This window comes from Paraglaciecola sp. QJM3NY_14 (assembly GCF_056173245.1).
In genome coordinates, this window is the sequence record NZ_CM149664.1 from 5,075,088 (window position 1) to 5,120,510 (window position 45,423).

At 43.1% G+C, this 45,423-nt stretch carries 49 protein-coding genes (1 of these 49 cut by a window edge); 20 read left to right on the forward strand and 29 right to left on the reverse strand.

Annotation, left to right across the window (positions count from 1 at the left end; genetic code table 11):
* The 4 genes from AC0VYA_RS21715 to AC0VYA_RS21730 all read left to right on the forward strand — a co-directional run.
* Positions 1-23, forward strand: partial view of a M1 family metallopeptidase gene (locus AC0VYA_RS21715; protein WP_475489644.1) — the 3' portion only. The gene continues 2,428 nt to the left of window position 1, outside the view; only the last 23 of its 2,451 coding nucleotides appear in the window; its start codon lies beyond the left edge, outside the window; it ends in the stop codon at positions 21-23.
* A 2-nt stretch (positions 24-25) separates the two neighbouring features.
* Positions 26-532: a DUF6702 family protein gene (locus AC0VYA_RS21720; RefSeq protein ID WP_475489645.1), complete on the forward strand. Its 507-nt coding sequence runs from the start codon at positions 26-28 to the stop codon at positions 530-532.
* Positions 533-655: 123 nt separating this feature from the next.
* Complete coding sequence (locus tag AC0VYA_RS21725) at positions 656-1,780, forward strand: AI-2E family transporter (RefSeq protein WP_475489646.1); 1,125 nt, start codon at positions 656-658, stop codon at positions 1,778-1,780.
* An 85-nt stretch (positions 1,781-1,865) separates the two neighbouring features.
* Positions 1,866-1,988, forward strand: coding sequence for a hypothetical protein (locus AC0VYA_RS21730; RefSeq protein WP_006994949.1), 123 nt, complete (start codon positions 1,866-1,868; stop codon positions 1,986-1,988).
* Positions 1,989-1,994: 6 nt separating this feature from the next.
* Here the strand turns inward: AC0VYA_RS21730 and AC0VYA_RS21735 are convergent, their stop codons facing one another.
* The gene (locus tag AC0VYA_RS21735) at positions 1,995-2,303 is read right to left on the reverse strand and encodes a DUF6482 family protein (protein WP_475489647.1); all 309 of its coding nucleotides are present in this window, start codon (positions 2,301-2,303) and stop codon (positions 1,995-1,997) included.
* An 86-nt stretch (positions 2,304-2,389) separates the two neighbouring features.
* Complete coding sequence (locus AC0VYA_RS21740; RefSeq protein WP_475489648.1) at positions 2,390-3,628, reverse strand: sterol desaturase family protein; 1,239 nt, start codon at positions 3,626-3,628, stop codon at positions 2,390-2,392.
* A gap of 360 nt (positions 3,629-3,988) precedes the next feature.
* Between AC0VYA_RS21740 and AC0VYA_RS21745 the strand changes: the two genes are divergently transcribed.
* The 6 genes from AC0VYA_RS21745 to AC0VYA_RS21770 all read left to right on the forward strand — a co-directional run bounded on the left by AC0VYA_RS21745 (position 3,989) and on the right by AC0VYA_RS21770 (position 8,547).
* A complete protein-coding gene (locus AC0VYA_RS21745) occupies positions 3,989-4,828 on the forward strand; it encodes a DUF3014 domain-containing protein (RefSeq protein WP_475489649.1) in 840 nt (279 codons plus the stop codon).
* Positions 4,829-4,840: 12 nt separating this feature from the next.
* A complete protein-coding gene (locus AC0VYA_RS21750; protein ID WP_475489650.1) occupies positions 4,841-5,365 on the forward strand; it encodes a DUF1285 domain-containing protein in 525 nt (174 codons plus the stop codon).
* A 170-nt stretch (positions 5,366-5,535) separates the two neighbouring features.
* The gene (locus AC0VYA_RS21755; RefSeq protein ID WP_473477136.1) at positions 5,536-6,831 is read left to right on the forward strand and encodes an amidohydrolase family protein; all 1,296 of its coding nucleotides are present in this window, start codon (positions 5,536-5,538) and stop codon (positions 6,829-6,831) included.
* 117 nt (positions 6,832-6,948) lie between these two features.
* Positions 6,949-7,713 (forward strand): class I SAM-dependent methyltransferase, encoded by a 765-nt coding sequence (locus AC0VYA_RS21760; protein WP_475489651.1) that lies wholly within the window; start codon positions 6,949-6,951, stop codon positions 7,711-7,713.
* A 178-nt stretch (positions 7,714-7,891) separates the two neighbouring features.
* Complete coding sequence (locus tag AC0VYA_RS21765; protein ID WP_475489652.1) at positions 7,892-8,344, forward strand: hypothetical protein; 453 nt, start codon at positions 7,892-7,894, stop codon at positions 8,342-8,344.
* 23 nt (positions 8,345-8,367) lie between these two features.
* Positions 8,368-8,547, forward strand: coding sequence for a hypothetical protein (locus tag AC0VYA_RS21770; RefSeq protein WP_041714154.1), 180 nt, complete (start codon positions 8,368-8,370; stop codon positions 8,545-8,547).
* A 53-nt stretch (positions 8,548-8,600) separates the two neighbouring features.
* On the opposite strand, the gene tusA is transcribed toward AC0VYA_RS21770, so the two are convergent.
* From tusA to rph, 3 genes are read right to left on the reverse strand one after another with little or no spacing between them, the layout of a single operon-like run.
* Entirely contained in the window at positions 8,601-8,864 is a 264-nt protein-coding gene (tusA, locus tag AC0VYA_RS21775) for a sulfurtransferase TusA (protein WP_473477144.1), read from the reverse strand.
* A complete protein-coding gene (pyrE, locus tag AC0VYA_RS21780; protein WP_475489653.1) occupies positions 8,854-9,507 on the reverse strand; it encodes an orotate phosphoribosyltransferase in 654 nt (217 codons plus the stop codon). Before pyrE ends, tusA begins: the two co-directional genes overlap by 11 nt.
* 38 nt (positions 9,508-9,545) lie before the next feature.
* Entirely contained in the window at positions 9,546-10,259 is a 714-nt protein-coding gene (gene rph / locus AC0VYA_RS21785; RefSeq protein ID WP_006994938.1) for a ribonuclease PH, read from the reverse strand.
* 179 nt (positions 10,260-10,438) lie between these two features.
* On the opposite strand from rph, the gene AC0VYA_RS21790 reads away from it, so the two are divergent.
* The 3 genes from AC0VYA_RS21790 to AC0VYA_RS21800 all read left to right on the forward strand — a co-directional run bounded on the left by AC0VYA_RS21790 (position 10,439) and on the right by AC0VYA_RS21800 (position 12,337).
* Positions 10,439-11,302: a YicC/YloC family endoribonuclease gene (locus AC0VYA_RS21790; protein ID WP_475489654.1), complete on the forward strand. Its 864-nt coding sequence runs from the start codon at positions 10,439-10,441 to the stop codon at positions 11,300-11,302.
* Between the two features lie 95 nt (positions 11,303-11,397).
* Positions 11,398-11,688: a type 2 periplasmic-binding domain-containing protein gene (locus tag AC0VYA_RS21795; protein ID WP_475489655.1), complete on the forward strand. Its 291-nt coding sequence runs from the start codon at positions 11,398-11,400 to the stop codon at positions 11,686-11,688.
* Between the two features lie 466 nt (positions 11,689-12,154).
* Positions 12,155-12,337, forward strand: coding sequence for a hypothetical protein (locus AC0VYA_RS21800; RefSeq protein WP_041714157.1), 183 nt, complete (start codon positions 12,155-12,157; stop codon positions 12,335-12,337).
* Here the strand turns inward: AC0VYA_RS21800 and AC0VYA_RS21805 are convergent.
* Entirely contained in the window at positions 12,334-13,500 is a 1,167-nt protein-coding gene (locus AC0VYA_RS21805) for an HD domain-containing phosphohydrolase (RefSeq protein ID WP_473477156.1), read from the reverse strand. The genes AC0VYA_RS21800 and AC0VYA_RS21805 overlap by 4 nt on opposite strands.
* Before the next feature lie 366 nt (positions 13,501-13,866).
* Between AC0VYA_RS21805 and AC0VYA_RS21810 the strand changes: the two genes are divergently transcribed.
* The 5 genes from AC0VYA_RS21810 (at position 13,867) to AC0VYA_RS21830 (ending at position 21,099) form a co-directional block, all read left to right on the forward strand.
* The gene (locus tag AC0VYA_RS21810; RefSeq protein ID WP_475489656.1) at positions 13,867-16,908 is read left to right on the forward strand and encodes a TonB-dependent receptor; all 3,042 of its coding nucleotides are present in this window, start codon (positions 13,867-13,869) and stop codon (positions 16,906-16,908) included.
* Between the two features lie 163 nt (positions 16,909-17,071).
* Positions 17,072-17,806: a SapC family protein gene (locus AC0VYA_RS21815; RefSeq protein WP_475489657.1), complete on the forward strand. Its 735-nt coding sequence runs from the start codon at positions 17,072-17,074 to the stop codon at positions 17,804-17,806.
* A 15-nt stretch (positions 17,807-17,821) separates the two neighbouring features.
* The gene (locus tag AC0VYA_RS21820) at positions 17,822-18,853 is read left to right on the forward strand and encodes a cupin-like domain-containing protein (protein WP_475489658.1); all 1,032 of its coding nucleotides are present in this window, start codon (positions 17,822-17,824) and stop codon (positions 18,851-18,853) included.
* Positions 18,854-18,879: 26 nt separating this feature from the next.
* A complete protein-coding gene (locus AC0VYA_RS21825; RefSeq protein ID WP_475491109.1) occupies positions 18,880-20,358 on the forward strand; it encodes a tryptophan halogenase family protein in 1,479 nt (492 codons plus the stop codon).
* Positions 20,359-20,388: 30 nt separating this feature from the next.
* Positions 20,389-21,099: a DUF6445 family protein gene (locus AC0VYA_RS21830; RefSeq protein WP_475489659.1), complete on the forward strand. Its 711-nt coding sequence runs from the start codon at positions 20,389-20,391 to the stop codon at positions 21,097-21,099.
* A 27-nt stretch (positions 21,100-21,126) separates the two neighbouring features.
* Here AC0VYA_RS21830 and AC0VYA_RS21835 read toward each other — a convergent pair whose 3' ends face one another.
* The gene (locus AC0VYA_RS21835) at positions 21,127-21,471 is read right to left on the reverse strand and encodes an MGMT family protein (RefSeq protein WP_475489660.1); all 345 of its coding nucleotides are present in this window, start codon (positions 21,469-21,471) and stop codon (positions 21,127-21,129) included.
* A gap of 378 nt (positions 21,472-21,849) precedes the next feature.
* Here AC0VYA_RS21835 and AC0VYA_RS21840 point away from each other — a divergent pair, with 378 nt between their 5' ends.
* Positions 21,850-22,440: a tRNA-uridine aminocarboxypropyltransferase gene (locus AC0VYA_RS21840; protein ID WP_475489661.1), complete on the forward strand. Its 591-nt coding sequence runs from the start codon at positions 21,850-21,852 to the stop codon at positions 22,438-22,440.
* Positions 22,441-22,663: 223 nt separating this feature from the next.
* Positions 22,664-25,699 carry a response regulator gene (locus AC0VYA_RS21845; RefSeq protein WP_475489662.1) on the forward strand — a complete coding sequence of 1,012 codons (3,036 nt, stop codon included), beginning with the start codon at positions 22,664-22,666 and terminating at the stop codon, positions 25,697-25,699.
* Positions 25,700-25,779: 80 nt separating this feature from the next.
* Here AC0VYA_RS21845 and AC0VYA_RS21850 read toward each other — a convergent pair whose 3' ends face one another.
* The 22 genes from AC0VYA_RS21850 to rpmH form a co-directional block, all read right to left on the reverse strand.
* Positions 25,780-26,193 carry a F0F1 ATP synthase subunit epsilon gene (locus AC0VYA_RS21850; protein WP_006994924.1) on the reverse strand — a complete coding sequence of 138 codons (414 nt, stop codon included), beginning with the start codon at positions 26,191-26,193 and terminating at the stop codon, positions 25,780-25,782.
* Between the two features lie 43 nt (positions 26,194-26,236).
* Positions 26,237-27,622 (reverse strand): F0F1 ATP synthase subunit beta, encoded by a 1,386-nt coding sequence (atpD, locus tag AC0VYA_RS21855; protein WP_011576976.1) that lies wholly within the window; start codon positions 27,620-27,622, stop codon positions 26,237-26,239.
* A 31-nt stretch (positions 27,623-27,653) separates the two neighbouring features.
* A complete protein-coding gene (atpG, locus tag AC0VYA_RS21860; RefSeq protein ID WP_006994922.1) occupies positions 27,654-28,514 on the reverse strand; it encodes a F0F1 ATP synthase subunit gamma in 861 nt (286 codons plus the stop codon).
* A 55-nt stretch (positions 28,515-28,569) separates the two neighbouring features.
* Positions 28,570-30,111 (reverse strand): F0F1 ATP synthase subunit alpha, encoded by a 1,542-nt coding sequence (gene atpA / locus AC0VYA_RS21865; RefSeq protein WP_006994921.1) that lies wholly within the window; start codon positions 30,109-30,111, stop codon positions 28,570-28,572.
* Positions 30,112-30,124: 13 nt separating this feature from the next.
* Entirely contained in the window at positions 30,125-30,658 is a 534-nt protein-coding gene (gene atpH / locus AC0VYA_RS21870) for a F0F1 ATP synthase subunit delta (protein ID WP_011576977.1), read from the reverse strand.
* 14 nt (positions 30,659-30,672) lie between these two features.
* Entirely contained in the window at positions 30,673-31,143 is a 471-nt protein-coding gene (gene atpF, locus AC0VYA_RS21875; RefSeq protein WP_011576978.1) for a F0F1 ATP synthase subunit B, read from the reverse strand.
* A gap of 39 nt (positions 31,144-31,182) precedes the next feature.
* Entirely contained in the window at positions 31,183-31,431 is a 249-nt protein-coding gene (gene atpE, locus AC0VYA_RS21880) for a F0F1 ATP synthase subunit C (RefSeq protein WP_006994918.1), read from the reverse strand.
* Positions 31,432-31,484: 53 nt separating this feature from the next.
* Entirely contained in the window at positions 31,485-32,297 is an 813-nt protein-coding gene (gene atpB, locus AC0VYA_RS21885; protein WP_011576979.1) for a F0F1 ATP synthase subunit A, read from the reverse strand.
* A 48-nt stretch (positions 32,298-32,345) separates the two neighbouring features.
* A complete protein-coding gene (locus tag AC0VYA_RS21890) occupies positions 32,346-32,732 on the reverse strand; it encodes an ATP synthase subunit I (protein WP_011576980.1) in 387 nt (128 codons plus the stop codon).
* Positions 32,733-32,833: 101 nt separating this feature from the next.
* On the reverse strand, positions 32,834-33,706 hold the full coding sequence (locus AC0VYA_RS21895) for a ParB/RepB/Spo0J family partition protein (protein WP_011576981.1): 873 nt from the start codon (positions 33,704-33,706) through the stop codon (positions 32,834-32,836).
* Positions 33,707-33,739: 33 nt separating this feature from the next.
* Positions 33,740-34,528, reverse strand: a complete 789-nt coding sequence (locus AC0VYA_RS21900) for a ParA family protein (protein WP_006994914.1) — start codon at positions 34,526-34,528, stop codon at positions 33,740-33,742.
* A 111-nt stretch (positions 34,529-34,639) separates the two neighbouring features.
* Positions 34,640-35,278: a 16S rRNA (guanine(527)-N(7))-methyltransferase RsmG gene (rsmG, locus tag AC0VYA_RS21905; protein ID WP_475489663.1), complete on the reverse strand. Its 639-nt coding sequence runs from the start codon at positions 35,276-35,278 to the stop codon at positions 34,640-34,642.
* Complete coding sequence (mnmG, locus tag AC0VYA_RS21910) at positions 35,278-37,179, reverse strand: tRNA uridine-5-carboxymethylaminomethyl(34) synthesis enzyme MnmG (protein ID WP_011576984.1); 1,902 nt, start codon at positions 37,177-37,179, stop codon at positions 35,278-35,280. Before mnmG ends, rsmG begins: the two co-directional genes overlap by 1 nt.
* Positions 37,180-38,235: 1,056 nt before the next feature.
* Complete coding sequence (locus AC0VYA_RS21915; RefSeq protein ID WP_011576985.1) at positions 38,236-39,051, reverse strand: ATP-binding protein; 816 nt, start codon at positions 39,049-39,051, stop codon at positions 38,236-38,238.
* Positions 39,052-39,070: 19 nt separating this feature from the next.
* Positions 39,071-39,745, reverse strand: coding sequence for a DnaT-like ssDNA-binding domain-containing protein (locus AC0VYA_RS21920; RefSeq protein WP_011576986.1), 675 nt, complete (start codon positions 39,743-39,745; stop codon positions 39,071-39,073).
* A 3-nt stretch (positions 39,746-39,748) separates the two neighbouring features.
* Positions 39,749-40,186: an FMN-binding protein MioC gene (mioC, locus tag AC0VYA_RS21925; protein ID WP_475489664.1), complete on the reverse strand. Its 438-nt coding sequence runs from the start codon at positions 40,184-40,186 to the stop codon at positions 39,749-39,751.
* A gap of 281 nt (positions 40,187-40,467) precedes the next feature.
* Positions 40,468-41,850: a tRNA uridine-5-carboxymethylaminomethyl(34) synthesis GTPase MnmE gene (mnmE, locus tag AC0VYA_RS21930; RefSeq protein WP_475489665.1), complete on the reverse strand. Its 1,383-nt coding sequence runs from the start codon at positions 41,848-41,850 to the stop codon at positions 40,468-40,470.
* 8 nt (positions 41,851-41,858) lie between these two features.
* Positions 41,859-42,341: a YajQ family cyclic di-GMP-binding protein gene (locus AC0VYA_RS21935; RefSeq protein WP_475489666.1), complete on the reverse strand. Its 483-nt coding sequence runs from the start codon at positions 42,339-42,341 to the stop codon at positions 41,859-41,861.
* 110 nt (positions 42,342-42,451) lie between these two features.
* The gene (yidC, locus tag AC0VYA_RS21940; protein WP_475489667.1) at positions 42,452-44,083 is read right to left on the reverse strand and encodes a membrane protein insertase YidC; all 1,632 of its coding nucleotides are present in this window, start codon (positions 44,081-44,083) and stop codon (positions 42,452-42,454) included.
* A 111-nt stretch (positions 44,084-44,194) separates the two neighbouring features.
* Positions 44,195-44,449, reverse strand: a complete 255-nt coding sequence (gene yidD / locus AC0VYA_RS21945; protein WP_011576991.1) for a membrane protein insertion efficiency factor YidD — start codon at positions 44,447-44,449, stop codon at positions 44,195-44,197.
* Positions 44,410-44,772 carry a ribonuclease P protein component gene (rnpA, locus tag AC0VYA_RS21950; RefSeq protein ID WP_006994904.1) on the reverse strand — a complete coding sequence of 121 codons (363 nt, stop codon included), beginning with the start codon at positions 44,770-44,772 and terminating at the stop codon, positions 44,410-44,412. Before rnpA ends, yidD begins: the two co-directional genes overlap by 40 nt.
* A gap of 9 nt (positions 44,773-44,781) precedes the next feature.
* Complete coding sequence (gene rpmH, locus AC0VYA_RS21955; protein ID WP_006994903.1) at positions 44,782-44,916, reverse strand: 50S ribosomal protein L34; 135 nt, start codon at positions 44,914-44,916, stop codon at positions 44,782-44,784.
* Positions 44,917-45,423: the final 507 nt, after the last annotated feature.

Genomic DNA, 45,423 nt, shown 5'->3' on the forward strand with positions numbered 1-45,423 from the left:
ACGAAGACGAGAATGACGACTAGTCATGCCTAAATTGTTCATACGTACCTTAACCGCTTTGTTGCTGATAGCAACAAGTGCGGTTTTTGCACATCAACAGAAAACAGCCATTAGTACCGTGTTGTTTAATCCTCGCACTGAAAACATAGAAGTGATGCATAGGTTTAACCTACATGACGCAGAGCATGCTGTACGGCATATTTTTGGTAAAAATGCAGACATTATTGGATCAGCTAAAACGCAACAACAATTTAGCGATTACGTGAGCAAGCGCTTTGCTATGAGCAAAGAAAATGGCCAATCGATACCACTTAAATCCGCTGGCTTTGAAATGGAAGGTAAATTCTTCTGGGTGTATCAAGAAACAGCTGAACCCGAGCAATTGGATAACCTAGTGATTAGCCACAACGCGTTGCGTGATCTATGGCCCAGCCAAATCAATACCATCAATGTAGAAGGTAAGGGCGATATTCAAACCCTGACTTTTGAAGATTCTATTGAGCTTTTAAAGGTTGAGTTTGAGCATCATTGATTAAGTCAAACGCATAACATACCAAACACCAATGCCCGAAAGTTCTAACGGGCATTTTTATATCTCACCAAATACATTTCCCGTGTATTCTATAAACAATTACCTACATTCTAAGAGACATCAATGGCAACACTTTCTGGTCAACCAGGAGCAAAAAGAACTGAACCTGCGGTTTGGTTACTTTTCTTAGGCGTTTTATACACGCTCTATTTCACCCAAAGTCTATTGATGCCTCTGGTCGTTACTTCACTTATAGCGCTGCTTTTGAGCCCACTTGTCGCTGCGCTACAAGGTTTACATATTCCTCGAACAGTGTCTGCATTTTTACTTGTTTCGACTTTGATAGCGCCTTTTACGTTTCTTGGCGCAGAACTAGCTGAGCCAGCACAAAAATGGGCCAAGTTAGTACCGGAGTTGACCCAACATGTTACCGAGCAACTCGATTCGATCAGTGATGCTATGGAAGGTGAAAACGAAAGTAACCTGTCGGCTAAAGCCGATGATGAAGAATTTAGCTTCTTCGGTTTATTCAAAAATAAGGCAGAACAGAGGCCCGTTGAGAAAGATGAAAACGTGATGTCTCAACGCTTAAAGCAAGGGGGATTAGAGATCATGCTCTCTGTGCTATCAAGTACCCCTTTAATATTGGCTCAGCTAATGACAGGGGTTATTTTAACACTTTTCTTGCTTATTTTTGGCCCTCAACTATTTGAAGCGTTTATCCAGCACTTTCCGAAAATTACCGATAAAGATCAAGCGCGATGCCTAGTGGCGACCATTCAAAAAGAATTATCTCGCTACATAGTGACCGTCAGTATTATCAACGCCGGTCTTGGTCTGAGCACGGCTTTTGTGTTGTACTTAATCGGCATTGAAGATGCGCTTCTTTGGGGGGTATTGGCAGGTCTATTAAACTTTATTCCATATGTAGGTTCACTTATTGGAGCAACCATTTTAACCCTAGCAGGCCTAGTTCAGTTTGGCGTGCAGGTGACTGCGCTTATTCCTCCAGCCGTTTACTTTGGGTTAAATCTTATTGAGTCTCAGTTTATTACTCCTACCGTGCTAGGTCGTAATATGCAGCTTAATCCGCTTATCGTTGTCTTGTGGTTGTTGGTCTGGGGTTGGTTGTGGGGTGCAGTCGGCGTTTTGTTAGCAGTACCTTTGTTAGTGTGTATAAAGTTAACACTGGACCAATTAAATATATGGACTCACTGGTTAAAAATCATCGAAGCGAAAAGCCACTAAGCCATTGTAAAAATTGATTCAGATCAATTCTGCCCCTCAGCGATCCGCTAGCATTACGTTATCAAATCATTGAGGGGAAATAATCATGATGGCATTAATATTAACCGATCCGGTTGCTTGGGGTTCAATTCTTGGCATAGGCGTGATCGTGGCGTTGTGTTGTTATTACGCTTACCTTTTCGTACATAACACTATCGAAAATCGCTAAGCTTAATTATGCTTGGTTATGTATTGAGAACGGCAATACCATAGCGCGTTCAGATTTTGGATTGCCAATCATTTCGTCATAGGGTGACAAGTGAATCAACTCAGCATGATTAACGCAGCATTCACTTAGCGCGTCGCGGATATGCTCCGTGCTTCTAAATGACATTGGCCTATGCGTCGACTTGTCATACACCACGCCTTGCTTGCCTGCTATGGTTAAGCGCAAAATATAAAGGCTCATGTCGTGAGACTCAACTGAGGCTACCTCAATGTTAGGTTTGTTTGACATAATGTCTTGTAAGATATACTTTAGCATAATGACTCCAGTGAGTATGACCTTCAGCACATGCCAAGATCGTTTTGCAGTTGATGGTCTTTTTACTCACATAGGATGAAGTCAGATCATCCAGTAATCGCCATATTTTCTTTTTGCTCAACGATGTTGGTATATTCTCTTTTTAAGCTCGGCCACATAGTAATACTCAGCACAGTAAAAGGTGAAATGCTTAACATTAGCCATAAAGGGATCGGCTGAGTCACGAGCACACTTATTAACACTACGTATTTTGCTACCTCTAGCCACCAACCTGATACTTTCATCGCCAATACTTCACCTACTGACAGACTGGCGAATATGACCCAAGCAATTACGAGTACCTGTTGCATAAGCGCTAAATGGGTAATATTTAATAAAAATACTAAGCCTATAAAAGTCGTTAGCCCGTGCTGTAACAGTGCATAAGTTTTACGTCGTGTTGAAATGGCTATGTCGAACTTTTTAAAACGCGTTAAATCTACCCGCCCCAGAGGATAATCGCGCTCCATATCAGCGGGGCGCCAGCCAGTTTTACCAAACCATACTTTGAATTTGTCTGACCACGCTTTGGTTCGCCAGCTATCCTTTATGAGTTGCTGATAAATATGGGTATTGGCATAGATAGGGTTCCAACTGTGTAGCGCTTTGCGGATCCCGTAAATAGGGGGCTCTTCGTCCAACTCATCTTGAAATGAGCCGAACAACCGATCCCATATAATAAAAACTCCCCCGTAATTACGGTCGATATAGATCTGGTTTTGCGCATGGTGAGCTCGATGATTAGAGGGTGTTACGAATATCCATTCCAACCAGCCTAGCCTGCCAATGTGACGTGTGTGCACCCAAAACTGATAAATAAGATTGAGTGAGCCCACGGTAAGCAGCAGCATCGGGTCGACACCGAGAAAGGCTAAGGGTAGGTAAAATATCCAACTTAAAAAACTGCCGCTCGTTTGTCGCAAGGCGGTGGTGAGGTTGTACTCTTCACTAGAGTGGTGCACCACATGAGCGGCCCACAAAATACTCATTTCATGGCCAAATCTGTGATTCCAGTAATAGCAAAAGTCATATAGCACAAAAGCAATCAGCCCTAGCCAGATGTTATCTCCCAAGGTGAAAAGCGCATAGTTATCATATAAGACCACGTATAAAGTAAAGGGTACTAAGGCTTTCAAAATTCCGAACATACGGCTCAACACTCCCGCCGTTAAGCTATTAATCGCATCATTAGTCCGGTAGTAATCTGTTTTTCTGAAATACTCAGCCACTAGCTCTAAAGCAATCAATAAAAAGAAAAAGGGTATGGCGTAAATTATATAACTCATTGCATAGCTGCCTAAACGAACTTATTTCGACTAATACCTTCTAAATTAAGGTGTTCGATGCTCGTTAGCAACATTTTATTAACAAAGTTCAACAACGCCATAATTCAAAAGATTATAAGAACAGAGTTTAACAAGGTTGCAGCCTGTCAGATTAATACCCACTCCATAAAATAATTAGCCACTCAGCGAAAATTAATGGAATTGGTATAATTTCAACGAATTGAGATATATAGCCCTTGATAGATTGATCTTTTATCACAACACTATAAGTTAGCCAGTATAAAGCGAAGTGCTCTTGATAAAGTGTAAATGTGCACAGTCACAGTTTCAGGCCAAGTTGATGCCTCTAAAGGAGTTTTTATGAGTGAAGAAGACGTAAAAAATAAATCATTAGTGCCTTATGTAGCGATCGCGGTTGTATTAATCGTAGTGATTGGCGCTGTGCTTTTCTGGCCTGCTGACAAACCAGTTGAGCCTGAGCCTCCGGTTGAAGTGCCTGTTACCACTATTCCTGAAGTTGCTCCATTACCTTTGCCAGAAGAAGAACCTATGGCACAAGAGCCAGAAGAATTGCCTGAGCCAGAAGCAGCACCAGAGCCTATCCCTGAGCCGGAGCCACTTGATACCAGCGACGGCGCGGTCAAAACCGAACTATTAAAATTATCAGATTATGGCGAGCTAGCCCGTTTACTGGTGAATGACGACTTGCTACAACGCTTTGTTATCACCACCAACAATTTGGCAGATGAAGAATTACCCGCGAATCATCAGGTATTAAAAAAGCCTGAGCAAACGTTTCGCACTTTTCAACAAGCAGACAAAGAATGGATAGACCCAGCTAGCTACAAGCGCTATACCCCTTATGTTGATGTACTTGAGTCACTTGATCCTGAGTCGTTAGAGCAGCTTTATCAAGAATACAAGCCCGCTATCAACGAGATATTTGGAGAGATCAGCAGTCCTGGGCAGGATTTCGATGACACTCTACTCGATGCCATCGACTTATTACTTGATACGCCAGAAGTGCCTGTTCCTGTCGAGGTTTATACTGACAGCGTCATGTTCAAGTTTAAAGATGAACGTTTAGAAGCCTTAGCGTCACCCCAAAAACAATTACTGCGCACCGGTCCTGAAAATATGCGCCGTATTAAAGCCAAACTGCGAGAGCTTAAGACCGCTATCGCTGCAGATCAAGAATAGGTTTCAGTCAATATGGACTTAGCAACACTACAAAAGCAGCTTGGCGATCAACAAGGCAAGCTGCCACCGGTTGATAAGTGGAACCCAGATTTTTGTGGCGATATGGATCTCGTCATAAAACACGATGGGAGCTGGTTTTACATGGGTACGCCTATCGGTCGAAAAGCGTTGGTGAAACTGTTTGCTAGTGTGTTAAAAAAAGAGGGTGACCAATACTTTTTGGTCACCCCAGTAGAAAAGCTCGGTATTACAGTAGAAGACGTACCTTACGTGATCACCCAATGGGAACAACAAGGTGATTTACTGGTATTTACGACTCAGACTGAAGAGCAAATAATCGTTAGCGCGCAAAATCCTGTTGAACTCAAACAAGACAGCAAAAATAACCTTGCTTTGCCTTATATCAAAGTAAGGGGCAATTTATGGGCGCGATTGCATCAAAACGTTTACTACCAATTAATTGAACAAGCCGAGCAAGAAGACGACGCCTTATTTATCAGTAGTGGGGGTTATCGTTTTTGCCTAGGTAAGCTCTAATTACCCTGCGTTTTTACCCCTTCTAGTTGACTTTTGCTCATTGAAATCATTGTTTTGTAGATGGCTTATCGAAATAACATTTTGTTAACATTTAGTGCCCAGCATCGTTTTGACCTGCCGACCTTATTCCCCTAATCTGAACACTCACTAGCTAAAACGAGAATAATACTATGCGAGTTTCAATGATCAGCGTTGCCTTAGCCGCTTCGCTGATATGCACCCAAGCCCTAGCGGCCACCTATATACAAGCAGGCAAGCTTATCCCCGCCAATTCAGACAGGGTAATGAGTGAAGTGACCGTAGTGGTCGATGGCAATAAAATCAGCAAAATCCATCAAGGCTATATTTCCGGCGGCGAACAAGATGAACTGGTCGATCTTAAAACGCACACCCTTATGCCTGGCTTGATGGATATGCACACCCACGTTACCTCGCAACACAATGGTCCATCGAGTTACATGGAGCGCTTTACCCTAAATGAAGCCGACTATGCCATAAAAGGCGTTCAGTACGCCAAGCGTACACTTCTGGCGGGTTTCACCACTATTCGCAACTTAGGCGATGGTTATAACGAGTCGGTAGCCCTACGCAATGCGATCAACAAAGGTGTCGTGGAAGGTCCACGTATTTTTACAGCGGCAAAATCAATTGCCACAACGGGTGGGCATGCTGACCCGACCAACGGTACAGCAAAGAAAATTCAAGGTGACCCAGGCGCCGCTGACGGCGTAATTAATGGCGTAGCAGAGGCACGTAAAGCCGTTCGTCAACGCTATAAAGACGGCGCAGACTTAATCAAAATCACGGCCACTGGCGGGGTTTTATCTGTCGCTAAAAGTGGTCAGAATCCGCAGTTTATGGACGATGAATTAAAGGCTATTGTTGATACCGCTAAAGATTATGGTATGACAATCGCCGTTCATGCGCACGGTAAAGAAGGCATGGAGCGCGCGATTGAAGCAGGTGTGACATCCATCGAGCATGGCACCTACATGGACAAACAAACCTTCAAACTAATGAAAAAGCATCAGACTTACTATGTTCCTACAGTGATGGCTGGTAATTGGGTAGCTGAGAAGGCCAAAATTGATGGTTTCTTTCCAGAGTTAGTACGCCCCAAAGCCGCGACTATAGGGCCTCTGATTCTACAAACGTTGGCTAATGCACATAAAGCCGGGGTTAAAATTGCGTTTGGTACGGATTCAGGTGTATCCGCTCACGGTGATAATGGCTTAGAGTTTGTGCTTATGGTCGAAGCAGGCATGAAACCCATAGAGGCTATTCGAGCTGCAACCTATCATGGCGCAATATTAATCGACCAACTCGATTCTTTAGGCACCATAGAAGATGGCAAGTTAGCAGATTTAGTCGCGGTATCAGGTGACCCGCTAGACGATATCAAAAGGATGCAGCAGATCAGCTTTGTGATGAAAAACGGCCAGATATATAAAACACCTGAAGCATAGAAATTGAGAACAATCGGGTTGGGTTGCCTTAATAAGAACATAGCGCGGCACGCCCAACTCGGTGACTTATTTGAACCCCTTAGCGCCACAACACTATTTATCACTTTGGAGCGACACATGAAATTGAGCAAACTAGCATTAACTGTTTTGACTGCCAGCAGTTTTTTATTTGCAGGCTCGGTAATGGCCGATCAGCCCCCCCTTAAAGAAAAGGTCCAGGCCGCCATGGCCAGTGACATAAGAAGCACCCAAGAGACCGCACGGGACGATAACCGCAAACCCCTAGAAACCTTAGCGTTCTTTGGATTAAAACCTGATATGCACATTGTTGAGCTTATTCCAGGGGGGGGATGGTACACCAAGATTTTAGCCCCAGTGGTTAATGATGAAGGCCAATACTATGCAGCAATAGGCGCAAATCACGTTGGTGACACATTATTTAAAGAGCCTGGATTTGAAAAAGCGAAAGTGACTGCACAAAATGCCCGCTTGTGGCGCGAAGATGGGGCCCGTTTCTATTCTCTTGATGTTGATTCACTCGGTGTAAGCAATATAGATATGGTGCTTACGTTTCGTAATTACCATAATTTTAATGAACAAGGCCGCCGTAAAATGAATGAAGTCGCTTTTGCTGCACTCAAGTCAGGCGGTATTTATGCGGTCGTTGACCATACTGCGCGCCATAACGAGCCAGCGAGTAATGCAAATCGCCGCAGAGTAGACCCAGTGTTGGCCATTCATGAAATTCAGCAGGCAGGCTTTGAGCTGGTGGATGTCAGCGATTTACATTACAGAGAAGACGATGAGCTTAGGTTTGAAGTCGGTGCAAAAAGCGTAACAGGGAATACCGATCGCTGGACGCTAAAATTTAAAAAGCCCTAGTTCAAAAAGACGTAGTGAAAAATTAACTAACTAAAACAATTAGTTGAAAACCGCTATTAACCTTCCTTGAGTACCTATTCTAGGTCACTCAAGAAAGGTTAAATAATTTAACAATAATAATTGATAATCATTCTCATTTGCGTTAATTTGATTTTACGCAATTAACACGAGAATCGATATGTCACAGAACTTTCTATGCCCCAACCACCGCCAGTGGTTAGCAACCAACCCCATGGCCGCACATACTCATCTGCGTGAAACCCAAGACACAGGCCAATACTATCGTGAGCAAGGTGCTTGGCAACAAGCGTTACCTTACCTTGGTTGCGCCTATGAAACCGCTGAAATAGTGATGACCCAAGCTGAAAGGCAAACCTCTTCAAACATTGTTGATTTCACCGCCACCGCAGTGCTATTGGCCGATACTCTGCAAAAACTAGGAAAAAAGACCCTTAGCTTAGCCGTCTACGAGCAGGCACAAAAACGCCTCAAGCCAGAACTGACCCTAAGTTACCAACAACCTACACTACAGCGTTGTATTATCGATTGTATTAAGTCTTTGGCGTTAGGGGCGGGCTTTCATCAGAAGTTTATGCATTCGCAGCTCAACGAGGAACACGCTCTTCATTAATCTTTATAACGGGTGGATAGAACATGCAAACTTATAGCCCTAAGTCACGAGACCAAGAACAGTTCGTGCCCATTCAATTACGGGTAGACGTACTTAAACGCTTGTTAGCTGAGCACAACGTATGCGCTGAAGAACTGCATTGTGATTGTACTCACAGTAAACGCATTTTAATGAATCTATTGTTGCAAGCCGCTGCTGTTTAGAACAGCGGTTCGTAACGAATTAGATTGCTTTAAATAAATATAGAAAGTAAGTACTAACTTTGGTCTTTGCGGATCAAGTAACGATAGGGCTTTGTGTCCACGTCACTGGCAAGTAAAGTATGCCCCATAAAGCGACAAAAGCTAGGGATGTCGCGGGTAGTAGAGTGATCGTCGGCACTGATTGCCAACGTCTCCCCAAGTTGCATATTACGTATACTTAACCGCACCATCATCACAGGCTCGGGGCAACGTAAACCAATAGCATCAAGCTGGTGATTAGCATCCCCAAAATTATCGGATGTCACTTCAGATCCCATAATCAACACGGTATTGCTTGATATTTGCCAAATGCTCAGCCAACTCAGGTTGCGCTGAAGCTTGGGTTTGTAAGTACTCGATTAGATCAGCCAGACTAACAATAGACACCACTTTCGTAGCAAAATCTCGCTCAACTTCTTGAATGGCAGACAACTCACCTTGGCCTTTCTCTTGGCGATCAAGTGCAATCAACACACCCGCTAGACTCGCATCATGGGCAGCGATTAACGCCATCGATTCACGTATAGCCGTGCCCGCTGTAATCACGTCGTCCACTAACATCACTTTGCCAGCTAACGCGCTCCCCACTAAATTTCCACCTTCACCGTGGGTTTTGGCTTCTTTTCTGTTGAAGCAGTAAGGCTTATCAACATCGTGCTTGTCAGCTAATGCTACAGCGGTTGTTGTTGCAATGGGGATCCCTTTATAAGCAGGGCCGAATAACAAATCGTATTCAATATTCGACGCTTGCAGTGCCTGAGCATAGTACTGGCCTAATTTAGCCAAATCACGGCCTGTATTAAACAAACCTGCATTGAAAAAGTACGGGCTTTTACGCCCAGACTTCAAAGTGAATTCACCAAATTTGAGCACACCACGGCCCAAGGCAAATTCAATAAACTCTTTTTGATAATCTAGCATTAATCTACCTATGTATTGAGATGTTGATTGGCCAATTCTTAGTTAAGTGCAGCTTTTTGCTCGTCAAACAATTCACGGATACCGTGTTTTGCCAGCTCTAGCATTTCATGCATTTCTTCAATACTAAAAGGTTCGCCTTCAGCAGTACCTTGTACTTCGATCATTTTACCCGTATCGGTCATCACCACATTCATATCGGTTTCTGCTTCTGAGTCCTCTGTGTATTCCAAGTCAGCAATCGCATTGCCCTTGTATATACCCACAGAAATCGCCGCGATCATGTGCTTCATAGGGTTGGTTTTGATGATCCCTTTGCTGCGCATCCATGTAAGCGCATCAACAAGTGCCACACACGCGCCAGTGATGGATGCAGTGCGTGTACCGCCATCAGCCTGAATGACATCACAATCTACAACTATGGTGTTTTCGCCAAGCAGTTTTAAATCAAGCGCGGCACGTAACGAACGAGCGATTAACCGCTGAATTTCCAATGTCCTACCACCTTGTTTACCACGAGCCGCTTCACGATCTGAACGAGTATGGGTCGCACGTGGCAACATACTGTACTCAGCATTCACCCAGCCTTTACCTTGGCCTTTCATGAAACGGGGCACACCTTCAGTCACAGAGGCGTTGCACAATACTTTCGTGTTGCCGAACTCAATCAATACAGAACCTTCTGCATGACAAGTGAAATTACGGGTAATAGTAACTGGGCGAATTTGGCTTGCGGTTCTGTCGTTCGGGCGCATGGATAACTCCTATAAATAATTTGCGCGCATTATACCGAATTGATGCCGCGGGTTCTTACAAAAATATGGCCAATGTTGCACTTATTCTGCCACTGAAAACGTTTGAAAAAATGTTAGCTATCGCGCATGGGTGTCACAGGGGTATAATACCCATTAGTTTTCACCAAGGAATGAACCTAATGATTTACAGCATGACCGCATTTGCCCGTCGCGAACTTAAAGCACAGTGGGGTACAGCCGTATGGGAAATCCGCTCTGTTAACCAACGTTTTCTTGAAACCTACTTTCGTCTTCCAGAGCAATTCAAAAGCCTAGAGCCCATATTGCGTGAACGTTTTCGTAAACAATTACAGCGCGGAAAAGTAGAATGTGCGTTACGTTTTGTAGCAAACGATGCAGCGGTCGGTAAATTAAGTTTGAATGAAGATTTAGCTCGCCAAGTGATGAACGCAGCTGACTGGGTGCAATCTCATGGTCAATCATCAGGTGTAAACCCATTAGACGTACTGCGCTGGCCTGGTGTTATCGCCGCAGAAGAAACTGATATGGAAGGGATTCAAGCCGATGTCTTAGTTGAATTCGACGCCACGTTAAGTGATTTTATTACGGCCCGCGCCACCGAAGGTACCAACCTTAGAGCGATGATCGAACAGCGTCTTGATGGCATTCAAGTGGAAGTCGATAAAGTGACCCAGCACATGCCTGATGTGCTCAAGTGGCAAAAAGACAAGATTCTTGCCCGCTTTGAAGAGGCTAAGATTGAACTTGATGCCACCCGCGTAGAGCAAGAGATGATCATGCTGGCGCAAAAAGTCGACGTAGCGGAAGAGCTAGACCGCTTAGTATCACATATTGGTGAAACCCGTAAAATTTTAAAAAAAGGCGGCCCTGTAGGTCGTCGGTTAGATTTTATGATGCAAGAGTTCAACCGTGAGTCAAATACACTAGGCTCTAAGTCAATCAATAGCGACATCACCCAATCCGCAGTGGAACTAAAAGTGTTGATTGAACAAATGCGCGAGCAGATAGCGAATATAGAGTAAACACATACCCATAAATTTATTCAAGCTGAACAGCGCTTAGATTATTGCTTCAGCGGCATTCCCCGCATTGCGCTGTTGGTATATACGGGCAAACATTGAATGCATTTGAAGCGGCCGGCGTGACGCCTGCGATCTCTAGCCAGCCACGTTCAATGCAAACCTTGCTGGTTGAAGTGGGTGCAGGTCTCGGTATAGGCGTGGCACCCTATTGCATCAAACGATTGGTTAGCAATAGTTGTGCTTTCGTTAAAATCAATGAAATTAGCGTACCTATTCCATTCGTTGCTCAGTTTAAGCACTCTCCCATGAATCCAACCGTGTCTAGCTTCGTGACCTTGCTAGCTGAGCGTAAATCTGACATACAAAGGTTAATGTCGCCGCCATAATATGAAAAATAATTGTGTTACTCATTTTCTTACTTCTCGAATACATGCCCGCTCCTGTGTTTCATGTGAAACACAGAAGCTCTTAAACTTCTGACAATCGCACTTCATGTGCTTTACAACCTAACTGCATATATAAGCAGCATTTCCACTATCGCTGAGGTTTAATTACATGGGCGAGTCCCCTAGTATGCCGAGCATTCGAGTTAGCCGCTATTTCATCTCAATATCACTATTTAGCCATTTCAGAAGGGTCAAATACATGGCGAATACCATGGATATGAGTGTCGAAAAATTTAACAGTAACTGTAAAAAACCTTGAATGCTGAAATTAACACCTTGATTTTTATCATTTTTAATTATGTGGCTTGCTATATGCTTTTTATTAAGAAGAGATGTAGTACTGAGTATGCCCTAACATGGCATACCTATTTTAACTGATAGATAACTAACTGGTTTAAATGCGCAGATGTCTTGTTTAACACGAAAATTACAGCAGCAGCTTACTCGTTATATCCAACGAAATAGCAATGTATTAGCCGCTAACGATGCAGAGCAAATTCGCAATGTACTTGTGAGTAAAGGCGTATGCCCTTCAGATGTCACAACCGATCAGGTTAAAGTGATTCTGCAGGACGCCCGTAGTAGCTAAATGGCGATAGATTCGTTGAAGTAACGATTGAAGTCTAATTTAAATTCACTGGCCAGCACCGCCTTTTCAACGCGATACTGAGAGTGAAGTAAGTCAATCTCCACGGGTGGCAAATAGTGAGCGCTGCGCACTGAATAAAAAACCTTCACCTGTGGTTTAAGGGGGTTATTCTCATTTTGCTTAATCACAACAGCTATTTTCTCGCTAGAAAGTTTCACTAAACTTCCCACTGGATACACACCAATACATTTTATGAACTGCTCGACTAAGTGTTGATCATACTTTAACGGTGTTTCTTCATGGAGTATTTTCAGTGCTTTTTGCGAAGGCATTCCCGCCTTATAGCAACGATCTGCGGTGATGGCATCGTAGGTATCCACTATGGCTATCATACGACCAAATTTGGTTATTTCATCTCCCCGAGCACCATCTGGGTAACCATAACCATCGAGTCGCTCATGGTGTTGTGAAATAGTTTCAATCATACGCTCTGGTATACCCATCTCTTCTAACACTCGGATACCGTAATATACGTGATCACGCATAATCACCATTTCTTGGTCAGTCAAACGACCCGGCTTATGTAGGATCTCATCGGGGACTTTGATTTTTCCTATATCATGCAGAAAACCTGATAATGCGAGTTCTTGTACTTCTTCTTCTGGCATTTCTAAGTAATTGGCAAAGTTGGCTAGCAAGATAGCGACGTTTAAGGAATGCTCAAGCAGGTAACTGTCTTTTTCACGAATTTTAGTCATGCACAAAAGTGCATTTGGATTACGGTCAATAGAAGACACCAGATTAGAGGTAAACTCTTTTGGAATGGCTATATCTATAGGCAAGCCCTTGTCAGCCGCCTGTAACATTCGCCGTTGCAGAATTTTACCTTTCTCGTGAAGTTTTGCCGCCTTACCTATTTCGTCAGCAAACGGAATATCTGGCTCTGAAGGTGGTTCCACATCAGGGGCGGGCTCTTCCTCCTTTACCAGCTGCTTACTCAAATCAATGACAATCGAAACAATACCCTGCTTCTTCATGGCAGTGATCGCCGTATTTGTCGTCACCCGTCCTCTGCTTTTGATTTTCAGGTTGCCATTTTGCTCTGCAATTGAGTCTACATACATGCCGACTTCTAAATCGCTCACCGGGATAGTTTTTAGCACTAAAAATAGATTCCAATTGGGTGAAAAACGCAGGTTGAGAGAAAAATAAACGATTTTACAAATTAGCGCAAATCCAGTGGCAATTCCGGCGTTTAATCGGTGGAGTATTTGCTGATATTTTATTCATGTTTGGGTTTTAGTTTGCGTAAAAATCTTACAATTACATTGCAAAGCGACCATTCACGAAAAAAAACAAATTAATAACAATTTTTGTTAATGATAAGTTAAATACTGCAGATTGACATATAGTTAACATGACTTTAACGTAATCCAGCGTTTACATCTTGTTGTTTGTGTAAGGCTGTTTGGAACACCAAGGAACGCGACTCTTTTGATGATAATAATAGGGCTCACAAGGTACACGTTATGAACACACATATAAATTTCAAAAAGTCATTGCTGACCAGCAGTATTTCAATGTTGCTAAGTAGTGCAGCGATAATGCCTTCGGTTGCGCAAGGGCAAATAGCACCAGAAGATGTAGAAGTGATACAGGTGACAGGTATTCGTGGCAGCTTATTACGCGCAATGGACATTAAGCGTGATTCTAGTGGCATAGTGGACGCAATTTCAGCAGAGGACATGGGCAAATTCCCTGATTCTAACTTAGCTGAATCATTACAACGTATTACGGGCGTCTCTATTGACCGCGCAAGTGGTGAAGGGTCACAAGTGACGGTTCGTGGCTTTGGCGCCGCCAACAACTTAATTACCTTAAATGGCCGTCAACTACCGACCACAACGGGTAGTAGAACGTTCGACTTTGCAAATATAGCGTCTGAAAGTGTATCAGGCGTTGAGGTTTATAAAACCGCTGATGCCAGCGTTACCTCAGGTGGGATAGGCGCAACAATCAACTTATCCACTCACAGACCATTCCATTCTCCCGGCACAAAAGCAACGTTTGGCGCTAAATTAGTGGACGATAAATCTACAGACAAGGGTGATGTCACACCCGAGATCAGCGGTTTGTACTCGCAAACGTTTGCTGATGAAACCGTTGGTATTTCAATATCTGGTAGTTATCAAGAACGCGAAAGCGGCATGCAGCAGTTTTTAGCAGACCAAGGTTATCGCGCGAGTGAATATACGAATACCGGCTGGGGTGGTGTTCCTGCAGGCGCTGAAGGTGGCATAAACCGCCCAACATCCGGCATTTATTCTAATCCTCAACAACCAAGATATGTCTTCGAAGAGCGTCAACGAGAACGCACGAATGGGCAGCTAGTTTTACAATTTAGACCAACCGATAACCTTACTGCCACGTTAGATTACACACTTATTCGCAATGATATTGAAGAGCAACATACAGATGCGTCTGTTTGGTTTAACTATGCTGGGGATCGAAGTGAATCCGTATGGGCTGGTGAACCTAATGCTGTACCTTTGATTTACTCTGAAATATACGAAATCAACAGCGAAGCTGATTTGCAAGATACCTCATTAACTGTTGGCGCTTGGGGCCGAGAGGAAAGCATCGACTCTATCGGACTGAATCTAGACTGGCAGGTCAGTGATGCCTTGCAACTCACACTAGATCACCACAGTTCAGAAGCTGAAATGAGAGCGTCCGATCCGCGTCATGGCACACGTAACAACTTGCAACTCCCCTCTTACACGCGAACCCGAACCGGACTAGACTTGACAGGAGAGTTACCAGGGATTGCTACAGGTAACATAGAAAACTTTAATCCCAACACCATGCGTTTATCGGGCAGTTGGTTTGCCAATGATTTTTACACCTCAGAGATAGACCAAACCCAAGTCAGCGGTAAGTACTTTTTAACTGACGAGGCCAGTATCGACTTCGGTGTATCAATCAACACCGTCAATAATCGCTACCGCCATACCCAAGTGCAAAGAGCAGATTGGGGCGGTGTAGGTGAAGAAGGGGATTTCGCTGACGTTGACTGGACGGAAGACACAATATTAGACAAATTCAACGCCAACGCTGGAAATTTTGAAGGAACAGCAACCCAAGGCGACTATGACTTATTCAACCGCATTTGGTATGCAGATTTTGATGAAATTGTCAGAGCTGCAGAGTTTGCTGATCCGGTTGCCAACGTAGACACCGTATGGGGTGATTGTTTAGCACCTGAGGGCGCATCTGCTGGCCCTAATGGAGAAGGACATTTTTGTGCTTCAACCGATTGGGATGCCGACACCAACCGCTTTACGGAAGAAGAAACCACAGCAGCATTTTTTCAATTGCACTATGACGGCGAATTAGGGGACATGCCATACGATGCTCACTTAGGCATGCGCTTCGAAAAAACCGATGTTACCTCAACCGCTTCGGCACCGGGTTATAACCGCGTTGAATGGTCAGAAGATACTTCGACTGCGGTCACAGGACTAACAGGCATTGAAACCTTGAGCCAAGAAGCAGATTACTCGCAGTTTTTGCCAAGTTTCAACTTCAATATCTCAGTTACAGATGATGTCATAATGCGCGCCGCTGTGGGGAAAACCATATCAAGAGCCGGTTACGGCGCACTGCAAGGGGGTACGACTATCAATACCTCAGGCAGTTTAAGTGGATATTCTGGTACCTCAGGTAATCCGGGGCTTCGACCTTTAGAGTCTATAAACTATGATCTTTCTGCTGAGTGGTATTACGATGAAGGAAGCTATGTTTCTTTAGGCTATTTCAGAAAAGATGTGACCAAATGGATTACCACTGGTACAACCAACTCAACTGTGTTCAATCTTGCTAACCCATTGAATGGTGAAAAATTTGACGCCGCTGTTGCCGCCTTAGGCGCCGGAGCGAGTAACCAACAGATTCGGACGTATATTTTCGAAAATTATGCTGATGACCCTAACGTTACCCCTAATTTTGACGAAAATGGCGAACTAGACGGCGGTATTATTTTGGGTGATCCAGCCACCGATAACACAGTCAACTTTAGAATTAATGTTCCTGTCAATGGCGACACAGAACATACCATTGATGGCATTGAATTTAACGTTCAGCACCTGTTTGGTGAATCTGGCTTTGGCGGTATCGCTAACTACACTATGGTGGATTCAGGTTTAAAATATGATAAATCGTCGTTAGGTGATACCGAATCCTTAGTGGGTTTGAGCGATACAGCCAACTTAGTTTTATTCTATGACAAAGAGGGTTTACAAGCGCGCATTGCATACAACTGGCGCGACGAGTTTTTGAATGAGCGACGTGTCAATGGGGATTTAACAGCGCCTATATTTACCGATACTTATTATCAAATTGACTTTAACGTAAGTTACGAAATAAAACAGCTAAAGGGACTGACCGTATTTTTAGAAGGTATTAACATCACCGATGAATATACCAATGAGTTTGGTCGGGACAGCCAATTGATCTACAAACTCACACAAACTGGTGCCCGATATAACATTGGCGCTCGATACACGTTTTAACTTTCAGGATGTTCGCACTCTGCGAATCGGAAGCCGTCTTATAGTTAAATAATTTTAGCCGCGAACTGTCATGAGTGCCGCGGCTTTTTCGCCAATGACTCGAACCAGGTCATTACGAGGCGCAAAAACATGTCAGCAATTACAATTAAAAAGTGGGGCTTTTATGGCAAACCATGTATTACTCAACAGCGTTGAACACAGCGACCTAAAAATTATCACCACCCGGAGCGAGAAATATGGTGATAATCTTTGGTTTTCGCCCACCTTTGTTGACGAGATACGCAGTGTACAAGCGCATTACCCTATCGTATTTCACAAAGACCAAAGCCGTGGCCAGTTCACACCGGTCGCTCTTTTTGGTTTTGAGCAGCAAGAAAATCTATTTTTAGAATCCTCAAAATGGTGTGCAACCTACATCCCCTTGTCTGTTCAACGCATGCCTTTCTTCATTGGTAGACAAGATGTGACGACCGATGGCGTAACTGAGCAGCAACGTGTGATTACCTTAGATATTGATTCTCCACGCGTTAGTAAAACGCAGGGTATCGAGTTGTTTTTAGAATACGGTGGAAATAGTCAATACTTAGAAGACATAGCCGCCATACTTGAAACCTTGCATCATGGCCTGCAAGGCAATGACAACTTTGTAAATGCGCTAACAAGCCTCAATTTATTGGAGCCCATGACACTTGATATCACCTTAGATAATGGCGCTAATCATCAATTAGTGGGTTTCTATACCATTAATGAAGACGCACTCAATTCCCTTAGTTCAGACAACATAGTGCAGTTACATAAAGCTGGGTATTTGCAAGCTGCTTATCTGATTTTAGCCTCGCAAGTGCATTTCAATGATTTAGTGGCCTTGAAAAACAAGCGGGTCGCACAAGAGGAATAATCGGAGAACACTGACGTGCCTTTATCCAACGTGAAGCAGATTACTCAAAAGGTCAAACATCTTGAGGGGATAACGCCTAAGAATATCCCTGAAGCTTTGCTCAACAGCCAACAACCCATTGTGCTAAAAGGTTATTGCAACCACTGGCCATTGGTAAAAGCCGCTAAACGTTCTGATGACGCGGCGGCACAACACCTTTTACAGTTCGATAAAGGTGCCTCTTTTCATACTCATTATTTGCCGAGCACCGCCCAAGGGCGAGTGTTCTATAATGCTGCAATGACAGGGTTTAACTTTGAATCAAGCCAACAAGGCTTGCCACAAATACTGACAGATATTCTGCACAACGCTCACAATAAAACAGGGCAGTGCGTGTATGTTAGCGCCACCAGCCTTGAGCAAAGTTTGCCTGGTTTACTCGAGCAAATAGACACCTTACCTGAGCTCAACTCCCCACTAGTGAATATTTGGTTGGGTAATGCGTGTCGTATAGCCGCGCATTATGACGTTGCCCAAAACCTAGCATGCTGCGTGGTTGGTAAACGACGCTTTACCTTGTTTCCTCCTGAGCAATTAGAAAATCTATACGTTGGTCCGTTAGACAAGGCCCCAGGTGGTCAAGCAATTAGCACTGTGGATTTTAATCAGCCCGACTTGGTGAAGTATCCGAAATTCGCACAGGCGTTAGAAGCGGCTCAAACGGCTGAATTAGAAGCAGGAGACGCACTTATCCTCCCCAGTATGTGGTGGCACCATGTGCAAGGCTTAAGCGAGTTTAATGTGCTTATTACCCATTGGTGGCGCGACACGCCAGCACAAATGGGTAGACCTATGAATGCCTTGTTATTAGCCATGATGAGTATACGTGACTTACCTGAACAGCAGCGAAGTGCGTGGAAAAACCAGTTTGACCATTATGTCTTTAAGCACCATCCAGAGGATTTTTCGCATATCCCAGAGGCAGCCAAAAGCATACTGGCGAGCCCAATGGATGACACAAACATTAGAAAACTGCGCGCTGATCTACAAAATAAACTCAGACGATAATAACGTTAACAAATCGAGTAAAAATGATGCAACAGGACGCGATAAAAAAAATCGTTATTGCTGGCGGAGGTACAGCCGGCTGGATGTCAGCGGCAGCGCTTGGCAAACTATTTGGTAAAAATATAGACGTAACACTCGTTGAGTCAGACGCTATCCCCACAGTGGGCGTCGGTGAGGCAACCATACCGACTTTGCACTTGTTTCACGACCTGCTGAAAATTAAAGAATCAGAGTTTATGGCTGCCACCAATGCAACATTTAAGTTGGGAATAAAATTCGATGATTGGTACCAAAAGCCGCAATCCTATATTCATTCTTTTGGTCGATTCAACCATGGCTGCTGGGCGGCTGGTTTTCAACATTTTTGGTTGCGAGGAAAGAGGTTAAACATCGCATCTGAGATAGGTGACTACTGCCCAGAGCATGTAGCCTGCAGAATGGGGAAGTTCGCAACGGCACCGAAACAAGAGCGTAATCATGCTTTTCATCTTGATGCCGGCTTGTATGCCAAATTTTTACACAATATCGCTCAGCAATGCGGGGTAGAGCGAATTGAAGGCAAAATCGACAACGTTAATCTTGACCACGACAATGGCTTTATTCAGTCACTTACCTTAGATAATGGACATCAAATCCAGGGTGACCTATTTATCGATTGCACCGGCTTTAGGGGTTTACTGATTGAACAAGCACTGAACACAGGTTACGAAGACTGGAGCCATTGGTTACCTTGCGATAGTGCCGTCGCTGTTCAAACTGAATTGAACGACGAAACGGTTCCATATACGCGCTCGATTGCCCATCAAGCAGGTTGGCAGTGGCAAATACCGCTGCAAACTCGTATGGGTAACGGCATGGTGTTTTGTAGCAAATATATCAGCGACGATGAGGCCAAAACACAATTGTTATCGAATATTCAGGGTGAAACGTTAAATACCCCAAGAGTACTGAAATTTAAGACGGGTGTAAGGCGTAAACTGTGGAATAAGAATTGTGTTGCGATTGGTCTGGCTGGTGGCTTTATTGAGCCGCTCGAGTCCACCAGCATCCATCTTATACAACAAAGCATTATACGTTTAATGCAGTCTTTACCCACCAAGAAAATGGAAGCAGCGCTCAGCGCTCGATTTAATGCATCCATGCGCGAAGAAATCGATAATATTCGTGATTTCATTGTTCTGCACTACCATGCGACCGCACGTAAAGACTCAGCGTTTTGGCGCTATTGTAAAGATATGCCAATACCTGACTCACTGCAGGCTCGAATGGAACAATTTGCCCAAAGCGGCCACGTGTATCAAGGTAATGGTGAACTATTCGGAGAAGCTTCTTGGTTACAAGTGATGCTAGGACAGGGTATAACACCAAAAGCATATCACCCCATAGCGGATTTAATGCCAGAACAAGAGCTGGCTAAATTCTTAGCCAGCATAAAACAGCAAACTGAGCGACGCGTTAGTCAATTGCCTAATCATTTAGATTTTATCCGTTACTACTGTCAGTAAAAGAGGGCAATGAATATGGGAGGGCCGATTATGAAATCCACCGCAGAACAACCGCGGATAAACCCAGATCATCAGATCCAAGTGATCAGGATAGGACGTCAAAGAACACCTGTGTTGATCATAGATGATTACTTTGACTCTCTCACCAGTGTGCTGGGTCTCGCTCAGCACACTGCACATTTTATCCCCGATGAAGCCACTTACTATCCAGGTGTTCGTAGTAAGTTACCGAAGGAATATGTACTCGCTAGCCTAAAACCTTTGATGAAAGGGCTGTATAATATTTTTGACATCGCCCCTGAATTAACCCCCGCCCCGGTAGACAACTACTTTTCATTAGTCACGAAACAACCTAACCAATTGTTGCCCCAACAAACACTGCCTCATTTCGATACTAACGATCCAAACTCCTTGGCCGTTGTACACTATTTGAATTCAACCGAGCATGGTGGAACCGGTTTCTACCGCCATAATCGCAGTGGTATTGAACGAGTCACCAAGAGCAATGAACAAGCCTATGGAACAGAAGTGAACGGAATTTTGGCCTCGTCCGACACGCGAGAATACTGCACAACGGCCCATCACGCTTATACTTGTATTCATAAGATACCTTATAAGCAAAATAGGCTGCTGCTTTACCCCGGAAATATCTTACACAGCGCACTTATCAATAATAAGGACATTGACGCTGACCCGATGTCAGGCCGCCTTACTGCAAATATGTTTATTAAATTCCGTTAGTAAGTGCATACTATGCATTTATAAACTTTATTTCTGAAGCTTCCAAAGCATCTCTTCTAATGTGGGCTGCCACTGAAAACTGGCTAATTTAACCCTGTTTCTTAACACCGCCACATTCTCGTCTTGTAGTAATCCTGTCTGTTTCATGGCTTGCTCTGACCCTTTAGGAAAAGCCAGTTGGCCCGAGGAACGTAACACGCGATACCAAGGCACGTTCATATTAGAGGGAACGTAACCCAGAGATTTACCCACTAGGCGTGCACGGCCTGGTAAACCAGCAAGATCAGCAATCTGCCCATAGCTAGCGACTTTACCGGCGGGAATAGCACAAACTGTTTGCCAAATTTGTTTATAATGGGGATTGTGTGACATGGCATTATTTACCTAAAAGCGAGCGTGGGTAAGACATTATACCAATCCGCATTATTAAGTACCCCCTCAGAATCCGTCCAGTGGTTTTTATTAAGGCGTCGTAATGGTTGTTCCCTTTCAAATAGTGAGAACGCAAAGCAAAAGCCGCTGGGACATTCCTTTTAGGCGAGTTTTAAAAAGGCTCACACTGCGTTGCATGAGTTCGAAAGAGAGCAACTATTCATTCAGTCATGCGCCGTGTTTACGCCCTTTTACATTATCGCTGAGTAATCACTTAGTAACGTAAAATGGTATTGAACAGACTAATATTCTACTGCGTTATATTACGCGTTACCCCATTTAGCTTCGCGAAGCATTGCGTTGTATAGGATTTTAAGAGTGAAAAGAGCCATTTGTCGTCGTTGTGATTACCCTCTGTCCGTATGTATCTGCGATTTATTATGCGAGGTTATTAGTTCACAGCGAATTATCATCCTGCAGCATCCCAGTGAGGCACAGCATGCTAAAAATAGTGCAAAGTTAGTCAAGCTTTGTATCCCCGAGAGTGAAATCTGGTTAGGAGAATCTGCCGAAGACTTTTCACACCTTCAACGAGGTATCAAAACGCGTGGAGGCAAGGTAGCCGTTGTGTACCCTAATGACGACAGCGTAGCGTTGGAATCGCTGACTAAAAAGCAACGGACATCAATTGACACGCTGATCTTAATTGATGCCACATGGCGTAAGGCATACAAGATATGGCAGCTAAATCCGTGGTTAAAGCAATATTCGTCGTGGCATTTTGCTAAGCCCCCTGCAAGTCAATACGTCATTCGTAAAACATCCATTGAAGGCGGTTTATCAACGTTAGAAGCCTTAGCTCATGCGCTTACGTTAACCCAAGAGATAGATACAAGTGAGTTGGTAACTACATTTGGTGAAATGCAAAATCGCGTTTTTGCCCGCCATACCTCGAAGCACGAAACCTAATAGGGTGATTTGAATCAATGTAACAAGTGCCTATTTTTTGGTCATATCATCAGGAAATACGAGCAAATTGGTAAAAACGCTAACCGTATAATGTGATTGTCGTGCATACTTTACTGTAGTCGTAGATCAGCGACATACTTCGGTTTAGATCACTGGATGTTGCGTTTACAGTTTGCGGATCAAAGCTCAGCTTTCAGAACCGCTTTAGTTAGTTGGTGCTAATGTGAAGTCTGTATTTTTTATCATTTTGTTTTTGTCATTTTTTAGTTTCGAGATTGAGGCACAAGATACCTCAATAACGCAATTCTCCGCATCTGAAATTCAACAACAAGATATTAGTCAACGTCTCACCTACTTGAGCATCGGTCATGCACAGCTGCCAAATTACAGATCTCCTCTAGACGATTGGTTGCTGATGTTTGATAAACACGACATGCACGACGTGTTCAAAGACAGATATGTCACCGCGTTCGAGATTTACAACGACACGCAAAATAGCGAATGGTTTATTCATCCCTATGGCTCTGTTGTAGAGTCAATTCAAGTTTCGGTTTATCAAGACTACAGCCCTGTAGTTACGTCATTGAGCGGGCTAGATCACACTAATGTCTACCCTCTTCATTACGGAAGCAAACTTAAGATCCCCCCAGGACAAAGCGTGACTGTGCTGATGGTGTTTAGCAGTGACTTCTTTTTTGCGCCACTAAAAATAGCATTACAAAGCGAACAGCAAATGCGCGACATAGTCGCAACAGATAATATTGTTTTATTTATCTGCTTCGGCGTGTGCTTGGCATTAGGTATATACAATTTATTTATATTTATTGTTATGCGTGACAATCAGTACCTTTATTACGCACTGTCTACGCTTTTTTATACCAGTAGCTGGGCAGCCGTGTTCGGGGTGTTTGAGTATTTGCACATGTTCAGCGCTAAAGATTGGCTGATGGCCGGATTTCTCTTGGGTTCTGCTTTTTCGGCTTACTTTCAAATCGCGTTTTTTCGCTTAAATGTGTCATCTAAACCAGCCATGTACTTATTACTTGTACTTGGTTGTCTATGTTTGTTGTTTTTGCCTTTAGCAATTTACAGTCAAGCGCTGGGCCTTATTATTGTATCGATTATGACCTCTGCGGTTTTATTGACAGGCTTGTCCATTGGCATCATGTCTTGGATCAAGGGTTATCGGCCAGCACGCTATTTCACTATTGCAATACTGTGCGTCATCATCCCGAATATTATCGGAAATTTACTTAATCTGAGAATACTGACAGATATCAGCCTCGATATATATTTGCTAGGTTTTGTTGGCATAGCAGCAGATACCTTGATCCTTGCCTTCGCTTTAGCTGAAAAGATGCGATTAGTAAACTCTAGAAATGCTTTACTCAAGCAACAATTGGAACACAAAGTCAAAATCAGGACCCAAGCCCTAAGCGAAGCTAATCGAAAATTAGCCAAATCTAATCACGAACTCGTTGAAGCTAATTCCGCTAAGGATTATTTCCTAGCTAATATGAGCCATGAGATACGTACCCCTCTCACATCGATCATAGGTTACGCTGACGGGATCCTATTAGGCGATATAGACAAAGCCGAACAAGAGCGCGTAACAAATATTATCTATCAAAATGGAGCGCATTTACTTCGCATCATCAACGACATATTAGATTTGAGTAAAATAGATGCGAATAAACTGGAATTTGACACCCAGCCTTGCCACTTATTTACCTTATTAGGAGAGATTGAATCGGTCGCAGGTAAACGTGCGCGAGACAAGGGCATAGGCTTTCATGTTAATTATGACTTCCCGTTACCAGATAAAATTATCACTGATGCCGTTAGGCTTAAGCAAATATTGTTTAATCTAACCAATAACGCCCTTAAATTCACCCACAGCGGTCATATCACGTTAAATGTAAGTATCGCTAATACCACCTTAATAATTAAGGTAATCGATACAGGTGAAGGGATAAGCCAAAGCGATATGCACAAGTTATTTCATCCTTTTACCCAAGCAGACAGCGTGATAAACCGTCAGGTTGGCGGAACCGGCTTAGGGTTAAGCATTGCCAAACGATTAGCTCAAGGCTTAGGCGGTGATATATCCGCACTTAGCCAACTCAGAAAAGGCAGCACATTCACTGTCAGTATTACGTTAGTCACACCCAAAAACGTACCTTGGCTAAGCACCGTCGGTGAAATTGATATGTCTAATATTCACCAAATTACCCACGAAACAGACGTGCCTAAATTTGGAGCATGCAAAGTACTTCTTGCAGATGATCATCCCAATAATCGAGAGCTTGTTGCCTTGTTACTTAAGCGTATGAATATTAACGTAGTGGAAGTGTCTGATGGCCATCAAGCGCTTCAGGCTATGCACACCGGCCAGTTTGATTTGTTATTGCTGGATATTCATATGCCTGAATTAGACGGCATTGAGACACTTAAAGCGATCCGTGGTTCTGGCAACCAAACACCTGCTATAGCGTTAACCGCCAATACCATGAAACACGAAGTAAACCACTATTTGAGAATAGGATTTACTGATCACTTGGCCAAACCCATCGATAGAGACGTGTTTTTCAGCAAAGTCAGTCGTTATTTAAATCTGGCAAAAGCAGACCAATCAAACATCGACAACGATAAAATGCTGCCACTTGTGCAAGGTTATATTACCGATTTACGAGGAGAACTGGGTGCAATAGAGCAAGCCTGGGGTAAGCGGGATTTAGCCAAAATATCGGCTTCAATACACAAAATTAAGGGCGCGGCGGGCTCGTTCGGCTTAGCTAATATTGGTGATGTCTTCAGCCGAATTGAGACATCAGTTAAAAACAACGACGAAGTCGCCTTACTGACAATGCTTCCTCAAGCGTTAAGGCATGCTTATGCTTGTATTAATTTGCCAGGCGTGGACGTAGCGTTAGCAATAGTCAACTTCAACCATTCATTTCCACTTTATCTAGCCCAGTTACCTGATGCCATAAGCCAATGTGAAAACCAACTTGGAGATATTGCCCAAGCGTTACGTGCAGGGGATGACATCAAGACGATGCAATTGATTAAAAATGCGCAAGAGCTGTTCAATCACTATGCTTTTGAGAAAGGGGCATCTTTGTTAGATGAAATAAGCTCCTCAAGCGCACGTAAGGATTATAACTCTGATTATCACATTACCGCACTGCAACAGGTCAGAAGTCTGCTGGAGAGCATCAATAGGGCGCTAAAAAGCCATATTAAGAATATAGAGTAATAGCGTTACTAGCGGACATAAAAAACCCGGCGTATAGCCGGGTTTCACATGAAACATTTCTATCTCAATAACTTGCTCAATTATTTGCGTAGCTTTTGAATCAATCGTAACTGCGCGATGGTTTCGGCAAGCTCTGCAGCAGCTTCTGCATACTCAAAATCAGCACTAGGATTTGCAATATTTTCTTCAAGACGTTTCTTCGCCTCAAGAACGGCTTGCTCATCCAGGTCACCAGCTCGAAGTGCGGTATCTGCAAGTACTGATATATGACCGGGTTGTACTTCAAGTACACCACCAGCAACATAAATCAATTCTTCTTCGCCGTGCTGCTTAACCACATTAACCATTCCAGCTTTGATGGTAGTCAACAAAGGAGCATGACCATACTGAACACCAAGCTCACCTTCACTACCGGTGACTTGGATGCTCTGCACTAATCCAGAAAAAATACTGTCTTCTGCGCTTACCACATCCAGTTGAATTGTCATTGCCATATACCCTCCTAACAAAAAAAGTTAAACGTATCCGAAGATACGCTTACATTTTTTTGGCTTTCTCAGATGCTTCTTCGATTGAACCAACCATGTAGAAAGCTTGTTCAGGAAGGTCGTCAAATTCGCCTTCAAGAATGCCTTTAAAGCCGCTGATCGTATCTTTCAATGATACGTATTTACCAGGTGAACCGGTGAATACTTCAGCAACGAAGAAAGGCTGAGACAAGAAGCGCTGAATTTTACGAGCACGTGATACAGACAATTTATCTTCTTCAGATAACTCGTCCATGCCCAAAATAGCAATGATGTCTTTAAGCTCTTTATAGCGTTGAAGAACCGATTGAACACCACGTGCAGTATCATAATGCTCTTGACCAATAACAAGTGGGTCAAGCTGACGTGAAGTTGAATCAAGTGGATCAACAGCAGGGTAGATACCAAGAGAGGCGATATCACGTGACAATACAACCGTCGCATCTAAGTGAGCGAAGGTAGTTGCAGGTGATGGATCGGTCAAATCATCCGCCGGTACGTATACCGCTTGGATAGACGTGATTGAGCCCGTCTTAGTTGATGCGATACGCTCTTGAAGCACACCCATCTCTTCAGCCAATGTAGGCTGATAACCTACCGCAGATGGCATACGACCTAGCAATGCAGATACTTCAGTACCAGCAAGCGTATAACGGTAGATGTTATCTACGAAGAAAAGTACGTCACGACCTTCGTCACGGAATTTCTCAGCCATGGTTAAACCTGTCAACGCCACGCGTAAACGGTTTCCAGGAGGCTCGTTCATTTGACCGTAAACCAACGATACTTTATCAAGTACGTTAGATTCGTTCATTTCATGATAGAAATCGTTACCTTCACGAGTACGCTCACCAACACCAGCGAATACAGAGTAACCACTGTGCTCGATAGCGATGTTACGGATAAGCTCCATCATGTTTACGGTTTTACCAACACCGGCACCACCGAATAAACCAACTTTACCACCCTTAGCGAACGGACATACCAAGTCAATAACTTTGATGCCTGTTTCAAGTAGTTCAATTGAACTTGATTGATCTTCATAAGTAGGCGCTTCACGGTGAATAGACATACGCTCTTCTTCACCAATAGGGCCTGCTTCGTCGATTGGGTTACCCAATACATCCATGATACGACCAAGAGTAGCCTTACCAACTGGAACCTGAATGGCTTCACCAGTATTGTCTACTGTCAAACCACGGCGCAAGCCATCAGTCGTACCCAATGCGATTGTACGCACTACGCCACCACCAAGTTGTTGCTGCACTTCTAGGGTCAAACCTTGCAGATCACCTTCGGTGATACGCAATGCGTCATATATTTTTGGAACCGAATCTTGTGGAAATTCAATATCCACAACGGCGCCAATGATTTGGACGACCTTACCTTGACTCATGTTAATTCCTCTTAAATTCTAAAACCTTTGCCTACACCGCCGCCGCGCCGCTTACAATCTCACTGATTTCCTGTGTGATCGCTGCTTGACGTGCTTTGTTGTATATCAGTTGTAAGTCATCAATTAAGTCACCAGCGTTATCTGTGGCCGCTTTCATCGCGACCATACGAGCTGCTTGCTCAGACGCAGCATTTTCTACTACGCCTTGATAAACCTGAGATTCAATGTAACGAACCAGTAGCGTATCCAAAATTGGTTTTGGATCGGGTTCGTAGATGTAATCCCAACGGTGCTTTAATGCTTTATCTTCAGATTTAGGCAAAGGTAACAATTGATCGATCAGTGGCTCTTGAGCCATGGTGTTAACAAACTTATTAAACACCAAATACAGGCGGTCGATTTTACCTTCGTTGAAGGCGTTAAGCATAATACGCACTAAACCAATCACGTCTTTCACACTTGGTGCATCACCAAGTCCCGATTCAGCAGCCAACATATTGCCGCCGAAACGATTAAAGAACGCACATGATTTAGAACCTAGAGCTGCAAAATCAACTTCTACACCTTGTTCTTGCCATTTCTTCGCATCTTTCGTGACCTTTTTGAATTCGTTGGTGTTTAAGCCACCACACAAACCACGGTCAGTTGAGATAACGATATAGCCGACACGTTTAACTTCACGGTCTTCTAAATAAGGATGGCGATATTCAAGGTTAGCGTTAGCCAGGTGACCGATCACGTTTCGAATATTCTCAGCGTATGGACGACTTGCAGTCATACGGTCTTGCGCCTTTTTCATTTTAGACGCAGCAACCATCTCCATAGCACTGGTGATTTTCTGAGTATTTTTAATACTCCCGATCTTACCTTTTATCTCTTTACCGCTAGCCATAAATCTATCTCCGATTATTCAACGAATGCACTGCCAGTAAAGGCAGTGCCATTGATTACCAAGTTTGTGTCGCTTTAAATTTCTCTAAAGCTTCAGCTAACGTGGCTTCAATTTCGCCGTTGAAATTACCTGTATCATTGATAGTTTTTATCAGCTCTGCGTATTCGCTGTTCATGTACGAGTGCAACGCAGCTTCAAAATCTAAGATTTTGTCTAGCTCAACGTCTTTCAAGTAACCTTTTTCAACAGCGAACAATGAAACAGACATATCAGCCACTGAAAGCGGTGCATATTGGTTCTGTTTCATTAATTCCATAACACGCTCACCATGCTCTAATTGAGCACGAGTCGCTTCGTCAAGGTCAGATGCGAATTGAGAGAAAGCTGCCAATTCACGGTACTGAGCAAGTGCTAGACGGATACCACCACCTAACTTCTTAACGATTTTAGTCTGGGCTGCACCACCAACACGTGATACTGAAATACCGGCGTTAACCGCAGGACGAATACCTGAGTTAAACAAGTCAGTTTCTAAGAAAATCTGACCATCGGTAATTGAGATTACGTTAGTAGGTACGAATGCTGATACATCACCTGCTTGAGTTTCGATAATCGGTAATGCAGTCAAAGAGCCTGTTTTACCTTTTACTTCACCCTTGGTGAAATTCTCTACGTAGTTTTCGTTAACACGTGCAGCACGCTCTAGAAGACGCGAGTGCAAATAGAAAACGTCACCAGGATATGCTTCACGACCCGGCGGACGACGTAGTAATAGTGAAATTTGACGATACGCAACAGCTTGTTTAGATAGGTCATCGTATACGATTAACGCATCTTCACCGCGGTCACGGAAGTATTCACCCATAGTACAACCAGAATAAGGAGCAAGGTATTGCAATGCTGCTGATTCAGAAGCTGATGCTGCAACAACAATGGTATGAGCCATTGCGCCGTGCTCTTCAAGCTTACGTACTACGTTAGCGATAGTTGATGCCTTTTGGCCAACCGCTACGTAAACACATTTAACGCCAGAATCTTTCTGGTTGATGATCGCATCGATGGCCAAAGCAGTTTTACCTGTTTGACGGTCACCGATAACCAATTCACGTTGTCCACGACCTACTGGGATCATGGCATCAACTGATTTATAACCAGTTTGGATTGGTTGATCTACCGATTGACGTTCAATAACGCCAGGGGCAATTTTTTCTACAGGTTCAAAACCATCAGCTTCGATTGCGCCTTTACCATCGATCGGAGCACCAAGTGTGTTTACAACACGACCTAGCAAACCACGACCCACTGGTACTTCAAGGATACGGCCTGATGAAGTCACCTTTGCGCCTTCTTGAAGGTCAGCGTAAGGACCCATAACAACCGCACCTACAGAGTCGCGCTCTAGGTTCAATGCGATAGCGTAGCGATTACCAGGAAGCTCAATCATCTCACCTTGCATTACATCTGCAAGGCCATGAATACGGATAATACCGTCGGTTACACCAACGATAGTTCCTTCGTTACGAGCTTCACTTACTACTTCAAACTGTTCAATTCGCTGTTTGATCAGTTCTGCAATTTCAGTGGAATTCAGTTGCATGCTCTTTTCCCCGTTATGCTTGTAACGCGTCTGTGAGACGGTTTAATTTACTTTTAACCGATCCATCAATCACTGTATCACCGGCTTTTATTTTAACTCCGGCAATCAGGGTAGGGTCGACGCTACAATTCAGCTTAACTTTTCGTGCAAGACGCTTTTCAAGAGCCGCACTGATGTCTGCTTGTTGTTTAGCATTGAGTTCTGTGGCTGATGTAACATCAGCTTCAATCTCTTTGTCGAATTCAGCTTTGAATTCACTAAACAATTCAGCGATATCAGGTAACGCTTGAAGGCGTTTATTTTCAGCCAAAACTTTCACAAAGTTTTGACCATGTTGGTCAAGTTGTTCACCACAGATTTTGTTAAAAATCTCTGCTAGCGACTCAGGAGCAACTGCACCGGACATCAAGTTTTTAATATCCGGATTTTGTGCAACTTGCGCTGCAAAAACTAGCATTTCCTGCCAGCCTGCAATGATTTTCTGCTCAACCGCATAATCGAACGCAGCTTTTGCGTAAGGGCGAGCAATCGTTGTCAATTCAGACATAGCTCAAATTCCCCTTATAGCTCGGCGACAAGTTTTTCAACTATGTCACTTTGCGCTGCAGCATCAATTTGACGCTCAAGAATTCTCTCAGCACCGGCAACAGCTAACGCTGCGACTTGCTTACGCAAATCCTCTTTTGCACGGTTACGCTCAGCTTCGATTTCAGCATGACCTTGAGCAATGATATTCTCACGCTCTTGGTGGGCACGTTGCGTTTCTTCATCAACTATTTGAGAACCACGCTTCTTAGCCTGCTCGATAATTCCAGCTGCTTGAGTTTTCGCCTCTTTCAACTGCTCTGTTGCTTTCGCTTGAGCTAGTTCTAGATCTTTTTCACCGCGTTCAGACGCAGCAAGACCATCAGCAATTTTCTTTTGGCGTTCTTCAATCGCGCCCATAATTGGGGGCCATACAAACTTCATGCAGAACCACACGAAGAATATAAATGCTAGAAGTTCGCCAAATAGAGTGGCATTGATATTCAAAACCGCTCCTCCTATATTCGTTATTGTCTAGTTAGGTGCTTAAACAGCAAACTTCGCGCTTTCAACGAACAATAAGAAAAGAGCGATAGCAACACCGATCATTGCGATTGCATCGATAAGACCAGCAACAATGAACATTTTAACTTGTAGTTGAGGCGCTAGCTCAGGTTGACGAGCAGCTGACTCAAGAAATTTACCACCTAGAAGACCGAAACCGATCGCTGGGCCCAATGCGCATAGTCCTATCAAAATACCAACCGCGATATAAAGATTTCCTAAGATTTCCATAGATTTTCACCTTTGTGTTTAAGTTAATGTTAAAAAAATAAAACGTTGTAAAACTAGTGTTCTTCACTCGCTAGGCTTAAATACACGATGGTCAACATCATGAAAATAAACGCCTGTAATGGAATAACTAACAAGTGAAATGCAGCCCATAAGAAGTGAATTGGCAACTGCCACACGCCTAAAGTTCCTGCAATAAGAATAAAGATAAGCTCGCCGGCATATAAGTTACCGAACAAACGAAGTGATAATGACAACGGCTTGGCAATCAAAGATACCAACTCAAGAATAAAGTTGAACCAGTATAACCAAGGCGTATTAAACGGATGAGCATAAAGCTCTTTCATGAAGCCGCCGAAACCTTTGATTTTTACAGAGTAAAAAATCATGAGTGCAAACACGCCTAACGACAATGCAAAAGTCATGTTTACATCAGTGGTTGGTACCACTTTCATGTAAGTATGAGACTGACCAGCAGCAATAACGTCCATCGACTCACCAGCGATTAATGCCGCAGCCGTAGGAAGGAAATCAACTGGAATTAAATCCATCAAGTTCATTAGCAGTACCCATACGAATATGGTTAACGCTAACGGTGCGATTAAGGCACTTTTTCCGTGATAAGTACTTTTAACTGTGTCGTCAACAAACTCAACAATCAGTTCAACACAGGCTTGCCATTTACCCGGCACACCTGCACTTGCTTTTTTCGCAACTGCGCGAAAGCTTAATATAAATACTAATCCGAGTACCACAGACCACGCTAATGTATCGACGTGAAAGGTCCAGAAACCTTCGCCGACCGATGCATTGGTCAAATGGTGCTGAATATAACCACTAATGGTTTGTTCGCCAGCAGATCCTGCCATTTTGCCACCCAAGTATGTAAAGTTAAAAAATCTGTGTTGGTCTCGTTACTATTTAACGCGACCTAAAAATAATATTACTGGCCACTGGCTTACCAAAGTCACTACGTAACTCAACATCAATGGTAGAGGCTGAAGATCTTTCCATTGATATGCCACGATGAATAACACTATGGTGGCGAAAAATTTGAGTTTTGAGCCTTTGTTAAATTGCTGCACAACCAGTTTGTTCTTACTAGCACCGGCATATCTAAAGGCAAAGTAAGCGAAAATGACGTTTGGGAGTAAACATATAACTCCACCAAACAAGGATGATATTGCCGAGTTTTGTCCGTAAATTACGGCAAAAAATGCACTTAAGGCGATGATAATAGTCATTTGGCAGTAAAAAATATTTTTTGCCAACGCTCGACCTGGTGCGGTTAAACTCGCTATCAACTTATTCCTCTACTTGCTGATACCTTCAAAAGCGCCGAAAGTATACTTATCTGCGACGAATTTACAACTGAAAAGGGTATTTCGACTGCCTATTTGTAACATTACTTTATGTGCAACAAAATTCCGTCTAATTCATCTAAACTGGAGAAATTAATCACGACTTTGCCTTTCCCCTTAGCATTGTGCGCAATTTGTACTGGAGCACCTAAGTTTTGCGACAATTCGTCTTGTAAACGCACCACGTCAGGATCAAGTTTTTTCTCTTCTTTAGGGCTGGCTGGCTCTAGGAATTTACGAACTAAGTTTTCAGTGTCTCTGACGGTCAAGCCTTTACCTGACACGATATGAGCAGCTTCTAGCTGGGAATCACCTTCGAGGCCAAGTAACGCTCTAGCATGACCCATTTCAATGTCACCGTGCTCCAATAATAATTTAACATCGTCATGCAAATTATTGAGGCGCAATAAGTTCGTCACGGTCGTACGAGATTTGCCGACTGCGGTGGCCACTTCTTGGTGAGTTAATTCAAATTCGCTCATGAGGCGCTCTAATGCTTGAGCTTCTTCCATTGCGTTAAGATCTTCACGCTGAATGTTTTCAATAAGCGCAATAGCAACAGCAGCTTCGTCGGGTACGTCTTTGACCAAGCAAGGCACCGTCTCTAAACCAGCTAACTGCGATGCACGCCAACGACGCTCTCCGGCAATAATTTCAAATTCGTTAATGCCTACCGCGCGCACGATAATGGGTTGAATAATACCCTGTGAGCGAATAGAAGATGCTAATTCTTCCAAGGCATCTGGCGACATGTCTTTACGGGGTTGGTATTTTCCGGGCTTAAGAAACTCAACGGCTAACTGCTGTAATTCGCTGTCATTTTGTTGCGACTGCTGACCTTCCGCATTTCGTGATGCCTGACTTGTCGCCAACAACGCATCTAGCCCTCTTCCTAATCCTCGTTTTTTTGCTGACATGTATTTCTCTATTCGACCCGTATTGATGTTAAGTTAACTAACGTTAGCTATATTTTCTTTTTTACTACGACGCAGTATTTCACCGGCAAGTGCTAAGTACGCTTTTGACCCTGTTGAAGAGCGGTCGTAATACATTGCAGGAGTACCAAAACTTGGGGCTTCCGCTAAACGTACATTACGCGGAATAACCGTGCGATATACCTGTTCACCAAAATGACGCTTTAATTGCTCGGATACATCGTTAGCAAGGCGATTGCGCGGATCGTACATGGTGCGCAACACCCCTTCAATTGTTAATTCTGGATTTACCACTGAAGCAAGCTTTTTAATGGTATCCATCAATGCGGTTAGCCCTTCAAGCGCATAATATTCGCACTGCATAGGTACTAAAACTGAATCAGCCGCCGCCATAGCGTTAACGGTTAGTTGGTTAAGCGAAGGAGGGCAATCAATAAAAATGAAGTCATAGTAATTGCGTACAGGAGCGAGTGCATTGCGCAGCCGCACTTCGCGAGCAAACACTTCCATCAGTTTAATTTCAGCAGCGGTAACGTCTGTGTTAGCGGCAATCAAGTCGTATTTACCCGACGTATCTGAAATAACCACATCCTTAATCGGTTTTTCTTCGATCAATAGTTCATAGCAGGTATTGGGGGCGTCGTATTTATCAACACCGCTACCCATGGTGGCGTTACCTTGTGGATCTAAGTCGATCAATAAGACTTTACGCTTAGTTGCCGCCATTGAAGCAGCCACGTTCACCGCAGTAGTGGTTTTACCTACGCCACCTTTTTGATTGGCTATGGCAATGACTTTTCCCAAAATAGTATTCCAGTGGTTATTTGACGCTATTGAGTGACATTCAGTCAAATAGCGCGATAAAAAAATTATCTGCAGAAGATAATGCTTTTAACGTTAAAAAGAAATGTTCATTTATGACTTAACAATCTTTATCAGATGCCTATCGCCATCCAATTCAGGTACCTGCAACTGAACAATCTCAGTGACGGCAAAGCCCGCAGGCAAATCGTCTATTTCTTGTTGAGGTAATTGCCCTTTAAGTGCGATGAAAGTTCCATCGTTTCCAATCAAGTGCTGGCACCAGTTCAACATGTCATTTAGTGACGCGAACGCTCGGCTTAAAACACCATTGAGCTGATGAGGGCTGACATAATCTTCTACTCTAGATTGAACAGGTTGAATATTATCGAGTTTCAACTCGTAAGCAACTTGCTTCATGAATCTAACACGCTTCCCCAGGCTATCAAGCAAGGTAAAATGCGTTTCGGGTAACATGATAGCAAGCGGTATCCCTGGTAAACCAGGACCTGTTCCCACATCAATGTAGTGACGTTGAGATAGATGCGGTGCAACAACGATGGAGTCCATGATGTGTTTTAACAACATAGACTCAACGTCTCGTACTGACGTTAGGTTGTAGGTTTTATTCCATTTATCGATCATTTGCACAAAACCAACTAACTGGCTGATCTGATCTTTTGTTACCTGCAGATCAGTGCGCTTGATATGTGTACTAAGTAAACCTGTTAAGTACTCTGTGTTATCTGACATTATGCAGTTTTACGCTCTGTTTTTCTAAGCAAGCCGTGCTTTTTCAAATAGACCAGAAGCAAAGAAATAGCGGCTGGGGTAATACCTGATATACGTGAAGCTAAACCTAATGTTTCAGGTTTGGCGTCGCTTAGCTTCGCCACAACTTCATTTGATAGACCTGAAATCTGGCTGTAATCGAAATCAAGAGGGATCAAAGTATTTTCATTTTTACGTGATTTTGCGATCTCATCTTGCTGGCGTTCAATATAGCCCGCGTATTTGATCTGTATTTCTACTTGCTCCGCCGCTTTAGGATCGGTGATCCCAGGGCCAAATTCAGTGACATTCATTAACGTTTCATACGTCATTTCAGGACGACGGATTAAATCTTCTAAGGTATTTTCTTTACTTAATGCATTTTTCAACAATGGATTCAGTGCTTCTGCTGCTGCATGCTTAGGATGTACCCAAGTATCGCGCAGACGCTGGCGTTCAAGCTCAATGGCTTCCAGTTTAATATTGAATGCTTGCCAGCGTTCTTCATCAACTAAACCTAGCTCATGACCCTTGGCCGTTAACCTAATGTCTGCGTTATCTTCACGTAACAACAAGCGGTATTCAGCGCGGCTAGTGAACATGCGATAGGGTTCTTTGGTGCCCATGGTAGCCAGATCGTCGATCAGTACTCCCATGTATGCTTCATCGCGACGTAGGATCAACGGATCCTTACCTTGACACTGTAAAGATGCATTTGCTCCGGCAATCAAACCTTGCGCCCCAGCTTCTTCATAGCCCGTGGTACCGTTGATTTGACCAGCGAAGAACAAGCCTTTAATAAACTTGGTCTCAAGAGTTTGTTTTAGATCTCGCGGATCAAAGAAATCATATTCGATCGCATAACCTGGACGAATAATATGTGCATTTTCGAAACCTTTGATTGAACGAACGAGCTCAAACTGAACATCAAATGGGAGGCTTGTCGATATTCCGTTTGGATATACTTCAATACTGTTCAAGCCTTCAGGTTCTACAAATATCTGATGAGAATCTTTATCAGCAAAGCGATTAATTTTGTCTTCTATCGAAGGACAATAGCGTGGGCCAATTCCCTCTATCACCCCAGTGTACATAGGGGAACGGTCTAGTCCACCACGAATGATATCGTGGGTTTTACTGTTTGTATGGGTGATGTAACACGCGATTTGTCTTGGATGGTCTTCCCTTTTTCCCATAAATGAAAATACAGGAGTAGGGCTGTCACCTAATTGCTCTTGCATCACACTGTAGTCAAGTGTTCTGGCATCCAAACGTGCGGGAGTACCCGTTTTTAAACGTGATACACGAAAAGGTAAAGCACGTAAGCGATCTGCTAACGCAATCGAAGGAGGATCGCCAGCACGGCCTCCTTTGTAATTTTCCATGCCGATGTGAATGGTACCACCTAAAAACGTGCCTACAGTGATTACAACGGATTTCGCACGGAATTTAAGACCCATCTGAGTCACCACACCTGTGACTTGATCGTTTTCCACGATAAGATCATCACAAGATTGTTGGAAAAGAGTGAGGTTGTCTTGATGTTCAACGATATCGCGAATAGCTGATCGATATAAGGATCTATCCGCTTGTGCGCGCGTTGCTCTTACGGCAGGCCCTTTGCTTGAATTCAGTGTTCTGAACTGGATCCCGCCTTTGTCGATAGCTTTAGCCATACTGCCACCTAAAGCATCAATTTCTTTTACAAGGTGACCTTTGCCGATCCCACCAATTGCTGGGTTACATGACATCTGACCTAAAGTTTCAACGTTATGTGTCAGTAACAGGGTTTTTGATCCCATACGCGCAGCAGCAAGGGCCGCTTCAGTGCCTGCGTGACCACCACCAACTACGATTACGTCAAATTGTTGTTGATAAAACATTTAGTACCTCTTCAATCATGTATATCCCAAAAAAGGGGCGCGTATTCTATATGTTATTTTGCAGAAGTGAAATGCTTAAAATTCATTCAGAAGATCGAACCGATCTTGCTTAATCTTTATATGATCTATTTAGATCTTTACTTAATGTTATTATTATTAGTGATCGCTGGATCTGTGTGTAAGCATTATTAATACAATATTATCAGTAGCTTACGTTGAACTTTTTGTTGTGATCATGCATTGATCTATTTTGTATAGCTTGGGGGTAAGTAGCGATCTTATCCACAAGCGGATCCACGCCTATATTTATCAAGTGGATATGTAATGATTATACAGCAGTTATTCAGTATTTTGTGCACAATAAAGGATAAGGTTTGATCTAACTGTGTATAAAATGTGATCTTCTTCCGTAAGATCAGTCCAGAAACCCTATTTTACATGACCTATACCTTTTAGATCACGATCTTCGATCGAGTTGTGTATAACTGCTGGATCTAAGCGAAAATTAAATTACGATTTTTTTAAAATAAATGGAAAACAGCGCTAAAAACACTTAATTAAGGCCGCTAGAGCATTTCTCATCTAAAGTTGAGCAAGATATTGGGGCGCAATTTTTCTGAAAATTTTTATAAAAGAGAGTAAATGAGCGGCTAGAAAGATCCTAAAGTAAGATCCAATTAACAAAGATCTTGTTTCTGAGGATCCTTTCTTATGAGCATGAGCTTTCCTTTCCGGTTATTTATTGCATTTCTTAATGTTAAAGGTGTCCACTTATACCGTTCGGCATAACCTACGATGATGGTTGGGTGAGGATCATATCGCCTATTTGATCATGAAACGCACAGATTAAATACTCGTGAGCGGACATGGTTTCTTAAAGAGATGTAACCACTTGTGCCGCATTGACTAGCTTAATTTTATGGGACAAGGGGATAGGGATAGCGCGTGATTATAGTGCCAACTTGAGAGCAGAAATCGAAAGATGGCTTTTACGGTTTTATTTATCGCCAAGAATACGCCGCTATATGGGTATATCTAGCGACGAATTACTATCCCTTATTTTACTTGATTAGGCTGATAACCGGTGGCTCGATGAGTTTCTACTTGTGAAGGAATAATCTCTTTGCGGCGACTTGGCCCTTCAAAGCGAACCTTGTAGGTATCGTATTCTTTGATTGACTCAAAACAGTAGCTACCTAGGGCTTGTTCGAGTTCAGCCAGGTTATGGTTGGTGATCAGTATGCAGTTTTTATTGTGTGCTAGACGCTGTCTTAACAAATTCCCCAACCAGCTTTGGGCGTTCTTCTTAAGTGAAGACTCATTGACACACACTTCATCCAATATTAATAAATCGACGTCGAGTAGTTCTTGGTTTATTTCACGAAATTTCTCGCCTACTTTATCTGTCGCACTGTAATCGTATGAGAAGAAGCGCATTTCTAGCAGTGTTGAAAGTTGTCTGTATAAAACGGTGATCTCGTATTGATTGATCAACTCGTGCGCAATAGCACCAGCGGTGTGAGATTTTCCACGGCCATAATCCCCATAAAATATCATCATATGCGAGCCACTTTTGCGCCAAGCGGGATCCTCATGGGCTGCTATAAATGAATGAGCGATACTTATCGCTTCTTTTACATCGTCACTGTCTTGAATAAGGTTGTCGAAGGTCCACTTAGGATTAAGATCAGAACGTCCATGTAAAGTTTGAATTCGGGCGCGTTTGCCGTCTTTTTGTAGTTGGCGCACGTCACGATTGGCAAGGGCTTCGTGTTCGAGCCTTACCGTCTTATAATCAGTATAGGTATCAGGAATGTGTTTCCTGCCAAGCGTTTTACCGAGTTGAGCGATTCTGTCTTTCAAACTTAGCATGTTAATTTTCCGCTAATGATCATGAGTTAGAGGTAGTCTTTGCTTTGCTACTGTATTTAGCAACAAGGTTTTTGGCATTTTCATCCGCGACAACGCCTGCTTTGGCCGTGACGATTTGATTACCCACCTTGTGAATAGCCTTGATGTTTTTAGCCAAGCGTTTTTGTTTAACGTTAAATACAAATTTCTGCGTCCACTGAAACTGCGTAAATTGAGTTTGAGGGCGTCCCAGCCAGTAGGCTACAAAATCACCTAGTTCGTGGTCAGAGAAGTCACTATCAATGATGCCTACTAGTTTAGCTAAATCTTGATACAAAGTTGCGTTTGGGGTCCAGTTTGCACTCATCTTTTGCCACTGTAAATGGAGCTGGCTGTAATCATCAGGTTTGATCATAAGTAAGGGTAAGGTAAGAATTTTTCCATTAAAACTCTTATTCAAATCAACCTCTTCGACAAAACTGACTAACTCAACATGAAGCAATTCTTTGATTAGGTTATTCACTTGTCGGCCAAGGTTGAATTTACTTTCTTTTGCATTGAGCATGCTTAATAGCGATTTGTAATTTAATGCGGGCGTATTACCTGTTGTTCTATCAACAGTGGGTCTCAAACCCATCAAATATAACACCCTGGCATCGTTGCTCACGGCTTGATTAAGTGCTTTTTGCTCTGCTTCGTTTAACCAGGTGTCCAATTGTTAACCTCTACTGCTTATCCAAGTTTCTAACCACTCCACGGCGGTGTTTTCTGGAATAGGGTGATGAAGTACATCAATATTTAGTGCTGGAGCATCCAATCTTGCACCACTGTTCTTTAATACTTGTTCCATTTTGGCTGCGCCATAACAAAAAGTGTCATAGCTACTGTCTCCCAATCCAATGACGATAAAAGATACATCGCTGACGTCTGTGGTTTCTATTTGCTTTGCGAAGCGCTGAATATTGTCTGGTAAATCACCTGCTCCATGAGTAGAGGTACAAATAATCCAAATAGCTGAATGAGAAATATCAGGTAAGTCGGGAGTCAAATGTACATTCGAAGCTAGTTGATGTTTACTCAATGTTTCCTGTAACGCTTCTGCAACGTATTCGCTGGCACCGAGCATGCTGCCGACAATTATTTCAAAATCTACCATTATTCTCTCTCGTTATTGACTGAACTCATTGTACCTTGCATAGATTGGCGCGACTACGTATTAACTCAAGGCATAAAAGAGATAGGCTGAAAAATATAAACAAGTAAAGTAAATTTAACCTAGTGTTTGCCATTAATCACTTCGTGACTAAGTTAATGATTAATCTGAGTGTTTTTTCAACATGATATGTCAAACAATAATAACGAGCCACGCTAGTCAGTGTGTCTCGATATAAAGTGGTTAGCTAGTACCGGCCTGTAGATTAGAGCGTGCTAAGAGTTTTATTTACCTATGCAGAAAGATGAGAATATCTTGCCTAGCAAGTCATCAGAACTGAATTCACCGGTTATTTCACTCAAATATGCTTGGGCTAGGCGCAGTTCTTCAGCTAACAACTCACCCGCTAGGTTGTCTTCTAATTGCTGCTTACCTAATAATAAATGCTCTTCTGCTCGCTCAATAGCATCAATATGGCGCCGCCTTGCGATGAATTGACCTTCATTTGATGAATGAAAACCCATGCATTCCTTAAGGTGCTCTGCCAGTACCTCTATGCCTTGTTTGTGACTCGCTGAGAGTTGGAAAACCGGATAGTCATCGTATTGTACCTTCCCAACATTTTCACCAGAGAGATCCGCTTTGTTACGAATAACGGTTAGCCCCATATTTTTCGGTAAGCGGCGCATAAATTCTGGCCAAATTTTATATGGGTCGTTTTCATGGGTTTCGGTACTGTCTAACATGAACAAAACACGATCTGCTTGCTCAATTTCCTGCCAAGCGCGTTCAATGCCAATGCGTTCTACTTCATCTGAGCTGTCTCTAAGGCCAGCAGTGTCGATAATATGCAGTGGCATGCCATCAATGTGGATGTGCTCTTTCAACACGTCACGTGTGGTGCCTGCTATTGCGGTAACAATTGCTGCGTCACGCCCCGCTAAAGCATTTAATAAACTTGATTTGCCTGCATTGGGTCGACCGGCAATAACAACGCGCATACCTTCTCGCAGCAAACTGCCTTGTCGGGCTTTGCTTTTTACTGAGCTTAATTGTTTCGTTATTGCCTTAAGGTCATTTTGTACTTTGCCGTCACTAAGAAAGTCGATTTCTTCGTCAGGGAAATCAATCGCTGCTTCAACGTATATACGCAAATGCGTTAGCAATTCAACAAGCGAGTTAATTTGTGTTGAAAATTCGCCCTGTAAAGAACGTAGAGCCCCGCGAGCGGCTTGCTCTGAACTGGCATCAATTAAATCCGCTATGGCCTCAGCCTGGGCTAAATCTAGTTTGTCGTTTAAATAGGCGCGTTCACTAAATTCACCTGGCCTTGCTAAACGCACATTAGGAACATGTAGAGTTGCTTTGATGAGCATATCCAAAACAACTTGGCCACCATGGCCTTGTAGTTCTAAAACATCCTCGCCAGTAAAGGAGTGGGGCGCTTTAAAGAATAACGCTATACCTTGGTCAAGCGGTTCGCCGGTATTGGACTTAAATGGTACGTATTGGGCATTACGAACGGGCGGTACATGCCCAATTAGTTGCTCGGCGACTTTTGCTGCTAGCGAGCCTGATACGCGCACTATTCCAACCCCGCCACGCCCACTTGCGGTTGCTTGGGCGACGATGGTGTCTTGGTCTGGAGTATTTTGCTCAACTGTCACGGTATTGCCTAATCTCGAAAATTGGTAAATTGTAAGGGTTGCTCTAGGTCACTGCTTTTCGCTAACGCCATGACTTGCTGTAAATCATCACGTTTTTTACCCGTGACACGCACTTGATCGCCCTGTATCGAAGCTTGCACTTTAATCTTGGCATCTTTTATCATCTTGATCAGCTTTTTGGCCACAGGCTGTTCAATGCCTTCTTTAAACGCGATAGCCTGTTTGTATATCTTACCTATGTGCTGAACGTCTTTTTCTTCAAAGGCTGCTGTATCTACGCCGCGTTTTACACAAGTGCCGCGCAAGATATCCAGCATTTGTTTTAACTGAAAATCACTATCACAAGACATAGTAACGATGTTTTCTTTAAGCTCGAAATTGGCTTCTACGCCACGAAAGTCAAAACGGGTGGAAAGCTCGCGGTTAGCGTTTTCGACGGCGTTTCTCACTTCTTCTAATTTAATTTCTGACACAATATCAAATGAGGGCATGTTGATTTCCTATTGATTAAATGAACACATTGTAATGCTAGGTGTGAATATAAAAAAGCCCGCCTACATAGTTGTGTAAGGCGGGCTATTTGCTTATAGAGAGTGGCGACTTACTTGGTTTTTAAACCGCGCTTCTCCATTGATGCATAAATGATCTTCGCCTGTATAAGGGTAATGATGTTACTGATTAACCAATATAGCACTAGACCTGCTGGGAATATAAAGAAGAACAAACTCATAGCCACAGGCATAAATTGCATTATTTTCTGCTGCATTGGGTCTGTCATCGTCATAGGTTGCAGCTTCTGTAGAAGGTACATACTAAGGCCAGTTAATATCGGTAGGACAAAGTAAGGGTCTTTAACAGACAAATCAGTGATCCAGAAAATGAAGTCAGCGTGACGTAATTCAACACTTTCTAACAACACCCAATACAAGGCTAAAAAGATAGGCATTTGTAAAAGAAGAGGGAAGCAACCACCCATAGGGTTTACCTTGTCTTTCTTGTACATTTCCATCATGGCTTGCTGCATCTTCTGCTTGTCGTCGCCATAACGTTCTTTCAACGCGTCCATTTTGGGTTTCAAGGCACGCATTTTTGCCATCGATTCATACTGTGCTTTCGTTAGTGGGTACATAGCGCCTTTAACGACGATAGTGATGAGGATGATAGAGAAACCCCAGTTACCAATTAAGCTGTGAATAAACTGCAAGAAGGCGAAGAGATATTTAGAAATCCACCACAGAAATCCGTAATCAACCGTTAAATCTAAGCCGCGCGCGATTTTTTCTAAGGTATCTTGGTCTTTAGGACCAAGGTAAAGTGAGCTTTGAATATCAACGCTTTGACCTGGTTCTATATCTACAGATTGACCAATAAAGCCGATAATCGCATTACCGTTCTGGGTCATTTTACTGTAGAGGCTATTAGTTTGGTCCTGTGGTGGTACCCACGCTGAAACAAAATAATGCTCAATCATTGCTGTCCAACCAGCAGGAGTTACTTGATTCAGGTTTTTGTCTTGCATGTCATCAAAGGAGTACTTCTCGTAACGCTCGTCTTCAGTGGAGAACGCGCCACCGCGATAAGTTGGCATAAACATGCTGCCGCCTTGATCCGCTGTACTTTGCTTTAACTGTCCGAACTGTTTAACACTTTTTACATCTGAAGAGGTATTCTCAACGTGATAATTTACTTTCACTTCGTGACTGTTTTTACTGAATATAAATTCTTTAGTCACGAGTAAACCGGATTTAGCTGTATACGTTAGAGGGACTGTCAGCGAGTCACCTTCCATAACGAAACTATCTTGGTTTACAGAATAAGTAGGTCGTGAGCCTTTATCTATTCCATTGGTACCGACCAATCCACTTTGAGCTACAAAAATCGTTGGGCCACTTGGGCGTAGTAAGCTATACGTACCCTGTGAACCTTGTTCAAGTGGATATTTAAGCAAGTTTGCTGAAATAACATCACCACCTTCGGTATTGATACTTAGTTGTAACGTGTCGGTAGTCACAGATATGACCTTACCAACTACGCTTTGAGTCGGTAGCGCACTTTTATTTGTTGGCGTAGCAATAGGTACATCGCCATTGCTATTTGGGGCATCGCTCCCCGCTGTTTGTTGACTTTCTACTGGCTGGGCAGGTTGAGGACCATAATCCACTTGCCATTGTTGCCATAAAAGAAAGCTGACCATGGCAAGGCCAATTAATAAAAAGCTGCGTTGGGATTCCATAAAATACTCTATATTAACTACATTATTAATTTAAGCCGTTTTGCCTAGGCGACGACCTTCATTCGATTGTAAATTTGTCCGTAATCTTTATACGGGGCAAATTCAAATATTTTAGTGCTTGTTTTGCTTCTTCTTGTCGGGCACCAGATCGATTCCACCAGAATGCAGCGGATGGCATTTTAGTATGCGTTTGATACTTAACCAACCACCAATTATGATTCCGTGTTGTTTTATTGCTTCAATTGCATAGTAAGAACAAGTTGGATGAAATCGACAGTTTTGCCCCAGCATGGGTGAAAGCCATAGCTGGTATAGTCTAATCAAACCTATTGGGATTTTTCGCAGCGCTTGGCTAACTTTTTCCATAACTTACTTAAAACTAGGAATAGTTCCTGATTCGAGAGCTTATCAAGCCCACTTTTACCAACCACTACTATATCAATGTTAGGTAAGCTTTGCTGATGATTGCGAAAACTTTCACGCACAATGCGTTTAATACGATTGCGATCGTGTGCTTTTTTGACACGTTTTTTAGCGACAGTTATTCCTAGTCTGGGATTAGGACTATCATTGTGACGAGCAAGTAATGTTAAGTTTGGGGATACGGCAGGAGTGGCATTTTTGAAAACAAATTCAAAGTGGGTGGGAGTTAAAAGTCTCAACTCCCGAGAAAATGAATTTTCACCCACTTTAAATGATTAAGCTGTTAAACGAGCACGGCCTTTAGCACGACGATTGGCAATAACCTTGCGGCCATTTTTAGTCGCCATACGGGCACGAAAACCGTGTGAACGCTTACGCTTTAAGTTACTTGGTTGAAAAGTTCTTTTCATGACCTAGTTCCGCTACATAAGGTTAAAAACAAATGAACACTTGCATGCTCAAAAAGGACGCTGAATTCTAGAGATCCGCCTAACGTTTGTCAATGAGTTATCGAGATCATTGTGTAATTAATGATCATCTAGCGTTTTTGATGGTCTTTGGGTAACTCGTCTATGCGTAGCTATTTTATCCACAGTTATTATTATTATTTAGGCTTAGTAGTGTTTCCTGGCTCGATTTTTGATTATATATTTAACTGTTCTGACTTTTATAATGCGAGCCTTAAATAATAATATGTATATAAAACAAAGTCTTATTGTTTTTTTAAAGAATATTTAAGCGATGCTGAAAAGGTTATTTTACTTATGCACAGTTTAGAGTGATAATTAACGCCTATTTTGCAAAGAATGCTGAATAATTAATCGCTTAAACTCAGTTTTTATTTTTTCGATATTTTTTTGTTGTCTTATTCGACTTGTTTTTTCCCCTTTATTTTGTTGGTTCGGAGTAGTTTTTTA

What these genes read in the sequence shown, in the direction of transcription:
- AC0VYA_RS21815 (WP_475489657.1), top strand. Translation starts at nt 17,072, where the DNA reads ATGGCAAACCATGTATTACTCAACAGCGTTGAACACAGCGACCTAAAA.
- yidC (WP_475489667.1), bottom strand. Translation starts at nt 44,083, where the DNA reads ATGGAATCCCAACGCAGCTTTTTATTAATTGGCCTTGCCATGGTCAGC.
- rph (WP_006994938.1), bottom strand. Translation starts at nt 10,259, where the DNA reads ATGCGCCCGAACGACAGAACCGCAAGCCAAATTCGCCCAGTTACTATT.
- AC0VYA_RS21825 (WP_475491109.1), top strand. Translation starts at nt 18,880, where the DNA reads ATGCAACAGGACGCGATAAAAAAAATCGTTATTGCTGGCGGAGGTACA.
- AC0VYA_RS21755 (WP_473477136.1), top strand. Translation starts at nt 5,536, where the DNA reads ATGCGAGTTTCAATGATCAGCGTTGCCTTAGCCGCTTCGCTGATATGC.
- AC0VYA_RS21830 (WP_475489659.1), top strand. Translation starts at nt 20,389, where the DNA reads ATGAAATCCACCGCAGAACAACCGCGGATAAACCCAGATCATCAGATC.
- AC0VYA_RS21850 (WP_006994924.1), bottom strand. Translation starts at nt 26,193, where the DNA reads ATGGCAATGACAATTCAACTGGATGTGGTAAGCGCAGAAGACAGTATT.
- AC0VYA_RS21790 (WP_475489654.1), top strand. Translation starts at nt 10,439, where the DNA reads ATGATTTACAGCATGACCGCATTTGCCCGTCGCGAACTTAAAGCACAG.
- rsmG (WP_475489663.1), bottom strand. Translation starts at nt 35,278, where the DNA reads ATGTCAGATAACACAGAGTACTTAACAGGTTTACTTAGTACACATATC.
- AC0VYA_RS21765 (WP_475489652.1), top strand. Translation starts at nt 7,892, where the DNA reads ATGTCACAGAACTTTCTATGCCCCAACCACCGCCAGTGGTTAGCAACC.
- AC0VYA_RS21735 (WP_475489647.1), bottom strand. Translation starts at nt 2,303, where the DNA reads ATGCTAAAGTATATCTTACAAGACATTATGTCAAACAAACCTAACATT.
- AC0VYA_RS21760 (WP_475489651.1), top strand. Translation starts at nt 6,949, where the DNA reads ATGAAATTGAGCAAACTAGCATTAACTGTTTTGACTGCCAGCAGTTTT.
- pyrE (WP_475489653.1), bottom strand. Translation starts at nt 9,507, where the DNA reads ATGCTAGATTATCAAAAAGAGTTTATTGAATTTGCCTTGGGCCGTGGT.
- AC0VYA_RS21745 (WP_475489649.1), top strand. Translation starts at nt 3,989, where the DNA reads ATGAGTGAAGAAGACGTAAAAAATAAATCATTAGTGCCTTATGTAGCG.
- atpE (WP_006994918.1), bottom strand. Translation starts at nt 31,431, where the DNA reads ATGGAAATCTTAGGAAATCTTTATATCGCGGTTGGTATTTTGATAGGA.
- atpG (WP_006994922.1), bottom strand. Translation starts at nt 28,514, where the DNA reads ATGGCTAGCGGTAAAGAGATAAAAGGTAAGATCGGGAGTATTAAAAAT.
- atpB (WP_011576979.1), bottom strand. Translation starts at nt 32,297, where the DNA reads ATGGCAGGATCTGCTGGCGAACAAACCATTAGTGGTTATATTCAGCAC.
- atpH (WP_011576977.1), bottom strand. Translation starts at nt 30,658, where the DNA reads ATGTCTGAATTGACAACGATTGCTCGCCCTTACGCAAAAGCTGCGTTC.
- tusA (WP_473477144.1), bottom strand. Translation starts at nt 8,864, where the DNA reads ATGGGATCTGAAGTGACATCCGATAATTTTGGGGATGCTAATCACCAG.
- atpA (WP_006994921.1), bottom strand. Translation starts at nt 30,111, where the DNA reads ATGCAACTGAATTCCACTGAAATTGCAGAACTGATCAAACAGCGAATT.
- AC0VYA_RS21915 (WP_011576985.1), bottom strand. Translation starts at nt 39,051, where the DNA reads ATGCTAAGTTTGAAAGACAGAATCGCTCAACTCGGTAAAACGCTTGGC.
- AC0VYA_RS21935 (WP_475489666.1), bottom strand. Translation starts at nt 42,341, where the DNA reads ATGCCCTCATTTGATATTGTGTCAGAAATTAAATTAGAAGAAGTGAGA.
- yidD (WP_011576991.1), bottom strand. Translation starts at nt 44,449, where the DNA reads ATGGAAAAAGTTAGCCAAGCGCTGCGAAAAATCCCAATAGGTTTGATT.
- AC0VYA_RS21725 (WP_475489646.1), top strand. Translation starts at nt 656, where the DNA reads ATGGCAACACTTTCTGGTCAACCAGGAGCAAAAAGAACTGAACCTGCG.
- rpmH (WP_006994903.1), bottom strand. Translation starts at nt 44,916, where the DNA reads ATGAAAAGAACTTTTCAACCAAGTAACTTAAAGCGTAAGCGTTCACAC.
- AC0VYA_RS21750 (WP_475489650.1), top strand. Translation starts at nt 4,841, where the DNA reads ATGGACTTAGCAACACTACAAAAGCAGCTTGGCGATCAACAAGGCAAG.
- AC0VYA_RS21895 (WP_011576981.1), bottom strand. Translation starts at nt 33,706, where the DNA reads ATGTCAGCAAAAAAACGAGGATTAGGAAGAGGGCTAGATGCGTTGTTG.
- atpD (WP_011576976.1), bottom strand. Translation starts at nt 27,622, where the DNA reads ATGAGTCAAGGTAAGGTCGTCCAAATCATTGGCGCCGTTGTGGATATT.
- AC0VYA_RS21770 (WP_041714154.1), top strand. Translation starts at nt 8,368, where the DNA reads ATGCAAACTTATAGCCCTAAGTCACGAGACCAAGAACAGTTCGTGCCC.
- AC0VYA_RS21730 (WP_006994949.1), top strand. Translation starts at nt 1,866, where the DNA reads ATGATGGCATTAATATTAACCGATCCGGTTGCTTGGGGTTCAATTCTT.
- mioC (WP_475489664.1), bottom strand. Translation starts at nt 40,186, where the DNA reads ATGGTAGATTTTGAAATAATTGTCGGCAGCATGCTCGGTGCCAGCGAA.
- AC0VYA_RS21810 (WP_475489656.1), top strand. Translation starts at nt 13,867, where the DNA reads ATGAACACACATATAAATTTCAAAAAGTCATTGCTGACCAGCAGTATT.
- AC0VYA_RS21740 (WP_475489648.1), bottom strand. Translation starts at nt 3,628, where the DNA reads ATGAGTTATATAATTTACGCCATACCCTTTTTCTTTTTATTGATTGCT.
- mnmG (WP_011576984.1), bottom strand. Translation starts at nt 37,179, where the DNA reads ATGTTTTATCAACAACAATTTGACGTAATCGTAGTTGGTGGTGGTCAC.
- AC0VYA_RS21720 (WP_475489645.1), top strand. Translation starts at nt 26, where the DNA reads ATGCCTAAATTGTTCATACGTACCTTAACCGCTTTGTTGCTGATAGCA.
- AC0VYA_RS21835 (WP_475489660.1), bottom strand. Translation starts at nt 21,471, where the DNA reads ATGTCACACAATCCCCATTATAAACAAATTTGGCAAACAGTTTGTGCT.
- AC0VYA_RS21800 (WP_041714157.1), top strand. Translation starts at nt 12,155, where the DNA reads ATGTCTTGTTTAACACGAAAATTACAGCAGCAGCTTACTCGTTATATC.